The 49,235-nt window shown below is 63.5% G+C and carries 30 protein-coding genes; 11 read left to right on the top strand and 19 right to left on the bottom strand.

Annotated elements, in window-relative coordinates; all coding sequences use genetic code 11:
• Window positions 1–29: 29 nt before the first annotated feature.
• Window positions 30–7,268 (top strand): cadherin-like domain-containing protein, encoded by a 7,239-nt coding sequence (locus tag C6W88_RS20165; RefSeq protein WP_231498727.1) that lies wholly within the window; start codon window positions 30–32, stop codon window positions 7,266–7,268.
• Window positions 7,269–7,903: 635 nt separating this feature from the next.
• A complete protein-coding gene (locus C6W88_RS20150) occupies window positions 7,904–15,043 on the top strand; it encodes a retention module-containing protein (protein ID WP_146164688.1) in 7,140 nt (2,379 codons plus the stop codon).
• Window positions 15,044–15,280: 237 nt separating this feature from the next.
• Here C6W88_RS20150 and C6W88_RS20145 read toward each other — a convergent pair whose 3' ends face one another.
• The 4 genes from C6W88_RS20145 to queC all read right to left on the bottom strand — a co-directional run bounded on the left by C6W88_RS20145 (window position 15,281) and on the right by queC (window position 17,920).
• Complete coding sequence (locus C6W88_RS20145; protein WP_108133782.1) at window positions 15,281–15,586, bottom strand: YkgJ family cysteine cluster protein; 306 nt, start codon at window positions 15,584–15,586, stop codon at window positions 15,281–15,283.
• Window positions 15,587–15,697: 111 nt separating this feature from the next.
• Window positions 15,698–16,543 (bottom strand): 6-carboxytetrahydropterin synthase, encoded by an 846-nt coding sequence (locus C6W88_RS20140; RefSeq protein ID WP_108133781.1) that lies wholly within the window; start codon window positions 16,541–16,543, stop codon window positions 15,698–15,700.
• Window positions 16,543–17,196, bottom strand: a complete 654-nt coding sequence (gene queE, locus C6W88_RS20135; protein ID WP_108133780.1) for a 7-carboxy-7-deazaguanine synthase — start codon at window positions 17,194–17,196, stop codon at window positions 16,543–16,545. Before queE ends, C6W88_RS20140 begins: the two co-directional genes overlap by 1 nt.
• The gene (gene queC / locus C6W88_RS20130) at window positions 17,189–17,920 is read right to left on the bottom strand and encodes a 7-cyano-7-deazaguanine synthase QueC (RefSeq protein WP_108133779.1); all 732 of its coding nucleotides are present in this window, start codon (window positions 17,918–17,920) and stop codon (window positions 17,189–17,191) included. Before queC ends, queE begins: the two co-directional genes overlap by 8 nt.
• A gap of 235 nt (window positions 17,921–18,155) precedes the next feature.
• Here queC and trhP point away from each other — a divergent pair, with 235 nt between their 5' ends.
• A complete protein-coding gene (gene trhP, locus C6W88_RS20125) occupies window positions 18,156–19,472 on the top strand; it encodes a prephenate-dependent tRNA uridine(34) hydroxylase TrhP (protein WP_108133778.1) in 1,317 nt (438 codons plus the stop codon).
• Between the two features lie 98 nt (window positions 19,473–19,570).
• Complete coding sequence (locus tag C6W88_RS20120; protein ID WP_045990888.1) at window positions 19,571–19,981, top strand: SRPBCC family protein; 411 nt, start codon at window positions 19,571–19,573, stop codon at window positions 19,979–19,981.
• Window positions 19,982–20,045: 64 nt separating this feature from the next.
• Here C6W88_RS20120 and C6W88_RS20115 read toward each other — a convergent pair whose 3' ends face one another.
• The 9 genes from C6W88_RS20115 to C6W88_RS20075 form a co-directional block, all read right to left on the bottom strand.
• The gene (locus C6W88_RS20115; protein ID WP_108133777.1) at window positions 20,046–21,551 is read right to left on the bottom strand and encodes a GGDEF domain-containing protein; all 1,506 of its coding nucleotides are present in this window, start codon (window positions 21,549–21,551) and stop codon (window positions 20,046–20,048) included.
• A 295-nt stretch (window positions 21,552–21,846) separates the two neighbouring features.
• Window positions 21,847–22,083 carry a DUF2789 domain-containing protein gene (locus tag C6W88_RS20110; protein ID WP_045994332.1) on the bottom strand — a complete coding sequence of 79 codons (237 nt, stop codon included), beginning with the start codon at window positions 22,081–22,083 and terminating at the stop codon, window positions 21,847–21,849.
• Window positions 22,084–22,181: 98 nt separating this feature from the next.
• On the bottom strand, window positions 22,182–23,228 hold the full coding sequence (locus C6W88_RS20105; RefSeq protein WP_108133776.1) for an asparaginase: 1,047 nt from the start codon (window positions 23,226–23,228) through the stop codon (window positions 22,182–22,184).
• A gap of 43 nt (window positions 23,229–23,271) precedes the next feature.
• Window positions 23,272–24,501 carry an MFS transporter gene (locus C6W88_RS20100; protein ID WP_231498726.1) on the bottom strand — a complete coding sequence of 410 codons (1,230 nt, stop codon included), beginning with the start codon at window positions 24,499–24,501 and terminating at the stop codon, window positions 23,272–23,274.
• A gap of 82 nt (window positions 24,502–24,583) precedes the next feature.
• Window positions 24,584–25,084 (bottom strand): hypothetical protein, encoded by a 501-nt coding sequence (locus tag C6W88_RS20095; RefSeq protein WP_045994329.1) that lies wholly within the window; start codon window positions 25,082–25,084, stop codon window positions 24,584–24,586.
• 95 nt (window positions 25,085–25,179) lie between these two features.
• Window positions 25,180–26,526, bottom strand: coding sequence for a DEAD/DEAH box helicase (locus tag C6W88_RS20090; protein WP_108133775.1), 1,347 nt, complete (start codon window positions 26,524–26,526; stop codon window positions 25,180–25,182).
• 218 nt (window positions 26,527–26,744) lie between these two features.
• Window positions 26,745–27,326 carry a PqiC family protein gene (locus tag C6W88_RS20085; protein WP_045994327.1) on the bottom strand — a complete coding sequence of 194 codons (582 nt, stop codon included), beginning with the start codon at window positions 27,324–27,326 and terminating at the stop codon, window positions 26,745–26,747.
• 82 nt (window positions 27,327–27,408) lie between these two features.
• Window positions 27,409–29,097, bottom strand: coding sequence for an intermembrane transport protein PqiB (gene pqiB / locus C6W88_RS20080; protein ID WP_108133774.1), 1,689 nt, complete (start codon window positions 29,095–29,097; stop codon window positions 27,409–27,411).
• Window positions 29,094–30,533, bottom strand: a complete 1,440-nt coding sequence (locus C6W88_RS20075) for a PqiA/YebS family transporter subunit (RefSeq protein WP_375038472.1) — start codon at window positions 30,531–30,533, stop codon at window positions 29,094–29,096. Before C6W88_RS20075 ends, pqiB begins: the two co-directional genes overlap by 4 nt.
• 170 nt (window positions 30,534–30,703) lie before the next feature.
• On the opposite strand from C6W88_RS20075, the gene C6W88_RS20070 reads away from it, so the two are divergent.
• The 6 genes from C6W88_RS20070 to C6W88_RS20045 all read left to right on the top strand — a co-directional run bounded on the left by C6W88_RS20070 (window position 30,704) and on the right by C6W88_RS20045 (window position 39,036).
• The gene (locus tag C6W88_RS20070) at window positions 30,704–31,693 is read left to right on the top strand and encodes a calcium/sodium antiporter (protein ID WP_108133773.1); all 990 of its coding nucleotides are present in this window, start codon (window positions 30,704–30,706) and stop codon (window positions 31,691–31,693) included.
• 306 nt (window positions 31,694–31,999) lie between these two features.
• On the top strand, window positions 32,000–33,409 hold the full coding sequence (locus C6W88_RS20065; RefSeq protein WP_108133772.1) for a cytochrome ubiquinol oxidase subunit I: 1,410 nt from the start codon (window positions 32,000–32,002) through the stop codon (window positions 33,407–33,409).
• Window positions 33,410–33,413: 4 nt separating this feature from the next.
• Window positions 33,414–34,412: a cytochrome d ubiquinol oxidase subunit II gene (cydB, locus tag C6W88_RS20060; protein WP_108133771.1), complete on the top strand. Its 999-nt coding sequence runs from the start codon at window positions 33,414–33,416 to the stop codon at window positions 34,410–34,412.
• Window positions 34,405–36,207: a thiol reductant ABC exporter subunit CydD gene (cydD, locus tag C6W88_RS20055; protein ID WP_108133770.1), complete on the top strand. Its 1,803-nt coding sequence runs from the start codon at window positions 34,405–34,407 to the stop codon at window positions 36,205–36,207. Before cydB ends, cydD begins: the two co-directional genes overlap by 8 nt.
• On the top strand, window positions 36,191–37,993 hold the full coding sequence (gene cydC, locus C6W88_RS20050; RefSeq protein ID WP_108133769.1) for a thiol reductant ABC exporter subunit CydC: 1,803 nt from the start codon (window positions 36,191–36,193) through the stop codon (window positions 37,991–37,993). The genes cydD and cydC overlap by 17 nt, the downstream gene beginning before the upstream one ends.
• A 47-nt stretch (window positions 37,994–38,040) precedes the next feature.
• Entirely contained in the window at window positions 38,041–39,036 is a 996-nt protein-coding gene (locus C6W88_RS20045) for an adenosine deaminase (RefSeq protein WP_108133768.1), read from the top strand.
• 184 nt (window positions 39,037–39,220) lie between these two features.
• Here C6W88_RS20045 and C6W88_RS20040 read toward each other — a convergent pair whose 3' ends face one another.
• The 6 genes from C6W88_RS20040 to xdhA form a co-directional block, all read right to left on the bottom strand.
• A complete protein-coding gene (locus C6W88_RS20040) occupies window positions 39,221–40,183 on the bottom strand; it encodes a cytochrome-c peroxidase (RefSeq protein WP_108133767.1) in 963 nt (320 codons plus the stop codon).
• 651 nt (window positions 40,184–40,834) lie between these two features.
• Window positions 40,835–41,881 (bottom strand): oxygen-dependent tRNA uridine(34) hydroxylase TrhO, encoded by a 1,047-nt coding sequence (gene trhO / locus C6W88_RS20035; RefSeq protein ID WP_108133766.1) that lies wholly within the window; start codon window positions 41,879–41,881, stop codon window positions 40,835–40,837.
• Between the two features lie 152 nt (window positions 41,882–42,033).
• On the bottom strand, window positions 42,034–43,329 hold the full coding sequence (gene guaD, locus C6W88_RS20030; protein WP_108133765.1) for a guanine deaminase: 1,296 nt from the start codon (window positions 43,327–43,329) through the stop codon (window positions 42,034–42,036).
• A gap of 269 nt (window positions 43,330–43,598) precedes the next feature.
• A complete protein-coding gene (gene xdhC, locus C6W88_RS20025) occupies window positions 43,599–44,438 on the bottom strand; it encodes a xanthine dehydrogenase accessory protein XdhC (protein WP_108133764.1) in 840 nt (279 codons plus the stop codon).
• The gene (xdhB, locus tag C6W88_RS20020; RefSeq protein WP_108133763.1) at window positions 44,435–46,843 is read right to left on the bottom strand and encodes a xanthine dehydrogenase molybdopterin binding subunit; all 2,409 of its coding nucleotides are present in this window, start codon (window positions 46,841–46,843) and stop codon (window positions 44,435–44,437) included. Before xdhB ends, xdhC begins: the two co-directional genes overlap by 4 nt.
• Window positions 46,827–48,305, bottom strand: coding sequence for a xanthine dehydrogenase small subunit (gene xdhA / locus C6W88_RS20015; protein WP_108133762.1), 1,479 nt, complete (start codon window positions 48,303–48,305; stop codon window positions 46,827–46,829). Before xdhA ends, xdhB begins: the two co-directional genes overlap by 17 nt.
• A 365-nt stretch (window positions 48,306–48,670) precedes the next feature.
• On the opposite strand from xdhA, the gene C6W88_RS20010 reads away from it, so the two are divergent.
• Window positions 48,671–49,235 (top strand): TetR/AcrR family transcriptional regulator (locus C6W88_RS20010; protein WP_108133761.1); only part of this gene is annotated, 565 nt, incomplete at its 3' end.

Raw genomic sequence — 49,235 nt, 5'->3', positions numbered from 1 at the left:
TCAAGAGCAGCACCGGCAACGATGACCTGGTGCGCTACGAGGTGAAGGACAAGGACGGCGACTGGGTCCCGATCAACGCCGATGGCACCACGGTCACCGGTGACTACGGCACCCTGACGGTGAACACCGACGGCAGCTGGTCGTACACCCTGACAAGCAGCGCGAGTCAGGACGACAAGGACAAAACGGGTCTGGACGATAGCCTGGCGGAGACCTTCGGCGTGCGGGTGGTGGACAGCGATGGCGATACCTCCGACCCGGCCGATCTCACTATCGCCATCGGTGACGATGGCCCGAGTGCGGTGGCCGACACTACCAGCACCGCCGGGGACACGGCGGTCAGCTACAACGTGCTCAACAACAGTGATGACACCAGCGACACCCAGGGTGCCGATGGTGCCACCCTGACCACCGCCGCTCTGCGCAATCCGAGCCAGGGCAGCGTGAGCTTTACCAGCGATGGCAGCGTCACCTTTACCCCTGCGGATGGCTTCGAAGGCAAGGCGGTCATCGACTACACCCTCACCGATGGCGACGGTGATACCGCCTCCTCGACCCTGACCGTGACGGTGGCGGCCGACTCCACACCGACCATCGACCCGAGCGGCCCGGACGGTGATCCGACGACCGCCGATGGCGCCTATAGCGTGCAGGAAGCAGGGCTTGATGGCGGTGCAGATCAGTCCCCGGGTAGTAACGCCGCCAGCAACAGCGAGACCACCAGCGGCCAGTTCAAGAGTAGCACCGGCAACGATGACCTGGTGCGCTACGAGGTGAAGGACAAGGACGGCGACTGGGTCGAGATCAATGGCGATGGCACCACGGTCGCCGGTGATTACGGCACCCTGACGGTGAACACCGACGGCAACTGGTCGTACACCCTGACAAGCAGCGCGAGTCAGGACGACAAGGACAAAACGGGTCTGGATGACAGCGTGCCCGAGACCTTCGGTGTGCGGGTGGTGGACAGCGATGGCGATACCTCCGCCCCGGCCAATCTCACTATCGACATCGGCGACGATGGCCCGAGTGCGGTGGCCGACACTACCAGCACCGATAAAGGCACATCGAAAACCTACAACGTGCTGAAGAATGATGACGGCACCAGCGACACCCAGGGCGCCGACGGCGCGACCCTGACCGCGGCCAGGGTGCAGGGCGGTGATAGTGTGGGTTCGGTGAGCTTCGCCAGCGACGGCAACATCACCTTCACCCCGGCGGCGGGCTTCGAAGGCAAGGCGGTCATCGACTACACCCTTACCGACGGCGACGGTGACACCGCGTCCTCGACCCTGACCGTGACGGTGGAGCCCGACGCCACACCAACCACACCGTCGACCGACACCGATCCGACCACCCAGAGCCCCGTGGCGATCGTCGATGAGGATGGTTTGTCCGGTGGCAACAAGGGCGGTACTGGCGATGTGGACGGACAGTTCACTGTCGCCACCGGAGATCTGGGTTACCGCTTTGGCGACGATGGTGCGGCCAGCAGCAAGGCTTTCCAATGGAATCTGAAGGACCTGCCCGAGCTCACTACAGCAGACGGGCGCAAGGTCACGTTCTCACTTGTCGACGGTGGACATACCGTGGCTGGCAGCGTAGCCGGCGCCAGCGGCGCCGAGTCAGTCATCACCATTAAGCTGACAGATGAGGTCAACGGCAATTACCAGGTGACGTTGCATCAGGCGCTCGAGCACGCCGAGCGCGAAGACGAGAATGATGTGTCATTTGACGTCGGCTATACCATCACCGATGGCGATGGTAGCAAGGCGATTGGCAAGTTGACGGTAGTGATCGATGACGATACGCCGGTGGCCTTCGATACCGTCGATGGCGTGTTGTCTTCAGGCACCGTTGGCGATATCAACTTCGCAGATGCAGCAGGAGCCGACGGTATCGGCGCCGTGCAGTTTTCCTCGGCGTTGGATGGCAGCGCTGTGCTGAGCCTGAACGGCGCGACCCTGGTGACCTCAAATGGCGAACGTCTCACCTACCGGCTGAACGATGGAGGAAAGACGCTTGAGGCGACGACTGCCGGTGGCGACGTGGCCTTCGAAATAGCTCTGGCGGCGGATGGCTCCAGTTACGAGGTGAATGTCCTTGATGATGCCATCATGACGCTGGCGGACTCAGGCCAGGCTATCAGTGATGGCAGACCAGAAGTCTTTTATGAAGGGCACAATACCTCTACTCAAGGCCATCGGTTTGTGGCGTTTGACGGTAGCGATGGCGGCCCCGATGTGGTGGTGTCCGCTTGGTCTTTCAATTTTCCGGGCGAGTCCTGGTTAAGAACGGATGGCGGCACCCAATTGGCCCCCGGCGGTGACGACAGGACCACGTACAACGAAGTGGCACGTTTCGACTTCGTCGATAATCTGAGCTTTGCCGACGAGGAGCCCAATTGGGAGCAACACCGGGGCGTTACTCGTTTTGAACAGGTAGTCGACCTCGCCAACCTGGATGGGCGGACAACACCCGCATCGTTCAAGGTAACCGCCATTGCATTGGCCCCTGACGGTAACAACACCAGCGGTCATCCGCACGAGGTCAGCGGCGATGCGCTTGCCCTGGATGCTGATGAGCTTCGTTTTCTTGATGGCGCAGGAAACGATATTACCGCGTCCGTGACGATCGTGGAGAATTCTGATGGAACCCTTGCGGTGTCTGGGGTTCCCGATGGCGCTCGGCTCGTTCTCGAGACCGAGAGTGCGTTCGAGGCGGTCGAAATCCGCGCCACGAATACCAATACGCGAGTCGGTTTTACCCTGGGGGATTTCGAGTACACCTGGCTGAACGGGACCTTCGATGCAGACGACGCCTTGTCCCTGGCGCTGCAGGGAACCGACGGGGATGGTGATACCGCCGAGGGGAGTCTGGAGCTTACGCTGCCGGGCAGGGCTCAGTTGGCCGGACTCGACCCTTTCGCTTCCGAACTGATCGTCAGCGAGGCCAACCTGGCCGATGGTAGTCAGCGCAATAGCAGCGAACTGACACGCGCCGGCAGCTTCGATATCGATACGCCGGATGGACTCGAGACGCTGAGCATCGGAGGTCGAAGCCTGACGCTTGCCGACCTGCAAGCCTTGTCCGGCGATCCCGTCGCCCTGGATACCCCGTACGGCACTCTGACCTTGACGGGATACAGCGGTGATGCGAGCGGAGGTACGCTCAGCTACGAGTATCTGCTGGAGCGTAAGGTCGACAACGACAGTCAGAGCGGGGCCACGGATACGGAATTCGCGGATACCTTCGCTGTTGAGGTGGTTGATGTCCGGGGCAATACGGCGTCTGGCGAACTGGATGTCGCCATCATCGATGATACTCCCTCTGATTTTGTGGCAGACACCGGGCTCCTGGTGACGGGCTCCAGCGGCCATATCAACTTCGAAGAGGCCGGCGCAGACGGTCTTCGCGATATCGGCTTCGACGCCTCGCTCGATGGACAGCGAGTGTTTGATCAAGATGGTAACGCGCTTTTCCTGGTGACTCGGCCGCTACTCTGGAAGTTGAGTGCCGACGGCTTGACCCTTCAAGCGGTCGCTGGCGACACAGTGGCCTTTGAGGTGGGCCTGGCAGGAGACGGCTCACAGTACGATGTGACCAGCTTCGAGCGTATCAACGCTGGCCAGGTACAATCTGGTTTCGTTCAACGGGATGCCAAGACCTTCGGGGGAGGAAATAGCGCTCGTACCTTTACCAACTCCGCTGATGACGAAGCCCCGGTCGTGTTGTTTACCGGCTATAACACCAATGCCAACAGTGCGATTGGTGCGAATTTCAACAGTGCCAGTAGTGCGGATCGGCTCTTTGTTGGCGGGTTCAACGGCAATGATGCGGGAACGCAGAAGACCGGTGCCAACGAGGTGATGCGCTTCGATTTTGTCGATTCAGCCACCTATGGCGGCCAAGGCCTATCCTGGGGGGAGCATCAAGAGGTCGTTCGCTTCAGCTACGGTATCAACCCCGGCGCGGCCGGCGGTCCTTCCAGTCAGGCAACCTCTACCCATATCTTGCAGGCTATCGTCTATGACGGTGATGGGGGCGGTTCAGGGATACCCTTCGAGCAGCAAGGCAGGGTGCTTGCGCTTTCGCCAGACGATGTGAGATTGCCGTCGGGTGGCAACGTGACGGTGCTGGCTGACGGTAGTCTGAGGATCAGTGGCGTCCCCAGTGGCGGATACGTGCATCTAAACACCGATGAGCCGTTCGAGGCCATCAACTTGTATGGCGTCAGTAATGCCAGTGCCTTCTATCTGACGCGCACGTCGAACTCGGCCTTGACCGAGGCCGGCAGCATCGACATCGCCCTGAGTGCGACCGACAACGACGGGGATGCCGCCAGCGGTACCTTGACGCTGGAAAACAGGGAGGCAGCGATCCCGTCAACGCCGGAAAGCGATGGCGATCCGAGCACCCTGAACCCGACGGCCACCCTCGACGAGGATGGCCTGGCCGGTGGCAACGCTGGCGGCAGCGGCGATGTGGCGGGTGAGGACACGGTCACGAGCGGAACACTGGGCTACAGCTTTGGCAACGATGGCGCTGCGGCGAGCGGGGCCTTTACCTGGAACGTCGCGAGCCTGCCGGGCGATCTGAAGACGGCAGATGGTCGAGCGGTAAGTTTCCAGTTGAGCAGCGATGGCCACACCCTGACCGGCACGGCGAGCGATGGCAGTGGCGGCAGCGAAGACGTGGTCACCATCGCCTTGACCGATCAGAGCAGTGGAGCCTATCAGGTGACGCTGCACCAGGCGCTCGCTCATGCAGCCGGCAACGACGAAAACGATCTGCTGTTCGATGCCACCTATACCATCGTCGACGCCGATGGCAGCCAGGCCGATGGTGCCCTGTCAGTGGTCATCGATGACGATGCCCCGGTGGCGACGAGCGACACCAACGCCATCATCGAGAACATGGCGCCGGTCTCCGGCAACGTGATCGGTGGTCCGGGGGCGTCCAGTGGTGATCAGGCCGACGCCCCCGGTGCTGATGGGGCCAGCGTCACCGCCGTCAGCCAGGGTTCTACCACGGTGTCCTCGTTGAATGCCGACGGCAAGCTGGTGATCAAGGGGCAGTACGGCACCCTGACCCTCGACACCCAGGGCGGCTATAGCTACGCGCTTGATAGTGACAATGCCGAGGTCGCGGCGCTCGACAAGGGCCAGACCGTCGATGAGAGCTTTACCTATACGCTGACCGATGGGGACGGCGATGCCAGTGACGCCAGCCTGACCATTACCGTGACCGCCACCGACAACGACGCCCTGGTGGTTGGAACCAACAGCGACGATACCGTCCAGGGTGGTGGTGGCAATGACGTCCTGATCGGCGACACCGGCGGCAAGTACACCGTGGTGGAGCCGGCGCAGAACTATAACTTGTCCTTTATCCTGGATACGTCGGGCAGCATGGCGTTTAAGCTTGGCGATACCGGCAAGACGCGGCTTGAGGTCGCGGTAGAGGCGCTCAAGGCCAAGCTTGATGAGCTCGCGACGTTTGAGGGCATCATTAATGTACAACTTGTCGGTTTTGCCCAGGCCGCGAAGTCGGAACCGTTCTTGAACTTGTCACAGGACAATGTCCAGGATGCCAAGGACTTTCTGGATTCTTTAGAGGCGAAAGATGGCACCAACTACCAAGAAGCCTTTAACGTCGCCAGCGACTGGATGACGGAAACCAGCTCCAATGGCTACAACAATGTGGCTTACTTCCTGAGTGACGGTAGCCCGACACTTCATAACACCACTGCGGGCACTGGTGTGACCGCTTCGCCCAACGATTCCACTGCGCTGGACGTCTCGCAGGCTGTCAAGGCGTACGAGACACTTGCCCAGATTAGTCAAGTGGAAGCCATTGGTATCGGCAACGATGTCAATCGCGAGATACTCAAGGTGGTTGATAACACCGCTGACGGTGGCTTGACAATGGTGCCGTTACCCTATGCGTCAGGTGAGACGCAATCGGTCGATTATCCAGCAACCTTCGATGCCGGTGACACGGGCAGCCTGGGACAACTGGAGAACTGGCACCAGACAGGTGGCAGCGGGTCGGTCAGCGTCGTGAGAAATGGCAGCAGGACGTATCTACGTATCGCTGACAGCGGCACCAATGATGGAGCTACCACGGTGGTCAGCGACAGCATCACAATGTCTGAGCCGGTTAACGCCAACGACTTCTACAGTCTTGCCTTTACTTACCAGACAAGTGACAGAGAAAGTTCCAACGGAATTGTTCGGGACCACTTTGTCTGGCGAGTGGAAAAGCTGAACGATGATGGCACCTGGGAAGTCGTGTCAAACAATTTCGAGAATGCGGTAGGTACCACCACCACTACCCAGATCATGGCCAATAGTCTGAAAGGGGGGACGTACCGGCTCGCTTTCGATGTGGATAACGGTACCGGTTCGTCCGACTTCGTATTAGCGGTGGGAGGCGTTTCACGCAGTCTCTATCGCTACACCGACGACGAACTGGTGCCAGCCGGTGAAGATCTTATCGTCAATTCCGCCGAGGAGTTCGAGACCGCACTCGATGGTGGCTCGTCTTCCGATGTGCCGCAGGAGGTGGGCAACGACCATCTGATCGGGGGTGCGGGGGACGATATCCTGTTCGGCGATCAGATCGAACCCGCAGGCGTCGGTGGTGAGGCCGGTAGTGGCTACGACGGTCTGGTCGACTATCTGACTGGCCAGAACGGTGCGGAGCCGACCCAGGAAGAGACGCTCGACTTCATCAAGGCCAACTACGACAAGTTGATCGATAAGACCCGTGCCGATGGCGGCCAGGACCTTCTGGAAGGCGGGCAGGGCGACGATCAATTGTTTGCCAGCGCCAACGATGACATCTTGATCGGCGGCGCCGGTGACGACTTCCTGCTGGGTGGACTGGGGTCCGACACCTTCAAATGGAATCTGGGAGACGCCGGCAGTGCCACCGACCCGGCCCTCGACGTGGTCAGTGATTTCCACGTCGAGGACCAGACTCTGAGCATGGATCCGAATGCCGACAAGCTGTCCCTGGGGGATCTGCTCAACGACTTTGACTCCTCGAGCACTGACCCTGACCAGTCGGCGTTGGATAGTTTTGTCTTCGCCCAAGAGGAAGACGGTGGCACCGTGCTCTACATCAAGAGCGATGGCGGGCTCGATGATCAGCACAGCAACGCCGATCAGAAGATCACCCTGAGCGGTGTCAGCATGGGCGGTCAGTCGTCGGAGGCCTTCCTGACGATGCTGCGTAATTACGGGCAGCTCGACGTGGAGTAGGCCTGGGTCGTCATGACCAGAGTTGCCATAAGAGAGAGCCGGGCCACCTTTGGGTGGCCCGGCATTTTCTTGTTCTTGGATTGCAAACAGGATGTTAAAAGGCAACGTTTATTTCTGCTCGATTCCTTAGGGCTTGTCTGAAAAGTGCCTGCGCTCGGTAATACGGCGTTAAAAATCGGATCAAAATGCTCATTTACACCCCGTAAACTGCGCTTTCTCACCAATTTTTGCCTTGTCTAACCTTCGCTCGTCGACTTTTCGGACAGCGCCTAGTTCTTTGCCCCTTTTCCTTTCGCCTTTAATTGCCTATTCAAGATTCGCCTTTCCTGTATTTTCTCAAGCCGTCGGTCACTTGCAACTGAGTATCTAGCGACACGCTGTTCTAGATCGGGCACAACAGAAAGAAATGTCCTACAAAATCTGCAATAACAAGCATATCCGTTTACGGCGGAGAGTAAAAAAATACCGTAACTGCAAAGAAAAAAGGAAAAATCAGGGCGAAACATTTCAAGATCTGATGTCCTATTGTCCATTGGTACACTGTGTAACCTCCTGTTACACGGATAGCATGATTCGTATTAGTTTGTGGTTATATTCTTACTTTTATATACGAATATTGCGAGGTCCATGTGCCTGTGACAAACGTCGTCGTCACTTCTCTGCAAGGTAAGGCCTGGGCTAAACGCCCGGATGGTGAAGTTATCGCTCTGGAAGAAGGAGATAGCCTGAACGCCGGCGATATCATTGTCACTGCCGAGGGTTCGCGTGTGGCTCTTCAGTTCGATGATGGTAGACCCGCGGCCCTCCTCGTAGGAGCCCAACAGGTTTCGTTGCCCGAAGAGCAGGGACAGGGCGATGCAAGCTCCGTCGACTTTTTGGGCCGGGAGGATGTTTCGAAACTGTTGGAATTGATCGCTGAGGGTTCCACCGACATTCTCGAAGCGCTCGAGGAGCCCAGTGCGGGTGGTGGGGAGGGGGCAAGCCATGATGGGTTTGACTTTGTACGTTTGATGAGAATTACCGAAACCTCTGGCTCACAGTCCTACTCCTTCGGTGATCCTTTCATTGTCGAATCGGCTGGGCGCGGGGAGGTGGGTGGTATAGCTGGTGACATGGATGATAGCGAAGCCGGCTCGAGCGCTCCGTCAATAGAGTTTGAAGACAGTGATGGAGGGGCAACTGCCGGGTTCCACAGTGCCGTCGAGGGCAGTCAGGCGTTTGTGGCCGGCCGTTTTACTGTGTCTGCGCCGGCTGGAGTCGCATCGATCAGTGTTGGTAGGCGAGACATCGCAGGTACTTCCGACGAGAGTCCATTGGTGCTTGAAGGGGAGCACGGTACGTTAACCATTACCGGTTTTAATCCGGAAAGCGGAATCGTTACCTACCAGTACACCGAGAATGGACTGGCTGCCAACCACGCGGCTGGTGACGGTAGCGTGTTTGATCGTTTTGACATCGTGGTGACCGATTCTACCGGTGAAACTGTCAGCGAGAGTCTGGACATCAATATCATCGATACCGCCCCCGACGCCAACGATGACAGCGCGGCACTGGGTGAAGAGGCGGTGACGGCCATCAGCGGTAATGTGCTCGACAATGACAGCGCCGGCGCCGACAGCATGACCTTTGATGGTTTCACCGGCAACGCCTCCGCCAGCTATGGCAGCTTCATCCACAATGACGACGGTAGCTGGAGCTACCGCGTGGATCCTGACAACGCCGACGTTCAGGCGTTGAAGGACAACCAGACGCTGAAAGAAACCTTCAGCTACACCCTCACCGATGCCGACGGTGATACCAGCAGCGCGACGCTGACGATCACCATCAACGGCAGCGACGACGACGTGCCGACGATCGAGATTCCCGACGGCAACGAGCCGGGCGGCAACGAGCCTGATGGCAACGAGCCGGACGGCAGTGATCCGAACGGTCCAGAGGTGGTGGCCGGCGATCACAGCGTGGTGGAAGGTAGCGGAGCCACGGTCACTGGCAGCATGACGGTGGCGGCAGATGCCGGCATCAAGCAGGTGAGCCTGACCGACCAGAGCGGCAAGACTGTCGATATCACTGGGGCGAGCACTGGTCCGGGGGCACCCAAGAGCGTCGTGGTGGAAGGCAAGCACGGCAGCGTCACGGTGACCGACTACGATGCGGCTAGCGGCAAGATCACCTACTCCTACACCGAGAATGGCGAGAGGGCTGATCACAGCGATGACGCCACGGTGCTGGACAGCTTTGCGCTGACGGTGACCGACAACGAGGGCGATAGCACGAGCGCCAACCTGGAGATCAACATCCTCGATACCTCACCAGCGGCGGTCGCCGACACCACCGAGACGGCGGAAAACACGGCGAAAACCTACAACGTGTTGACCAATAATGACGGCACAAGCGACAACCAGGGCGAGGATGGCGCAATTCTGACCAAGGCCTCGGTCCGGGGTGGGGACGGCGTCGGTACGGTGGCCATCGCGTCCAACGGTGAGATCACCTTTACCCCGGCAGGGGCCTTCGAAGGCGACGCCGTGATCGACTACACCATCACCGATGGTGACGGAGACAAGTCGTCTTCGACATTGACGGTGAAGGTGGCGCAAGACTCCACGCCCAGCGTTCCCGGAGATGGCGACAACCCGACTACCCAGAGCCCGACGGCGACGGTCGACGAAGACGGGCTTTCCGGTGGCAACGCCGGGGGTAGTGGTGATGTGGCAGGAGAGGCCACCGTCGTGAAAGGCGAGCTGGGCTACCGCTTTGGCGACGATGGCGCCGCCGATAGCAACGCCTTCCAGTGGAACCTGGCTGGTCTGCCCGACGACCTCAAGACAGCGGACGGTCGTGAGGTGAGCTTTGAGCGCAGTACTGATGGCCACACGCTCACCGGAACGGTGACCGATAGCAACTCCGAAAAAGAACCGGTGATCACCATCACCATGGCCGATGAGGCCGAGGGCAAGTACAAGGTGACGCTGCACCAGGCGCTTGAGCATGCGGCAGGCGATGACGAGAACGACCTGACGTTTGACATCGGCTACACCGTGAAGGATGCCGATGGCAGCGAGGTCCAGGGCAAGCTGTCGGTGCAGATTGACGATGATTCGCCTGTTGTCTGGGAGTCGGAGCAAGCGCTATTAAAATCTGGCCAGACGGGTGAGGTTCTCTTCGACGCGGGTGCCGATGGTGTTGGGCAGGTAGTGTTTGCTGACCCCGGTGCATCAACAGCGGTGATCGATACCAATGGCAACCCACTATATCTCAACGGGGAGGTGCTTTATTGGGAGAAGTCAGCAGATGGCAAGACGCTAAATGCGGTGACGCGCCCCGAAGAAGGTAGTGATGGAGATACTGCCATCACACTGACGCTGTCAGATGATGGCAGCAGCTATAGCGTGGACTTATTCAATACGGATATTGACCTTGGCAGCCGTTACAGCATTGCCAGTGGGGAGCCCGTTGGAAGTGACATCATCTATAGTGGCCAAAACTGGGGTACACTGTATTACCAGTTTGATCGTCCTGACGGCGATACCTACAAGGATGTGCTGGTATCTGGCAGGAGAAATGGTGATGGCGATGACGGTACAGATTTCGATGGTATTAATGACAATGACGGTGATTCTTTGTCGTTTCGCAGCAGTATTATTGATGAAGGCGAAACGGTGCGTTATGACTTTGTTAGTCAGCTCTCATTCAGCAATAATCAGCCAAGCTGGCAAAAGCATGAAGGTGTAACCTGGTTCGAACAAGGTATCCATGTTCGTGACGGTAATCCGTCAAAGTTCAATGTTTCAATATTCGACTACGATGATGCGGCGCGTACCAGTGGCAAACCCTCCAATGAAAGAGGGGAGAACAATACCGTCATTGACCTTGATGTATCGGCTATTACTGTCTATGACGCCAGTGGTATCGACGTTAGCGATCAGGTCATCCTGACGGCGAATGCCAATGGCAGCGTGACCGTTGATGGGATGCAGGATGGATACCGCTTTATTGTGGAAAGTGAGGTTCCGTTCGAAGCGCTTGAAATCGATGGTACATCGCCTCCGCCCGACTATGTCGGAGGTTTTGCTCTTGGCAACTTCAGCTATGAGCCGGTTGATCGGGCCACGCAGGGGGATCTCAAAGTGGGTCTTACGGGGGCCGATGCTGATGGGGATGGTGTTACGGGTAGCCTGGCGCTCAAAGCGGATGGTACTCCGACCACGCCGGATAGCGATCGTGATCCCGCTACCGCCACTCCTGTCGCCACCGTCGATGAGGACGGCCTGACCGGTGGAAACGCCGGGGGTAGTGGTGATGTGACGGGTGAGAATGCCAACACCACAGGCAGCATGGGCTACAGTTTTGGCAGCAATGGCCCGGCCAGCAGCAACGCCTTTCAGTGGAACCTGGGTGATCTGCCCGACGACCTCAAGACGGTGGACGGTCGTGAGGTGAGCTTTGAACGAAGCACCGATGGGCACACGCTCACCGGGACGGTGACCGATAGCAACTCCGAAAAAGAACCTGTGATCACCATCACCCTGGACGATGAGGCCACGGGCGATTACACCGTAACGTTGCACCAGGCGCTGGAGCATGCGGCGGGCGATGACGAGAACGACCTGACGTTTGACATCGGCTACACCGTGACCGATGCCGATGGCAGCGAGGTCCAGGGCAAGCTGTCGGTGCTGATTGACGATGATACGCCTGTTGTCTGGGAGGCGGAGCAAGCGCAGTTAAAATCTGGCCAGACGGGTGAGGTTCGCTTCGAGGCGGGTGCCGATGACATTGGTCAAGTGACATTCAGCGACGTAATGAACGGTACCGAGGTCACGAGTGTCAATGGCGGGACGCTGCTCACGTCGAACGGCGAGGTTCTGACTTACCAATTGAGTGACGACGGCAAGACGTTGGAGGCGAAGGCCGCGAGTGGCGGCGTGGCCTTCAAGGTGAGCCTGTCGGCGGATGGCTCTACCTACGAGGTAGAGGTCATCGATGAGGGGCTCAGGGCATTTGATGATGCCAGCAAGGAAATCAGTGAAGGCAGCAAGCACGTAGTGCGTGAGTATGGCACCGATGGGTCCGGGTCGGGCCATCGTTTTATCGCCTTTGATGGTGCCGATGGAGCAGCCGATGTCGTGGCGTCCGCCTGGACCTATAGAGGACCCTGGGCGTCCTGGTTGCGAACTGATGGGGATACGCAACTAGCCGCGGGTCACGACGACCTGACGGGACTCGACGAAGCTGTGCGCCTGGATTTCGTTGATAACCTGCGTTTTTCTGACACCGCACCAAGCTGGGATAACCACCGAGGCATTACGCACTTCAGCCAGTTTATCAATGCGGAAAACGGGACGTTGACGGATGTCGGGATCAAAGCGATTGCCTCGGCTCCAGATGGTACCGATACCAGTGGCCATCCGGTTGCCGTCAGCGGCCACGTGCTGGAACTTGCGAAAAGTGATGTTCGCCTCGTGAATGGTGCCGGCAAGGATATCACCTCGTTGGTGACGATTGAGGAAAACGCCGATGGCACCCTCAATGTGAAAAACATTCCCGCCGATGCCCAGCTGGTGCTTACAACCGGCGAGGCCTTTGAAGCGATCGAGTTTCGTGGCTTGGACGGCACAAGGCCATTTTCGGTCGGCGACTTCGCCTATTCCGAGGCGGAGAAAGATCCTGCGCTGTCCTTGTCACTGGCCGGAACGGATGGTGACGGCGATACTGCCGATGGCTCCCTGACCTTGTCACTGCCGGATGATGACCAGCTACTCGTCGGAGGCGGTGGCGATGACAGCATCACCGGTGGGAGTGGTAATGATGTGGTTCTAGGTGATGCTGGCGGGAAGCATTCCGTGCTTGAACCTGCCAAGGACTACAATCTTTCCTTTATTGTTGATGTTTCGCCGAGTATGGGCGCCGTGTTGGAAAACGGCAATTCACGCTTCAAGGTGGCGATCGAGGCGATACGTGCCAAGCTTACCGAACTTGCCGATTTTGAGGGGACAATCCATGTCCAGATCGTGGCGTTCGGCGGGAAGTATTCGCCTTCGATCGCATTCAATGATTTCTCACCTGAAGATATGGGTGACGTCAATGAATTTCTGGATAGTAGAGCGATTATTTCTGGAACCAATTTCGAGCAAGCCTTTGTTACCGCTACTGAGTGGATGACGGATGTTAGTCGGAGCGGTTTCAATAACGTTGCCTACTTTATGACGGATGGTCAGCCTAATTCTCACAATGACAACGGTCAAATTGGTGTCAGTGATGCGGGGAATATTACCACCTATAAGGATGTGACCAATGCGCTTGAAGGATACAAACCTCTGGCCGCCATCAGTCGGGTGGAGGCGATTGGGATAGGTGATGATGTAGGTCGCGATTTTCTGAAGATTTTCGACAACACGGCAGATGGTGAGTTGGAAATGGTGCCGATTCCTCTGGAATCCGGGGCTTCGGTAGGCAGTACCGAAATGCTTGCCACTTTTGACACGGGTGACACGGGAAGACTCGCTTCCATCGATAATTGGGCGGTGGAGACAACCAATGGCCACATAGCCATTGATAGAACCCCGGTCGGCACCTATCTGCGCGTTCGAGACAGTGGTACTGGCGATGGCAGTACTGTCGCCACCAGCGATGCTATAGTCCTGGATGAGCCTGCTGGTGCCAATCAGTTTTATACCTTGTCATTTGACTACGTGACCGACACCCCCAACGACTTCGAAAAGGAAGGGAATCCAAGCGACAGATTCTCTTGGTCGCTGGAAATGCAAAATGAGGAAGGCGACTGGGATGTTGTTGCCACCTCGCTGCCAATATCGCCGTCGGGCAGTATCAATAGTAGCTCGACTCAGTTTATGGCAAATGGGTTGAAAGGAGGAACATACAGGCTGCAGTTCGAAGTAGAAAACGCTGCTGGGAACTTCTTCTCACTGCTTATTCATGACATCTCACTCGATCTTTACAGCTACACGGACGACCAGCTTGTACCGGCTGGTGAGGTGGCCATCGTCAATTCTGCCGAGGAGTTTGCAACGGCGCTGGAGGGGGGGGCGTCATTCGATCAGCCAGCGGACCTTGGCGGTGACACCCTGGACGGTGGCGCGGGTGATGACGTGCTGTTCGGTGATCAGATCGACCCTGCAGGTGTCGGTGGTGAGGCGGGTAGTGGCTACGCCGGGCTCGTCGATTACTTGACCACTCAGAACAGCGGGACAGAGCCGACCCAGAAAGAGATATTGGCCTTTATCAAGGACAACTATGAAGCCCTGTCGGGTGACAGCCGTAACGACGGTGGTCAGGATCGCATCGATGGTGGAAAAGGCAACGATCAGCTCTTCGCGGGCAGCGGGGACGACGTGCTGATTGGCGGTGCTGGCGATGATCTTCTGCTGGGTGGGCTGGGTTCCGACACCTTCCAGTGGAATCTGGGGGATGCCGGGAGTGCCACTGACCCTGCCCTCGACGTGGTCAGCGATTTCCACGTCAAGGATGCGGCTCTGAGCATGGATCCAGAGGCCGATAAGCTGGCATTGGGGGATCTGCTCAACGACTTTGACTCCACGAGTACTGACCCCGACCAGTCGGCGCTGGACAGCTTTATCTTTGCCCAGGAGGAGAACGGAGACACCGTGCTTTACATCAAAAGCGATGGCGGGCTCGACGTCCAGCACAGCAACGCCGACCAGAAGATTACCCTGGACGGTGTCAGCATGGAGGGTCAGTCGTCGGAGGCCTTCCTGACGATGCTGCGCAATAACGGGCAGCTCGACGTGGAATAGTTTAGTGCCGTCACCACCTGGGTTGGGGTTTATACAGCCCGGAGTGTCATAAAGAGTGCCGGGCCACCTTTGGGTGGCCCGGCCTTTTCTTGTTGGTGGATCACTGATGAGGGGGCAGTGGAGAGGGCGTCAGTAGGGAGCGCGGTAATGAGGGTTGCCTGAACATAGACAACCGGTGTAGATGATGTTGAGCGACGGCTACTCGGAGTAAGTCAGCCCGATTCAGGTCAGCCCAACTCAGGTCAGGCGTTCGAGTTCGTCAATATTGGCCAGCGCCTGGTCTCGATGGCTGCCGCAGATATCGGCGTCGTAGTCGAAGCGCTCGCACACCGCCGGACGCTCGGGTCGGCCGAACAGGCGGCACAGGTTGTCGTTGTCGAGCTGCACGCAGCGGATGCCGGCGGGCTTGCCCGCCGGCATGCCGGGAATCGGTGAGCTGATCGATGGCGCAATGCAGCAGGCGCCGCAGCCGGGGCGGCAGCCCTGTTCGCCGGTCGCTGTGTGGGCCTCGTGCGGCGAGGAGGAGGCGATCAGTTCGCTCATGACGTTGGTTGGCTCATTGCATTCTTCAAATGCGCTTGGTTGTCTCGGTGGTCGGTCATTCTTGCTGATCTCGAGATGCTATCGACAAGTTATCGAGAAGTTATCGAGACGTTATCGAGATCGTTCGCCGGGGCTTCTTGCCGTCGCGCCTTTGTCGACGCCTTCATAGGCGCGCACCGCGGTGTCCTCTCCGGTGTCCCGGGCGACGGTCGCCGCCAGCCACTGGGCGATGCGTTCCACCGTGGTGGCGCCGGGCAGGACGTGACAGCGCTCGCGGGGCAGGCGCAGGTGAAACAGGCCCTGGGGCGAGCGGTAGCCGCACTGCAGCATGTCGCCCAGGGGCTGTTCCAGGTCGTGTTCGTCCACCAGGTAGGTATCGTCGAGCCAGCGGGCGTAGCGGCGCTCGAGCTCCGGCTGTCGCACGCCGCGCTGAACGACTTCCAGCCGCGAGCGGTGGCCGTGGGCGATACGCTGGCAGTTGCCGGCGTGGCGGCGAAGGCCGTGGCTGTAAGTGTAGGCGGCGCCATCGATGGACTCATCGGCGAGGCTGAGTTCGATGCTGGATACCCGCTCGGGCGGTTGGCGCATCAACTGGCGTGACAGGTGCTCGGCCATGGCCTCGGGGGTGATTCTGCGCCAGGGTAGCAGGGTAAAGGCTTGGCGGGGCCCGCGCACCTCCATCGCGTAGGGCGTCGTGGTGCGTACGCAGATGCCTACGCGACACTCGCTGACGCTGACGCCGGGAGCTTCGGTAGGCACCAGCAGGGTGTGATCGGCGCCGCCGTCGAGACGTGCCTTGATCCAGGGTTTGACCTCGCCGAAGTCGAACAGCATGCCGTCTTCACCGAGCTCTCCATCGAGTTCGACGTCGACCAGCCAGCTCGCGCCGATCAGTCCACGATCGGGACACCACAGCGATACGTCGAGATGTGTCAGTCGTCGTACAAAGAGTGCCATCAGTCGATCCCCGCGATCTTGTGGGTCTGCAGCGACAGCCGCCAGCGTGGATGCGCCATGCAGTGCTCTACCGTGGCTGAGAGCGGCTCCTTGCGAGCGTCGCTGGCCATCAGCCCGGAGGTGTCCATCGGCTGCAGCAGAAAATGGTCGAAGTCCAGGCCCTCGAAACGCTCAGGCGGGGCGTCGGTCTGGGGATGGACGAGCTTCAGCTCGTCACCGCGGGTCTGCACCAGCGGCGCATTGCCCTTGGGGCTGACACATAGCCAGTCGATACCGTCCGGCGCGGCCAGACTACCGTTGGTCTCCACGCCAATCTCGAAGCCGGCAGCGTGCACCGCGTCGATCAAGGCGGCATCCAGCTGCAGCAGGGGCTCGCCACCGGTGAACACGACGTAGGGCGTGACACCCTCGTGGGGGTGTGGCCACAAGCGGGTGATGTGCTCGGCCAGGGCGTCGGCGGTGGCAAAGCGTCCGCCGTTCTGACCATCGGTGCCGACGAAGTCGGTGTCGCAGAAGCGACACTGGGCGCTGGCGCGGTCCTGCTCGCGACCCGACCAAAGATTGCAACCGGCAAAGCGACAGAAGACGCTGGCGCGGCCGGCCTGTACGCCTTCTCCCTGAAGGGTATAGAAGGCTTCCTTGACGCTATACATCCTGGTGCGCTCCGCCCTGGTCTGCCTGTGCAATCGCCGGCTCCTGCCGGGTATTGGCGGCGTAGGCCAACGGATCTTCGACACCCTGGTCGGCGAAGGCGGCGAGCCGCTCCAGACAGCTGCCGCAGCGGCCACAGGCCAGGCGCCGGCCCTCGTAACAGGTCCAGGTGTCGCGGTAGTTCAGTCCCATGGACAGTCCGTCGGCCAGGATCTCGCTCTTGCTGGACCGTAGATAGGGTGCGTGGATCTCTACCGGCGAGAAATTGGCGATGGCGGCCACCGCATTCATCTGCTCGACAAACTCGGGACGACAATCCGGATAGAGCACGTGGTCACCGCCGTGGGCGCCGTAGTCGACGCGACTGGCGCCGATATTCACCGCCTTGGCGATGGCCAGCGACAGCAGCACCATGTTGCGATTGGGGACCACCGTGGCGGCGAGGTTGTCTTCGGCGTAGTCACCGCCAGGGATCTTGCGATTGGCGTCGGTCAGCGCAGAGTTGTCGATCAAGCCATGGATGGCGGTGATGTCGACGACCTGATGAGGGATCTTCAACTCCTGACAGACATGGCGGGCCACCTCGAGTTCGCGGGCGTGGCGCTGGCCATAGTCGAATGACAGGGCGTGAACTTCGAGGCCTTCGTGCAAGGCGCGATGAAGTACGGTGAAAGAGTCCATGCCACCGGAGTAGATCACCACGGTGGAGCGGGAAGTCGTGCTCATGAAGGGGGTCTCGATTCGGAGAATTTGGGGTGGCGACAAGGATCGCCAGCGGCCGGGGTCCGGTCCGGCGCGACAAGGGTAACGAAAGCCGGACGGCAACACCAGTGCGGCGTTGATGCCGGCGACTTGCTCCTTGTCAACGTGCATTGCTCGCGGTTGTGGCAGGCTGCGCGGTTTACTGCTGTCTGCCCGGCTTAACCCTGGCCAAAGCCCGGCCCACGAGAGAGACGCCTGGATGAATGCCCCTGAACTACTGTCACCGGCCGGCACCTACCGGCATATGCACTTCGCCTTCGCCTATGGCGCCGATGCGGTCTATGCCGGTCAGCCGCGCTACTCACTGCGTGTACGCAACAATGACTTCGGCCTCGACAACCTGACCCGAGGCATCGCTGAGGCCCAGGCGCGTGGCAAGCGCTTCTACGTGGCCTCCAATATCGCTCCGCACAATGCCAAGCTCAGGACCTACCTTAAGGACATGGCACCGATCGTCGAGGCGGGGCCGGATGCGCTGATCATGTCCGACCCTGGCTTGATCATGATGGTGCGAGAGCGTTGGCCTGACCAGGTGATCCATCTGTCGGTGCAGGCCAATGTGGTCAATCACGCGGCGGCTCGCTTCTGGCAGTCCCAGGGTATCTCTCGGGTGATCCTGTCGCGTGAGCTGTCGCTTGAGGAAATCGCCGAGATCCGTGCCGAGTGCCCGACCCTGGAGATCGAGACCTTCGTTCACGGTGCCCTGTGCATCGCCTATTCCGGACGCTGTCTGCTGTCGGGCTACTTCAACCGGCGCGACCCCAATCAGGGCACCTGCACCAACGCCTGTCGCTGGAACTACCGGACCCACCCGGCCGGCACTGACGCCTGTGGCGATCTGATCCCTGCGCAGGACGTGGCACAGGGCCGGGAGGAGAGCTCGGCGCTGATCGAGGACCCACAGCGGCCTGGCGAACTGATGCCGGTGTTCGAGGACGAGCACGGAAGCTACATCATGAATTCAAAGGATCTGCGCGCCGTTCAGCACGTGGCGAGGCTCGCCGAGATGGGGGTCAGTTCGCTGAAGATCGAAGGGCGGACCAAGTCGCCCTACTATGTGGCACGTACCGCCCAGGTCTATCGTCGTGCCATCGATGACGCCGTGGCCGGGAGGCCCTTCGACATGGAGCTGATGGATGAGCTCGAAAACCTGGCCAACCGGGGGTATACCGAAGGCTTCTACCGACGCCACGTCCACGACGAGTACCAGAATTACGAGCGTGGGCACTCGGTGGGAGTCCACCAGCAGTTCGTCGGCCAGGTAGTGACGCAGTCGCGACCAGATTGGCTGGACATCGAGGTCAAGAACCGCTTCGAGGTCGGTGATCGCCTCGAGCTGATGCTGCCCTCCGGCAACCGTCGTTTCACCCTTGAGGCGATGGAGGCGGGCAACGGCAGCGCGCTGAAGGTGGCGCCCGGGGATGGTCACCGGGTAAGGCTCAAGCTGCCGGGGAAGGCGCTGTCGCCTGATGAATTCGAGTTCGCTCTGTTGCTGCGGGACCTGCCGTCAGCCTGATGATAGGCACGGCTTTACAAGGGCCTGGGGAACCGGGATGCTAGGCTCCGTAGCAGCCTTACCTTGGAGCATCCCTCAGGCAAGGAGTCGGTCTGGCCATGCCCACCATCGAACACAGCGCCACGCTTCCCGCGCCTCCCGAGCGCGTCTTCGCCCTGCTCGAAAAGGTCGAGGATTTCGCCGACTATTCGGATCTGATCACCGAGATCGAGCCGCTCGGGGACGATCGCTATCGCTGGCATGTCCACGCGGTCGGCATGGACTGGACCTTCGAGGTGCAGGTAACCGAGAAGTCGCCGCCCAGCCGACTGGCCTGGGAGTCGATCGACGGTGTGCGCAATCAGGGCCGCTATGAACTCGAAGCGGTCGATGAAGGTACCGCGGTCAGCCTGATCGTCGACTACCAGATCCGCAATCGGCTGGTCGCCAAGGCGGTCAATCGCGCGGCTCGCCCGCTGGTTGCCAAGGTCAGCGCCCAGATCCTGGAGCGGGTCGAGGCGCGTCTCTAGCGAGTGCCTTGATGTCCACTGACGTCCACGCCAGGCATAGATCTTGTTCTGATCAAGTGCTGCTTCAGGATGTTTCCCCGGCGCGCTCCTGCAGTTGTTCAGCTTTACTGATGCGGGCACGGCCGGCCTGCTTGGCCTGGTACATTTGCAGGTCCGCCTTTTCCACCAGCGACGCTGCGTCGATGCTGTCCATGCCGGGCTGCCATTGGGCGATGCCGATGGAGGCGCTGACGTAAAGGGGGCGCTGGTCGACCTGGGCCATGGGTTGCTCGGCAAGCCACTGCTGTAGCCGCTGCGCGACCCGCAAAGCTCCTGGCTCCGGCGTGTTCCGCAGGGCGATGACGAACTCCTCTCCGCCGTAGCGGGCCGCCAGGTCCGACTCACGGATGGCGTCACGCAGGGTAGCGGCGACATTGACCAGCACGATGTCGCCGAGTCGGTGGCCGTAGCGGTCGTTGAGCGGCTTGAAGTGATCCAGATCGAGAAACAGCACCGACAGCGGCTTGTCTCGGGCATGGGCGTCCTCGAGCATCTCCTCGAGGCGCCGTTCCAGCGCGGAGCGATTGGCAAGACCGGTGAGGGCATCGGTGCTGGCGCGCACATCCAGCGCCTCGTTGTCGCGTTGGAGCGAAATCAGCTGGTCCTCTCGATGGTGCAACCGCTCGGCCAGGCTCATGGTCAGCCCGTGCAGGCGCTGCTTGCCGGCGACCAGCAGGCGTTCGATATCCTCATCTGCCGACAGCGTGGTGGCGAGAAAATCCGGCAAGGTCTCCAGGCGACTCGCGAGTTCATCGACAAGACGTGCCTGGGCATTGCCGTCCATGTTCATGCGTTGCTGAAAACGATGAAGCACGGCGGGGATGGCGTCGCTGTCGTCGTCCAGACAGCATCCGGCCAGTTCGTCGGCGAGCTCCAGGCAAAGGCCGTCGAGCCATTCGTGGTGACGCTGGCCTTCCGGCTCGAGAGGGCGCTGAAGGAACAGGTTGGTGGGCAGCTGCCAGCGCCGTGCCAGCCAGCTCGACGCCTGGTCGCGGTCGCAGCCAAGATGCCGGTGTTCCAGAGCCAGGCGCTGTTCGCGGGTGGCGGCCTGGGCGGTCAGCTCGAAGTAGTTCGGGTCCAATGCGTACAGCAGCAGTACCCCGACCTCGCGTAGCAGGGCGCGCGTCGACAATTCGCCCGGATGGCGGGGATTTACCACCTTGGCGATGGCCGGAATCAAGTGCGCGGCTGCGAGGGTGCGTCGCCAATAGTCGGCCAGGGGGCCGCGGGTCGCGTCGCGCACCAGGGTGAAACCCAAAAGCGCGGTGAGGGTGCCATCGATACCGAGGCGTGTCACCGCGTGCTCGCAGCAGATGACGGGATCGCAACCGCGGCGATAGTAGGGGCTGTTGGCCAGCCGCAGCAGCTGCAGGCACAGGGCCGGGTCACGGGACAGCAGGGTCGCGAAGTCGGTCAGCGGTGCGTCGTGATTGCTCGCCAGTACCAGCAGCTCGGATACCACGGCAGGCAGAGAGGGAAGACGCGTGGCGGGCTCGAGCCGCGCTTCGATATCAGGGGGAAGACAGGTCACGTCGAAAAGGCCATCGATTGTCGTTGTGCGATTGGTGTCAGGGCCGATCCATCGGCCTGATAGTGGCGCGAGCCGCCGACATCAGCGGCTCGCGCAGCTTGTAAAGGACTTGTCCGAAGAGTCGACGAGCGCAGCTACTTTTCAGACGAGCCCCAGGCTTTATACGAAAAGTCGACGAGCGATGGTTAGACAAGGCAAAAATCGGTGAGAAAGCGCAGTTTACGAGGTGTAAATGAGCGTCTTGACCCGATTTTTAACGCCGTATTACCAAGCGCAGGCACTTTTCGCACAAGCCCTAGGGTTTGCGCAGTGAAGCGTCCAGATGATCGACTACCTCGGCCCAGTCGGCATCGGCCTCGATGGCTTCGCGCAGAAATTCCGACTGTCCTTCATTCCAGCAGGCCGCATCGGGCAGTTCGACCCCCTCCGGAATCGGCGAGTTGCGATCGATGAATCGTTTGATGGCTTCCGGCTCGGAAGCCAGGCCCAGCTGTTCAAACAACTCGCTGAAGGGATGATCCGGGTGTTCCATGAGCAACTCCTTGTCATGACGGGGACTCCCTAACCTTACTCCATCATGGCCCCTTGAGTGTCAATAGAGCATAAAATTGCTCTGTGACCTGCGGGATGTCAACCTCGTTCTCCGACCAGCGGGGTTCGAAACAGCCGACGTTTCTGTTCCAGCGAGAGGGGCAGCGACAGCAGATGCACCAGTTTGGTATAGGCCGACTCAGGGGTCATGTCGTCGCCGGATACCACCTCGGCGTCGGCCAGCATCTTGCCGGCAGCGTAGTGTCCGATGTCGATGGTGCCGTGTGGGCATTGGCTGATCGCGACCAGTAGCTTGCCCTGGCCGCTGGCCTCTGCCAGCACGGCGCCAAGCTCGGTGTCGTCAGGTACATTGCCGCCGCCCCACACCTCGATCAGGGCGCCCTTGACGCGGTCATCACCCAGCCAGGCCGCCAGCTGCCAGGGTTGAATGCCCGGCCACAGGACCACCCGCACCACCTGCTCCCCCAGGCCATGATAGTCGCCGAGCTCGTAGCGGGGTGCGCCGCGCTGCGTAGCCTCGAGGCTGTGCTCGCGATGCAGCCGGAAGTCGTTTCCGTGGCGCTTCCCCAGCAGGTCAAGGTTGGGGCTTTCGAAGGCATCCGGCTCGCGAGTGTGCCACTTGCGAGCCCGGCTGCCCCGCAGCAGCTTGTCGCCAAAGCTCACCGCCACTTCCTGCAATTCAGGCATGGCGGCGTAGCGCAGCGCGCTCTCGAGATTGTACAGGGCGTCACTGTGCTGCTGGGCCAGCGGCGCCATGGAGCCGGTCACCACCACCGGGCGATCGATGCCCTGAAGCTGGTAGGCCAGGCTCGAGGCGGTCCAGGCCAGGGTGTCGGTGCCGTGCAGCACGACCACGCCGCGATGGCGATTGGCCTGCTCGGCGACAAGCGCGGCCAGCCGGGCCCAGTCCTCGGGACGGGCGCCGCTGGAGTCGATGGGTTGCTCGACCTCGATCCAGGTAAAGGGTGGCAGAGCGGTCCGGCGATCGTCGGGTAGTGTGGCCAGGGCGTCGCGCACCCGGGCTTCCATGTCGGGGCCGGGGGCGAGGCCTGAGGGGGTGTCGATCATGCCGATGGTGCCGCCGGCGTAGATCACCAGCACCGGGTCCAGGGGTGAGTGGGTCATGGGTGGGCTTCCTGCACAAGGAGTGAAGACACGAGTGACAGTATCAGCGTGAGCCTCGGCGAGGCGCGCAGCGGGTGATGACGTTATCGTCGGCGTCGAAGCAGAGCTGACGCTGACGACCGGCGAACCAGGCGAAGCTGGCGGCGGCGGCGGCGATCCCCATCAACAGCCAGGCGATGGCGGTGATCGGTGCCTGCAGGTCAAGCATGATGCCGACGCTCAAGGGGCCCAGGGCGGCCAGGGCATAGCCGCCACCCTGGGCCAGTCCGGACAGGCGGCCTGCCAGACGCGAATCTGCGCTGCGCAGCACGATCAGGGTCAGCGCCAGGGAGAAGTTGCCGCCCTGGCCGAGCCCCAGCAGCAGTGCGCCGAGGTAGCGCAGGGAGGTGTCGGCCATCAACAGGATCCACAGGCCGCTGGCGGTGCTGGCGAGGACCAGCAGCAGCGCCGGGCGCTGATCACGACCGAAGCGGGCCAGCCAGGGTGCCAGCAGCGCAGAAATCAGCTGGACCATCACCGACATGCCCATCAACAGGCCGGCCTCTGCCTCGCCGATGCCGCGCTGCATCAACAGCGTCGGCAGCCAGCCGAAGACGATGTAGGCCAGCGACGATTGGGTGCCCATCAATAGCGCCACCTGCCAGGCCAGGGGCTGGCGCAGCAGGCCACGGGTCATGCCGGTGCCGGGGTCACCCGCCATCCGCGGGGTAGCGGCGGTGCGCGGCATGTAAAGCTCCCAGGCGATCAGCGCCGCCATGGCCAGCAGCGACCAGGCCGCCAGACTGCGTGTCCAGCCACCCAGCAGGTCGCTCAGGGGAATCGCCAGACCGGCACCCAGGGCGCCACCCAGACACAGGGCCATGGTGTAGACCCCGGTCATCAGGTCGGCGCCCCGGGGCAGCTCGCGCTTGACCAGCGCCGGTAGCAGGGCGCCCGATACACCGATACCGGCACCCACCAGCAGGGTGCCGGCGTAGAGCGCGAGGGGGCTTCCCTGCCAGCGCAGCAGCAGACCGCTGGTGATGACCACCAGACCCAGCGACAAGGCGCGTTCCGGGCCGTACTGGCGCGACAGGCGGGGCGCCAGCGGAGCGAACAGGCCCAGGCACAATACCGGCAGGGTGGTCAGGGCGCCGATGGCGCTGGGGGACAGGCCGGTATCCTGCTGCACACGGGCGAGCAGCGGGGCAAGCGAAGAGAGTGCCGGTCTCAGGTTGAGGCCGACCAGTACCATCAGCACCAGAAAGCGCCAGGGCAGGGACGAGACCTTCATCGGGGGCTCCAGCGGGTGGACCACCGCAGCGGGGAAGGCGCGCCGCCGGAGGCGCAGGCCCCGCGGACGGCGGCCGATACGGTTATTTCAGGAAGCGACGCAGATCGCCACGCACCTGATCATTGAAGGTCAGGAACTGGCTGTGGCGATCGCCGTCGACGCCATCGATGCGCACGGCCGTGGCCATCCCCTTGTCGACCAGCAGCTGGTCGTAGATCTCCAGGGTGATCTTTTCGACCGGGGTGTCGCCGGGGGCGCACTGGCCATTCTCCAGGCGGAAGGTCTCGAGCAGGCTGGCGCGTACGCGAGTGGCACCGCCTTCGGCCAGCACGCGACGCACGAACATCCAGCCTTCGCAGGTCAGCGCCACGCCGTCATGGTCGCGCAGGTAGAGGGTGCGATAGCAGGCCCCCTGCTCGGCGCCTTTCTCTGCCATGCTGCGGTAGGCCTCGGTCATGCGAGCGGCACTGACCCGCGCCTCGTCGATCTTGGTCTGGGCGCCGCGATGCTCGTTGTCGAGTTGCGCCTGCTTCTGGAAGGCCCGGAAGCGGCGATATTCCTTGATCAGTTCTGGAGATGCCATATCGCTGTCCTGCTGAGATGGAAGGGGGCGGCAAGCCGCCCCCCGGATTGCTCTTGTCCAGCCGCTCGGGGCTATGCCTGAGGCGATGCTCGAGCTTATGCCTGTCCCTGGCGGTTGCCCTGGCCGGAGCGCCTGCGCCTGCGACGTGCAGGCTGCTCGCCATTGCCGTTGCGGGCATTGTCGCCGCCACCGCCACCGTCACCACGTCGTCCGTTGCCGCGCTGGGAGCTATTGTTGCCACCCTGGCTGCGGCGCTGACCGCCACCGCGCTTGTTGCGGCCGTTCTCGATGGGCTCCGGCTTGGCGTTGGGGTCGGGCTCGAAGCCCGGTTCGATGCGCTTCTCGAGGTCACGCTTGATCATGCGCTCGATGTTCTTCAAAAGGCCATGCTCATCGACGCACACCAGCGAGATGGCCTGGCCTTCGTTGCCGGCACGGCCGGTACGACCGATGCGGTGGACGTAGTCCTCGGCGACGTTGGGCAGCTCGAAGTTGACCACGTGGGGCAGTTCGTCGATGTCGAGACCACGGGCGGCGATGTCGGTGGCCACCAGAACCTGCAGCTCGCCGGCCTTGAACGCCGCCAGGGCGCGGGTACGGGCTGACTGGCTCTTGTTGCCGTGGATCGCCATGGCAGAGATGTCGCGCTTGTCGAGGTGCTCGGCCAGGCGGTTGGCGCCGTGCTTGGTGCGAGTGAACACCAGCACCTGGAACCAGCGTTGGCTAGTGATCAGGTGTGACAGCAGCTCGCGCTTGCGTTCCCGGTCCACTCGGTAGACGGCCTGGTCGACGGTCTCGGCGGTGGTATTGCGGCGTGCGACCTCGATCATCTCCGGGCGGTCGAGCAGCTTGTCGGCCAGCGCCTGGATCTCGCTGGAGAAGGTCGCCGAGAACAGCAGGTTCTGACGCTTCTCGGGCAACAGCTTCAGCACACGGCGGATGTCGTGGATAAAGCCCATGTCGAGCATGCGGTCGGCTTCGTCGAGCACCAGGATCTCGACGCTCGACAGATCCACGTGCCCCTGCTGGTGCAGGTCGAGCAGGCGGCCAGGCGTTGCCACCAGCACATCGAGACCGGGCCGCAGGGCGTCGATCTGGGGTTGCTGGCCGACGCCACCGAAGATCACGTGGTGACGCAGTGACAGGTGCTGACCGTAGTCGCGCACGCTCTCGCCGACCTGGGCGGCGAGTTCACGGGTGGGCGTGAGCACCAGGGCACGGACCTGGCGCTTGGAGGGGCGAGGGCCATCGGCCAGGCGCTGCAGCATCGGCAGGGTAAAGCCCGCTGTCTTGCCGGTGCCGGTCTGGGCACTGGCCAGCAGGTCACCACCCTTGAGTACCGCGGGGATGGCCTGACGCTGAATCGGAGTCGGGGTGTCATAGCCTTGCGCCGTGACGGCGCGAAGCAATTCGGCACGCAGGCCGAGATCGGAAAAACTCATGCAAACTCCAGCACGCACGCACTCGCTGGACGCCACCGTTCTGATGGCGTCGGTCCCGGACAAGGCGTGGGGAAAAATTCGGTGACCGCTCTAGCGGGGGACCCCCGTCACCGTTGCGGGCATGATGCCAGATTTGCCGGCCCGGCGCATCGGCGGGGGTGAAAAGAAGTCGGGCCGGCAGAACCTTGAAGAGGGGCGGGAGGGCGTTGTCGAGACGCTCAGGGAGCGACGCGGACCCGGGCGGCGATATCATCGGCCACCTGATCCCAGGTGCGCCCCAGCGCCCGTACCAGTGCCGAATAGCCGTCGCTGTCCAGCGACTCGGTGGCCTCGAAGCTGTCGCTGTCCACCACCTTGCGCTGGCCGTCACGCAACAGCCACTGACCAGAAGCCACGGCGTAGCCGTCGTAGTGGCCCTGGAAGCGGTCGACGCTCAATTCCAGCGTCAGGGCGTTGCCACTGTCGCCGGACAGCAGCACCCGGCGTCCAGGCAGCCTGGCCTCCAGGCGGTCGCGCAGGCCGCGTTCGAGTTGCTGTGCCAGCGGTGCCGCCCATTGGTGGGACTTGGCCTCGTTCAGCGAGATGTCGTCGAGTTGAAGGACAATGCCTTCGGCCTCGAGGTAGTTGGCGAGCCTGGGTGTGGACACCAGCAACGGCGTTTCGTCGGCGCTGGGGACCCGGGCATCGCTGCTGCCTGCATCCGAGGGCAGCACGTAGTGGTTCATGGGGGCGGTGCCGCTGGCGCAGCCGCCCAGCCACAGCGCCAGCAGGGGAACACACAGGCGATGTATCGGCCTCATGGAGAACTCCTTTCCGGTGAGGTCAGTGTTGTCGATGCTTCCGTCTATCCCGCCCGAGTCCGCTGACTCGGGCGGGAGGCGATCAGCGCGGTGCCCGCGGGATCGGGTCCTCGGTCTGGATGCTGTCGAACAGCAGCGCGCGGGGATCGTCGCTGATCTTGCGAGCGGCCGGCTGCAGGTCACGCACCAGACGTTCGACCTCGTTGAGGGTGCGGGTCAGGTCCTGGTAGACGCTGGATTCCGGCGACAGCCCGTCGAGGGTGCGGCGCAGCTCGACCAGGGTCTGGTTGAGGTTGCCGGGCAAGCCCTGGGTCTCGGGGTTGTCGAGCAGGCTGTTCATGCTCTGCACCAGTGAGCGGGCCTGGGTCAGCATCGCCTCTGAGACCTGAAGGTTGCGGTCGAGTCCCGACAGGATAGGCTCGATTTCGAGGCGGTTGAGCTTGTCGAGCAGGGCGGTGACCTGGGCCTGGATCTGGGCAAGGCCAGCCGAGGCGGTGGGGAACACCGGGCGGTCGGCGAAGGTCTCGGCCAGATACTGGCCCTGCAGCTCTTCGTCGATCTTGAGGTCGACGAACAGCGCCCCGGTCAACAGGCTGCCGCTCTTGAGGGTCGCGCGCAGGCCACGCTCGAACAGCCGGTCGAAGCGCTCACGCCACTCCTGCAGATCCAGCTCGTTGGCGCCGATGCCCAGACGCTGGGGTTCGATGCGGATCAGCACCGGGATGGCCAGCTTGTCGCGGTTTTCCGGCTGGGGCGAGGTGAAGTTCCAGGGGACGGCTGCCACGGTACCGATGCGCACGCCACGGAATTCCACCGGGGCTCCGCGGGACAGGCCGCGTACCGTATCTTCGTTGAGCAGCACGTACTCGAGATAGCGATTGAAGGTACCCTGGCGGGCGGCCTCCTCATCGGCATAGAGTTCGTAGGAGGCGTCCTCTTCCGCCTCCTTGCCGGCGGGAACATCGTCGGGCACGCCAAAGGTGACGCCGCCGCCGAGCAGCGCTTCCAGCGACTCGACCTGCACCTGAAAACCGTCGGAACCGAAGCGCACGTCGATGCCGCTGGTAGCCCAGAAACGGGTGTTCTCGGTGACCAGGGTGTCGTAGGGGCTCTCGATGAAGATGCGGTGGTGCATGCTCTGGGTGGAGACATCGAAGTCGGCCTCCTCGACGCGTCCGACGCTGACCCCCTGGAAGGTGACGGCGTCGCCGACGCTGAGCGAGTTGCCGACCTGGCTGACCAGGTTGAGACGCAGCCCCTGGGCACCCGGCGGCGCCACCGGAGGCTGGTCGCTGACGTCGAATTCGCGGGCATCCACCTCGCTCTGACCCGGCTCGAGCTGGATATAGGCACCGGAGAGAACGGTGCCGAGTCCGCTGATACCCTCGCGCCCGATGCGCGGCTTGACCACCCAGAAATGGGTGTCCTCGACCAGCATCTTCTCGGCCTGGGGTTCCATCTGAGCGGTGATCTCGACGCCGGAGAGATCGTCGCTGAGTGCTACCGAGGTGACCTTGCCGACCTCCACGTTACGGGTCTTGATCAACGTCTTGCCGGCCTCGATGCCGTCGGCGGACGGCAGATGCAGCGCGATCTGGGGGCCGCGGCTGGCATAGTTGTCGTAGACCAGCCAGGCGCCGATCAGCAGTGCCACAAAGGGCACGATCCACACCGGCGACAGCCGTTTCTGCTGGGTCGGCGCGGCGCGGTGCATGTCCTTGCTGGACGGCGCTGGCGGGTTGTCGGGGTGGCGCTTATCGGCGTCACTCATGGTGTGCTTCCTTGTTCATCCGGCGCAGTGCGATGGGGTGAAGGGGCGGCGTCGGACGCCAGGCCCGAGTGGTCGCCGTGCAACCCGTCATCATCCGGGGAGTCCATCGGGTTGCAGGGATCCTCGCTGCCGTCCCACAGCAGGCGAGGCTCAAAACTCATGGCCGCCAGCATGGTGATGATCACCACGCCACCGAAGGCCAGCGCAGCGGGGCCAGGATCGATCGACATCAGCGCACCGGCGCGGATCAGGGCCACCAGGATGGCTACCACGAAGACGTCGACCATCGACCAGCGTCCGATCAGCTCGGTCAATCGGTAGAGCCGCGCTCGCACCACCGAGCGCATGCCCGGTGCCCGCGGCGCCACCAGGCACAGCCAGACCAGTGCCAGCAGCTTGCCGATGGGCACGATGACGCTGGCCACGAAGATCACCAGCGCCACCGGCCAGGAACCGTGGCTGACCAGGTAGATGACACCGCCGATGATGGTCTGCGGGTCCGAGCTGCCGAGGCTGGTGGTGTACATGATGGGATAGACATTGGCGGGGATATAGAGCACTGCGGCGGTGAACAGCAGCGCCCAGGTGGTCTGCAGGCTGCGCGGCCGGCGGGCGTGCAGCTTCTCGCTGCAGCGCACGCAACGGCCATGGCCCTCGCTGTCCAGGCAGTTGATCAGCCCGCAGGTGGGGCAGCCGGTGAGCCCCTGGGAAGCCGCGGTCTCGCCGGTGCGCGTGCCCTCCGGTGCCAGAGGCTCGCCGCTGAGCGAGAACCACAGCCAGTCCTTGTCCAGTGACAGGGTCGTCGCCAGCAGCAGGATGGCGTAGGCGATAAAGGCCCAGAACGACGGTCCGAGGGAAATTTCGGCAAGTCCTGCCACCTTGATCAGCGCCACCATGGTGCCGACGATAAAGACGTCGGCCATCAGCCATGGCGCGATGTGGGAAAGTCCACGGGCCAGGGTGCGGCTATAGGGCAGACGGCGGGGCAGCATCAGGCTGATCTGCAGCCACACCACCGTCAGCAGATAGATCGCCGGCAACACGATGATCGACATCAGCACCACCATGGCGACGATGGGCTGGTGGTGCTCGAGCATCTGGGTGGCGGTCTGGGCCACTTCTATTTCGTTGCCGACGCCACGCGTACTGAAGCCGATAAACGGAAAGGACAGGGCCAGCGCCAATGCCACCAGCGATGCCAGCGACAGCGCCAGGCTGCGCTGGGCGGGGAAGGCATGACGCTTGACCAGGTCGTGACCACAGCGGACACAGTCCGCTTCTTCACCGGGACGCAGCGGCGGCAGCGCCATGATCCAGTCGCACTCGTGACAGGCACGCAGGCGCCGGCGCGACCTGATGCGCACCTCGGGGGGAGGATGCTGGGTGACGGAGGCGTTGCGGATCCGTTCCAGGGGGCCACGTACGGGGGTCGTCACAGTGGTAGGGGGACTCCGGTCTTGAAAGAGGGTTCTGTTCGTCTGCATTTCGTCGCGAATCAGACGCTGATGGCTTAACAAGCTGATCCTGCGAATTAAATAGTGTGGCACGTTGACGTGGGTGACACCATAGACAAAGATGCGACCGATATCATGGGTGAGGAGTTGACATGTTGCTTCCCGTTTTGGCGGTTCTGGGTGGCCTGGTGGTGCTGGTGTGGAGCGCCGAACGCTTTGTCGAGGGCGCCGCGGCCACCGCTGCGCGGCTGGGACTGTCGCCCTTGCTGGTGGGCATGCTGGTGATCGGCTTCGGCACCTCGGCACCGGAATTGACGGTGTCGGCGCTGTCTGCGGCACAGGGCAACCCGGGGCTGGCACTCGGTAACGCCTATGGCTCGAATATCGCCAACATCGGCCTGATCCTGGGGCTGGTGGCGCTGATCTCCCCGCTGGCGGTGCATTCATCGGTGATTCGGCGCGAATTGCCGGTGCTCGGTGCCGCCACCCTGGTGTCGGCGTTGATGATGTGGGGCGGGCTTATCTCCCGGCTGGAGGGCGCGCTGCTGCTGCTGGCGCTGCTGGTGTTCATGGTCGCAAGCGTGATCCAGAGCCGGCGCGAGGAAGCCGCCGCCAGGGCGGACGCCCTGGCCACCGATACCGTGCAGGAACTCGATGCTCATCCCATGTCGCTGGGCAAGGGCATCTTCCTTACCGTGCTGGGCCTGGCCCTGCTGGTCGTCAGTTCCCGGCTGCTGGTGTGGGGCGCGGTGGATATCGCCCAGGGTCTCGGGGTGTCCGACGTCATCATCGGGCTGACCGTGGTCGCCATCGGCACATCGCTGCCGGAACTGGCCTCGTCCATCAGTGCCCTGCGTCGCAAGGAGCATGATCTGGTGCTGGGCAACGTGGTCGGCTCCAACCTGTTCAACACCCTGGGGGTGGTGGGGCTGGCCGCCGTCATCGCGCCGATCGAGGCCGGGCGTGAGGTGCTGATGCGAGACTGGTCGTTGATGACCGCCATGACCCTGATGATGGCGGTGTTCGCGTTGGGCTGGAAGGGCCGGGCGGGGCGCATCAATCGGTTCGAGGGTGGCGTCCTGGTTGCCGTCTACCTGGCCTACACCGCCTATCTGGTATCGCTGGTGCTGGGGCAGTCCTGACCTGACACCTGGCTACGTTCCCTTGTCACGGCAAAGGCAAGGGAGGTGGGCTGACAAGCGGGTAGGTGATCGGCCATGGGTGCGTGCGACAATTGGCCATGGGACAGAGGCCTGCGGGACCTCTATGCTGAGGGCAAGCGGGATCGAAGATGCATGATTGTGCATAGATAGATTGCCAGGCTAGCCGAGCAAGGCTGCGCTCTATCGACTCGATTCCGCTCGGGTTCGATGCTGTCCTGCCAGGGTCGGGTTGTGTTCCCGAGGCAGGGCGGTGCCGTCGGTCATCCCTGCCTCGAGGAGTCGCTCATGGAACTGGATCCCGTGCTTCTGTCACGTATACAGTTCGCCTTCGTCGTATCCTTCCACGCCATCTTCCCCGTCTTTACCATAGGGCTGGCGTCCTATGTCGCTGTCCTGCATGGACTCTTCTACAAGACCGGCAATCCCGCCTGGGATCGACTGGCCGCCTTCTGGGTCAAGGTCTTCGCCGTGGTCTTCGGCATGGGCGTGGTCTCCGGGATCGTCATGGCCTTCCAGTTCGGAACCAACTGGAGCAACTTCAGTCAGGCGACGTCCAATTTCCTCGGCCCCATGCTGAGCTATGAAGTGGTCACCGCCTTCTTCCTGGAAGCCGGCTTCCTCGGGGTGTTGCTGTTTGGACGTGGCAAGGTGGCCGAGGGGGTTCACCTGTTCGCCGCCATCATGGTCGCGGTGGGCACCTTCATCTCGGCCTTCTGGATCCTGTCCACCAATAGCTGGATGCAGACCCCCGCCGGGGTGGAAATGATCGACGGCCACTTCAGCGTCACCAGTTGGGGCGAGGCCATGTTCAATGCCTCCTTCCCTTATCGCTTTGCCCACATGGCGCTGGCTTCCTTCCTGACCGGCGGCTTCGTGGTGGCCGGCGTCAGCGCCTGGTATCTGCTGATCGGCCGCGACGTCGAGGCCAACCGCAAGGCCCTGTCCATGTGCATGTGGCTGTTGCTGGTGCTGGCGCCGGTACAGGCGGTGGTTGGCGACGCCCATGGTCTCAATACGCTTGAGCATCAGCCGACCAAGGTGGCGGCGATGGAGGCCAACTGGGAGACCCAGTCCGGGGTGCCCCTGCTGCTGTTCGCCTGGCCGGACAAGGAGGCCCAGGAAAATCACTTCGAGATCGGCATTCCGCGCCTGGCCAGCCTGATCCTGACCCATGACCTGGACGGCGAGGTACCCGGGCTCAAGGAGGTCCCGGTAGAGGAGCAACCACCGGTGTGGTTCGTGTTCTGGTCATTCCGCGCCATGGTCGGCATGGGCATGCTGATGATCGCGGTGGCCTTCACCGGCCTGTGGTTGCGCCGTGGCGGTCGTCTGTACAAGAGTCGCCCCTTCCTGCAGACGCTGAGGCTGATGAGTGTGGCGCCCTTTATCGCGGTGCTGGGCGGCTGGTTCGTCACCGAAGCGGGCCGCGCGCCCTGGCTGGTGTACGGCATGATGACCCAGGCCGAGGGGGTGACGCCGTCGCTCAGTGGCTGGATGGTGCTCGCCACCCTGATCGGCTACGTGCTGGTCTACGCGGTGGTGTTCCTGACCGGGGGCTACTACCTCACACGGGTGGTGCGCCAGGGCATGCTGGCCGAGGAGCCCCACGACGACGAGGTCGAGACGGCCAAGCGACCGCTGTCCGCCGCCCACGCCACCCTCGAGGCCGACGCCGGCCGCCAGTTCGGGAGCTGATGACATGGAATTGATCAACCTTTCTGCCATCTGGGCGCTGATCATCGGGTTCGGCGTGATGATGTACATCCTGATGGATGGCTTCGATCTCGGGGTGGGTATCCTCTACCCCTTCGCCCCGGACGAGCACGCCCGGGATGTGATGATGAACTCGGTAGCGCCGATATGGGACGGTAACGAGACCTGGCTGGTGCTCGGCGGGGCGGGACTTCTGGCGGCCTTTCCGCTGGTCTACACCATCCTGCTGCCGGCGCTCTATCTTGGGGTCTTCCTGATGTTGGCCGGCCTGATCTTCCGTGGCATTGCCTTCGAGTTCCGCTTCAAGTCGGTACGTAATCGCCACTGGTGGAACCGTGCCTTCTGCTGGGGCTCGATGGTCGCCACCTTCTGTCAGGGGGTCGTGGTCGGCGCCTACATCGAGGGCTTCGAGGTCGCCAACAATGTCTACGTGGGCGGTCCTTTCGACTGGCTGACGCCTTTCACCGTGATCACTGGCCTTGCGCTGATGGCGGGCTATGCGCTGCTGGGGGCGACCTGGACGATTCTGAAGTCCGAGGGGCAGGTGCAGGAATGGGCCTACCGCATCACGCCCAGGCTGCTCGGACTGGTGCTGGCGGGCTTTGCCGTGATCAGTATCTGGACGCCGTTCGTCGACGACTTCGTGCGTGAGCGCTGGTTCGGCCACCTGACACTGTTCTGGGTGTTCCCGGCACTGGCGTTGCTGTGCGCCGCCATGGTGTGGCGTTCGGTGGCCCGTCGCCGTGAGGGCCAGCCGTTCGTGGCTACCCTGGGACTGTTCTTCTTCACCTACCTGGGGCTGGTGGCCAGCAAGTGGCCCTACCTGATCCCGCCGGACATCACCCTGTGGGATGCCGCCTCGGCTCCGGAGAGCCAGCTGTTTCTGCTGCTCGGGGTGCTGTTCGTGATCCCGGTGGTACTGGGCTACACCGCCTGGTCCTACTGGGTGTTCCGCGGCAAGGTAAGAGGGGGCGGCTATCACTAAGTCGTCTGGTGCTGAGTCGTCTCGTCCTGAGTCGTCTCGTTCTGAGTCGTCTCGTTCTGAGTCGTCTCGCGGCGAGGCCACCAGGGCGCGGCGGTGGCTCGACCAGCACACCGGGGCTCAGCGTCGTCCGCTGACCCTGGCCGCGGCCTTCGCGGTGCTGGCAGGACTCGCGGGTGTGGTCCAATGGGTACTGCTGGCCAAGGTGCTGGTACTGGCGATCGAGGGTGAGCGTTCCCTGAGCCAGCTATGGCCCTGGCTTGTCTCTCTACTTGGGCTTCTGGGCCTACGTGCCGGGGCTGGCTTTGCTCAGGAGTGTCTGGCCCAGCGAGCCAGCCAGCGCCTTCGCCGCGCGGTACGCCACGAGTTGCTCGAGCATCTGTTTGCGCTGGGACCGGTGCGTGCCGGTCGCCATCACAGTGCCGGGCTGGCCCATCGCCTTGTCGAGCAGGTCGAGGCACTGGACGCCTACACCTCACGCTTCTGGGTGCAACTTCGGGTGGTGATGGTGGTGCCGCTGGTGATCTTCGCCATCATCGCCTGGCACAACTGGCTGGCGGCGCTGCTGCTGGCGATCACGGCGCCGCTGATTCCCTTGTTCATGGCGCTGGTGGGCATGGGCGCCGAATCGCTCAATCGCGACCAGTTCGCGGCGGTGACGCGTCTGTCCGGGCACTTCGTCGATCGGGTGCGGGGCATCGCCACCATTCGACTGTTCGGTGCCGACGACAGGGTCACCGACGAGGTTGCCCAGGTCGCCGACGACTATCGCCGGCGCACCCTGAAGCCCTTGCGACTGGCCTTTCTGTCATCGGCGGTGCTCGAATTCTTCTCCTCGGTGGCGATTGCGGCGCTGGCCATCTACATCGGCTTTGGCCTGCTCGGGGACCTGCCGCTGGAGGTGGCCGATTCGCTGACGCTGGCTAGTGGCCTGACCATCCTGCTGCTGGCCCCGGAGTTCTTTCAGCCGCTGCGCACACTGTCCCAGCACTACCACGACCGTGCCTCGGCGCTGGCCGCCGCCCAGGCCCTGACGGAACTGCTCGATGAACCCATCGATCCGTCGCGAGTGTCGCCCGTCTCGGCGCCTGGCGCGACGGAAAGTCCCGCTTCTTCAGTGTTGTCCGGTGGCCAGCTTGTGCGGCTCGAAGGCGCCTGCCTGGATCACCCTGGGCGTGGCCGCGTGCTGGGTCCGCTGGACTTTCGGGTGGACGCCGGTGAAGTGGTGGTGATCAGCGGCCCATCGGGTGCCGGCAAGTCGAGCCTGCTGGCGATGCTGGCGGGGTTTGTCGGGCCTGGCGAGGGCTCGCGCCAATCGGCACCGGGCATCGCCTTTGCCTGGATGGACCAGCGCCCGCTGCTGATCCAGGGCAGCCTCGCCGACAATCTTCGCCTGACGGCGCCGAACGCTGGCGATGACGACCTGCGCACTGCGCTCGAGCAGGCGGGCCTTGAGCCGCTGGTCGCGGCTCTGCCCGAGGGACTCGATACCCGGATCGGCGAAAATGGCCTGGGCCTGTCCGGCGGGCAGGCCCAGCGCCTGGCGCTGGCGCGGGTGTTCCTGAGTGATGCCGCGCTGGTGCTGCTGGACGAGCCGACGGCGAGTCTGGATCGAGAGACCGAAGCGGTACTGATTCGCGGCTTTCGGCGTCTGGCCGGCCAGGGCCGGGCGCTGGTCATCGCCAGCCATCACCCGGCCATCCTGGCCATGGGGGACCGGCGTGTGGAGCTGCTCGATGGGCGAGTCACCGCGAGTGGAAGAGAACAGCAAGAGGTGGCCCATGGCGTCGTCGACTGAGCGCACGGATACGGGATTCGCTGCGGGGATTGCCAGTCTGCGTCCGTGGATCGAGGTGCATGCGTCGTTTCGTCGGCGCCTGGTGCTTGGCGTGGTGCTGATGGTGCTGACCGCGCTGTCGGCGCTGGGGCTGCTGGCGGTGTCGGGTTGGTTCATCACCGCCAGCGCGCTGACCGGCGCGGCCTTGGCCGCGGGTATGGCGGCTACCCTGGACGTCTACACCCCCGGGGCGGGCATTCGTCTGTTTGCGGTGTCCCGTACCGTGTCACGCTACATCGAACGCCTCTACAACCACGACACCATCCTGCGACTGCTGGCACGCCTGAGGGCGCGCTGCTTCTCGGGCCTGGTGGCGATGGACGGCGCCAGCCTCGGGGCAAGGCGATCCGGGGACTGGCTCAACCGTCTGACCGCCGATATCGATACCCTGGACGCGCTTTACCTGCGGCTGCTGGCGCCGGCGGCGATGGCGCTGGTGCTGGGGGCGGCGCTGGTAGCGTTGGTAGCGGTGTGGCTGCCCCAGGCCGCGCTGGTGCTGGGTGTCTTGCTGCTGTTCGGCTGGAGCTGGCTGACCCTCGGACAGGCCCGCCTGGGTCTTGCGGCCTGTCGTCGCCGCGTCGTCGGGCTGGAGCGACTGCGCTCGGCCATGATCGAAACCCTTGGCGGTCTGAGTGAACTCGAATCCTACGGCGCATTGGCGCGCCGCCGTGGCGAGCTTGAAGCCCTCGAGGACGAGCTGCTGGCGGCTCAGTGGCGACTGTCACTGATCACCGGGTTTGGCAATGTTCTGACGACGCTGGTGATGGGGGGCGCCTGGTGGCTTGTATTGATCGGTGGCCTCGCCGCCTTCGGTGGCGGCCAGTTGGGCGCCGCCGTGCTGGTGATGCTGCCGTTGGCCTCGCTGGCCCTGGCCGAGGGGTTGGCAAGTCTGCCCGCCGCCTTCACCCAGGCCGGCGCGAGCCTCGCCGCCGCCGAGCGGCTCAACGCCATCGACCAGGGGTGCGCAGCGCCAGCACAAGCCTCAGACGCCACCCGAGCTGTTGCAGTGCACGCTGCGCCTCGAAGCGGGACTGCCGAGTGTGGAGGGCTGGAGATCCAGGCGACCTCGCTAAGTTATCGTTATCCGCGGGCGCTCGATCAGGCGCTGTCGCCCCTGAACTTCCGGCTGGCGCCGGGGGAAAGGGCTGCGATCTGTGGCCCCTCCGGCAGTGGCAAGTCGACGCTGTTGGCGCTGCTTGCCGGGGAGCTGCGTGGCCACCAGGGTCGCTTGACCCTGGACGGCCAGGCGGTGGAAGCCCTGGACCGGCAGTGGTTGAGCAGCCAAGTGGGCTGTCTGACCCAGCGGGTGGAGCTGTTCGACGCAAGCCTTGCCGAGAATCTGCGACTGGGCGCCCCCGAGGCGAGCCCGGAGCGGCTGTGGCAGGCGCTTGTTGCGGTAGACCTGGCCGACTGGGCGCAGGGTCTGCCCGGCGGGCTCGAGACACGCGTGGGGGAAGGGGGGCGACAGCTTTCCGGCGGCCAGGCGCGACGTCTGGGCCTGGCGCGTCTGTGGCTGACCGATCCCGCCCTGGTGGTGCTCGATGAGCCTTATGCCTCGCTGGATGCGGCCACCGCGCGGCGAGTGGCCGAGGGCATCGTCCCCTGGCTGGCCGGACGCACGGTGCTGATGCTGGTGCACCATCATGATCCCGACTCGCCGTCGCCCGGCATGGAGCACATCCCCAGGGTCATCGAGATGGCGGCCGGTACGCCATGGCAAGCCCGGGGCGAATGCGTCACCATGTAAACGACGACACCTGATTTCTACGGTTCGATGCCACAGGGCCAGACACCATGACCGACGACTTTCTGACCCGCCTGCCTAAGGCGGAACTGCATCTGCACATCGAGGGTACGCTGGAGCCGGAGCTGATGTTTGCGCTGGCCGAGCGTAACGGGGTCAGCCTGCCTTACGCCGATATCGAGGCGGCCCGACAGGCTTACGACTTCAGCGACCTGCAGTCCTTTCTCGATCTTTACTATCAGGGCATGAGCGTGCTGGTCCGCGCCCGGGACTTCGAGGACCTGGCGATGGACTACTTCCGGCGCGCCGCCGCCGAGGGAGTGGTGCATATCGAGATGCACGTGGACCCCCAGGCCCACCTGTCCCGTGGCGTGGCGCTGTCCGAGGTGATGGAAGGCCTGACGGCCGCTTGTGCCAAGGCCCGCTCCGAGCTGGATATTTCCACCGCCATGATCCTCGCCTTTCTGCGTGATCAGCCCGCCGCCGATGCCATGCAGCTGCTCGAGGACAGCACGCCCTGGCATGACCACTTCAGTGCCGTGGGGCTGGACAGCGCTGAGCGAGGCAATCCGCCGAGCAAGTTCCAGGAGGTCTTTGCCCGGGCGCGGGAGCTGGGCCTCGAGCGCGTGGCCCACGCAGGTGAGGAGGGGCCACCGAGCTATATCCGCGAGGCGCTGGATGAGCTTCAGGTGTGTCGCATCGACCATGGCGTAAGGGCGATCGAGGACGTCGAGCTGATGGAGCGGCTGGCCGACGAAGGCACCGTGCTGACGGTGTGTCCGTTGTCCAATGTGCGCCTGAAAGTGGTGGAACGGCTCGAAGATCATGGCCTGCCGACGCTGATCGACGCTGGACTGGTGGTAACCATCAACTCCGATGACCCGGCCTACTTCGGCGGTGGCATGCGCGACAACTTCGCCGCCTGTCAGCGGGCCTTCGGCTGGTCCAACGAGACCCTCAAGTGGCTGGCCGGCAACGCCATCGAGGCGGCCTTCATGGATGAGGAGAGGAGGCAGGCGCTGAGACAGCGGCTGGTGGAATCCTAGGCCTTGCCGTAAAAGTGCCTGCATTCGTCGACGTTTCAGACAATGCCGGACGCCGGGACTGGCACATCAAGCGCCGCCTTGCCCCTTGTCGGGGGAGGCGGCGCTGGCGTTTGCAGGGGGCTATTGGTGATAGTACCGGGTCAGGCCTGGCCCGGGGCTGGATCAGGACTGGATCAGGGCTGGATCAGGGCAGCGCAGGCACTGTGACCACCGGTTGCTCTCCTGTCAGGGCATGCAGGAAGCTGACCAGCCGTTCGACGGTGGCATCATCAAGCTCTCGCTTGAGCATCTGCTCGGCCATGATGGGCACGACGTCTTCAAGCGTCTCGGCCGAGCCGTCGTGAAAGTAGGGGTAGGTCAGGGCGACATTGCGCAGTGATGCCGTCCTGAAGGCCTGTCGATCGCTTTCCTCGTTGGTGACCGCAAAGCGCCCGGGGTCATCCGATCCCGGCACCTGAATCGGGTGGAACAGGCTGTCGCTGAAGTTGGCGCCGCGGTGACAGCTGATGCACCCGATGTCCACGAAGTCCTTCATGCCGGCCTTCTGCTGATCGGTCAGGGCAGCCTCGTCACCGAGCAGGTAGCGATCGAGCGGAGCGTTCGGCGTATTCAGCGTGCGCTCGAAGCTGGCGATGGCGTCGGCCAGGTTGCCGGAGGACAGCGGAGCCTCGTCGGCGGGAAATGCCGTCTGGAAGTGATCGGAATATCCGTCGACGGCGGAAAGGCGGGCAAGGGCGCCGTCCAGGTCGTGGGCCATCTCGATGCTGTTCTGGATAGGCCCCAGCGCCTGGCCTTCCAGGTCGGGTTCGCGACCATCCCAGAACTGTGAACCAAGAAAACCCGAGTTGAGCACGGTGGGGGAGTTGCGTTCTCCCACCTGGCCATCGTGGCCGACCGCCGTCGGCAGCCGGTCCGTCCAGGCCAGGGCCGGGTTGTGACAGGAAGCGCAGCTGATGTTGCTGCTCTTTGAAAGCCGGGGTTCGAAGAACAGCATCTTGCCAAGCGCTACCTTCTCAGCGGTGAGGCTGTTGTCGGCGGGGATGGGGGGAAGCGAGGGTAGCGGGGTGAAATACTGTCGATAGTCTTGTTGGTCTGCGGATTCGGTGTCTGATGTGGGTGCCGCCGACGCCTGGGAGGCGACGGCCATGCTGCAGGCCAGAAAAGTGCCGGTTAAAAAAGTGCCGGTTAAAAAATTGCTGGCCAAGAAAGTGCCGGCCAGAACAGGGGAAAGGTAGTTGGGCCAAGGTCGCATCATGTATTCCCTTCGTTGCGTCACGTCACGGTTTGCCGTTCAGGCGGGCGATCTGAGCCTGTCGTTTTTCGGCGAGCGGCAGGGGGAATCAGTAGCGGCACAGGTGGATGGCGAACCCTGATGCTCAAGGCGTGCTTCATGTCACCAGATGGCACTGCGGCTTGCCCGCGCTGGTGTTAGTAATAGGTGATCCTGTGTGGGCGGCGGCCGCTTTTCAGGCAACGGGCGGGGTGGAAGGTTGCTGAGGCATGATGTCGAAGCGAAAACGTCGGAATCTAAGGTGTTTTCGGCGTGATCGCCGACTGAGGCGAGGAAGAGGTTGAACAGGCCGACGCCGTTTCTTTCAGTACACTTGGGGGCGCTTCGGCGCGTCCTTTGCTACCGGCGAAGTCCTCGGTGACACGCAAAAGAGGCGCCCGTCTCTGGTATAAAGCCCAGGGCGCCTCTTTTTTGGTCTGGCGGGTGTTGTGGCGGGTGTTGTGGCTGGAGGGCCGGCGTGCACGAGCCGGCATGCATCAACGGGTGTGCAACACCAGAAGCCGTGTATCAGCCCTGTTGGCGATTGACCTCGCGCGCCGCTTCCCTGGCGCGTCGCTTGGCCTCGCGACGCTCTTCCATGCGTGCCACCGCGTCGGCACCCAGGTGGGCCTCGCCGCGCTCCCGGGCGAGGCGCATCTGGCGCTCACGCTCGGCGAAGCGGGCCTTCTGCTCGTCGCTCAGGCGGTCGTAGCAGCGCGGGCAACAGACGCCTTTTTCATAGTACTCGCTCTGCTTGTCCTGCTCGGTGATCGGCATGCGGCAGGCGTGACACTGGTCATAGCGTCCCGGCTTGAGGTCATGGTCGACGGTGACCCTGTCGTCGAACACGAAGCACTCGCCACGCCACAGGGTCTTGTCCTTCGGTACGTCCTCCAGGTACTTCAGGATGCCGCCCTTGAGGTGGTAGACGTCCTCGAATCCCTGCTCCTTGAGGTAGGCGGTGGACTTCTCGCAACGGATGCCGCCGGTACAGAACATCGCTACCTTCTTGTGGCGACTCGGGTCCAGGGTCTTCTTCACGTACTCGGGGAAGTCGCGAAAGGCGCTGGTGGCCGGATTGACCGCACCCTCGAAGGTGCCGACCTCGACCTCGTAGTCGTTGCGGGTGTCGATCAGCAGCACCTCGGGGTCCTGGATCAGCGCGTTCCAGTCCTTGGGGTCCACGTAGGTACCGACGGTATGGCGCGGGTCGATGCCCTCGACGCCCATGGTCACGATCTCGCGCTTGAGCTTGACCTTGGTGCGCATGAAGGGCGCACGACGGGTCAGTGACTCCTTGGTGTCGAGCTCGGCCAGGCGTGGGTCGGCGCGCAGCCAAGCGAGCACCGCGTCGATGCCCTGGCGGGTGCCGGCGACGGTACCATTGATGCCTTCACGGGCCAGCAGCAGGGTGCCGCGCACCTGATGCTCGAGCAGGGTGTCGAGCAGCGGCTCGCGCAGCGCCTCGTAGTCGTCGAGGGTGACGAACTTGTAAAGCGCGCACACCACCAGGGTGTCTGGACCAGAAGTGGCGGTTTCGGTGGCTGTGTCAGGGGGTGAAGTATCGTGACTCATGGTTGTCCTCGTGCGAGCCGGAGCGTAAATCCGGAGCAGCGTTGGCAGCGTGTGGTATTCAAGGCGCGCATTCTAGCGCACTCGCCGAGGAATTTCCCGGCCAGCCATCACCCCGTGCAAGCGCCGGTCGCCGGCGCCTGTCGTGGGGTTCTTCAGGTCTGGCGGCGGTGCTGCAGGCGTCCCCCCGCCCAGGTCTCGTAGATGGCGCGGTCGTCCCCCAGCATCATCAGGGTGAACAGTTCCTCCGCCAGTGACTGGGTGCGCCCCATGCGTCGGGCCAGCAGCGGCGAGGCGAACAGGTCGATGACCACGAAGTCGGCGTCTCGACCGGGGGTCAGGCTGCCGATCCGATCGTCCAGTGACAGCGATACGGCGTTGCCCCGGGTCAGGTCATGAAAGCCTGCCCAGGCGGTCAGTGGCGTGCCCCTGAGCTGGCCGACCTGATAGGCCGCCTTGAGGGTGGCCAGTCCCGACAGGTCGGTACCGGCGCCGATGTCGCTGGCAAGCGTCAGATTCAGCCCCTGGACCCGGGCGCCGGCCCGGTCGAACAGGCCGCTGCCGAGAAACAGGTTGGAACTGGGACAGAAGGCGATGTTGGCGCCGCGCTCGGCCAGTCGGGTACGCATCTCGTCGTCCAGGTGGATGCCGTGGGCAAAGGTGCTGCGCGGCCCCACCAGCCCGGATTCCTCGTAGACCGCCAGGTAGTCGCGGCTGCCCGGAAACAGCTCGGCCACCCAGTCGAGCTCGCCCAGGTTCTCCGACAGATGGGTCTGCAGCCACAGGCTCGGATCATTGCGCAGAAGGCCACCGGCGGCGTCGAGCTGTGCGCGGGTGGAGGTAGGCGCGAAGCGCGGGGTGACGCTGTAGCCGAGGCGCGCGGTGCCGTGCCAGTCACTGATCAGGCGCTCGCTGTCGCGGATACCGCCGTAGGTGTCGTCGGTGAGCGCTTCGGGGGCATGGCGGTCCATCAGTACCTTGCCGGCCAGCATGCACAGGTCGCGGCGTTGGGCCGCGCTGAAGAAGGCGTCGGTCGAGGCAGGGTGGCTCGAGCAGAACACCTGGGCGGTGGTGGTGCCTACCCGCATCAGTTCGTCGAGGAAAACGTCGGCCATCTGCTCGGCGTGTTCGCGCTGGGCAAAGCGACATTCCTCGGGGAAGGTGTACTCGTTGAGCCAGTCGAGCAGCTGGCGTCCGTAGGAGGCCATGATCTCGAGCTGTACATAGTGCACATGACTGTCGATGAAGCCTGGCATCACCAGCTTGTCGCGGTGGTCGATGACGCTGGCGTCGGCGGGCAGGTGGGGGGCGAGCTCTGTATAGTCGCCCACCGCCTGAACGACACCCTCGGCCCACCACAGCACGCCGTCGGCGAAGTAGCTGACGCTGCCCTCGAGCGGGGTGTCGCCGTCGCCGGGATCGGCGTTGAAGCTGAGGATGCGCGCGCGCATGACCCAGCTCGATGAGCAGGGGCCGCCAGCGGGGCTGGTGGAGGCACCGGCGGAAGTTCCGGAGAAAGCCTCGGGCTTGGGCGCGGTGCTGGCAGAGGCGTTACGGGTCTCGGTCATGGGGCACTCTTTATCGGGTCGTCGCTTATAGGGGCATCGCGTCATCGCACTATGGCGGTGACGTTGTGTTCAGGGGGCGGCAGGCGCGGCGGCCAGGGAGGCAGACGCCTGGCGCTACCCGGCCAGACGGGTAAGGCCGGGCCAGGACAGGTTCAGGAAAACAGGCGTCGTACCTCTGCGCTTTCCAGGCCGCGCAGCGCGTCGCGACGTGCCCCCTCCGGCCTGGGGCTTGCCAGTGGCAGCAGCTCGGCCAGGGCGGCCAGGGCGACGGCGTAGGGCGTCTTGTCGCCGCCGGAGTCGCCGATCGGGCAGCGCACGGCGTCGATGCGATCGTGCGGGATGCCGGCACGTTCCAGTCGCCCGCGGAAGCTGGCCCACTTGCTGCGCGAGCCGATCAGCCCGATCGAGGCCATGTCGCCGCGCCTGAGCAGTGCCTCCACCAGGGCGTAGTCCTCGGCGTGGTCGTGGGTCAGCACCAGCACGTGGCTGCCGGCAGGCAGCGACTCGGCGCTGGCGTTGCAGTCGTCAAGCCTGTGGCGGTGCTGGCCTGAGGCCGGGTCGAGCCCGCTGAAGGCGTCCTCGCGGCTATCGTACCAGTCGAGTCGCCAGCCAAGCGGCGCCGCCAATGAGGCCACCGCGCGGCCCACGTGGCCGGCGCCGAACAGCGCCAGGCGCGTGGCCGTACCGAGATCAGTTTCGAGCAGCACATTGACGAAGCCGCCGCAGCACTGGCCACTGCGGCCACCCAGCGAAAAGGCCTCCAGGCTGAGGCCGGCCTCGCCGCGCTCGAGGCGTTCTCGGGCGCAGGCGATCAGCTGCCATTCGAAGGTGCCGCCGCCCAGGGTGTCGATGATGGCGTCGGCGGTGATCACCATCCTGGCGCCAGGCTCACGCGGGGTCGACCCCTGGCTGGTCACCTGGGTGGCCAGCACATGGGGCAGGCCGGCGCGCCGGAGGCGGGCCAGGGCGTCGTACCAGCGCTCGCCGCTCATGGGGTGCCTCCTGCGCGACTCTCGTGTAGCTTTCGTGCCAGGCGTGCCGCCGCCATGACCCGCTCAGGTGTCGCCGGGGTGTCCAGCCGTACCGCCTGGCGGTAGTCGGTGAGGCTCGCCAGGGCGTCGCGCAGCGCGCACCACACCGACATCCCCAGCATGAAGGGCGGCTCACCCACCGCCTTGGAGCGGTAGATGCTGGCCATGGAGTTGGGGTGGCCCTGCATCAGCTCGACGTTGAAGGTGGCCGGCAGATCGCCGTAGGCGGGGATCTTGTAGGTGGCCGGGCCGAACGAGGTCAACTGGCCCCGCTCGTTCCACTTCAGTTCCTCGCTGGTCAGCCACCCCATGCCCTGGATAAAGCCGCCTTCCACCTGGCCCACGTCGATGGCCGGATTGAGCGAGTCGCCCACGTCGTGGAGGATGTCGACCCGATCCACCTGGTACTCGCCGGTGAGGGTGTCCAGTGCCACCTCGGCGACGGCGGCGCCATAGGCGAAGTAGTAGAAGGGGCGTCCGCTGCCGCTGGCCCGATCGTAGTGGATCAACGGCGTTGCGTAGAAGCCTTTCTCGGACAGCGACACCCGACCCAGGTAAGCGTCCTGGATGAGCTCGCCCCAGGCGATACGTCGTTCGCTGCCACCGATGCCGGCGATCAGCTCGCCCTGTTCCAGACGCATGTCCTGACGGTCGAGCTGGTAGCGTTCGGCGGCGAAGTCGAACAGCCGCGACTTCAGCTTGCTGGCCGCGTCGCGGGCCGCCTGGCCGTTCAGATCGGCCCCGCTGGAGGCCGCCGTGGGTGAGGTGTTGGGCACCTTGTCGGTACGGCTGGCGCTGATGCGTACCGCTTCGAGATCGAGCCCCAGCTCGCGGGCGACCACCTGGCACACCTTGGTGTGCAGGCCCTGGCCCATCTCGATGCCGCCGTGATTGATCATCACGCTGCCGTCGGTGTAGACGTGCAGCAGGGCACCGGCCTGGTTGAGGTGCTGGGCGGTGAAGGAGATGCCGAATTTCACCGGGGTCAGCGCCAGGCCCCTGCGGATGACCGGGCTGTCGGCGTTGAACTCGGTGATCGCCTGGCGCCGAGACCAGTAGTCGCTCGATGTCTCGAGCCGCTCGATCAGGTCATGCAGCAGCGTGATCTGGTCCACCGTCTGGCCATAGTGGGTCTGGTCGCGGCCTTGGCGATACAGGTTGCGCTTGCGCACCGTCAGGGGATCCTCGCCCACGCGGCGGGCGATGTCCTCCATGGCGGCTTCGATCACCATCATGCCCTGGGGACCACCGAAGCCACGAAAGGCGGTGTTTGACGCGGTGCTGGTACGGGCGCGATGACCGGTGACCCGAGCCTGGCCCAGTGAATAGGCGTTGTCGGCGTGGAACATGGCGCGGTCGACGATGGCTTCGGACAGATCCGGCGAGTATCCGCAGTCGCCGATGACGGTGATGTCACCGCCCTGGATCACGCCCTGTTCATCGACACCGAGACGATAGCGGTTGTGGAAGGGGTGGCGCTTGCCGGTGACCTTCATGTCCTCGGCCCGGGGCAGGCGAACACGGCAGCTCTTGCCGGTGCGTCGGGCGATCAGCGCCGCCAGGCAGGCCCAGGGCGAGGCCTGGGTCTCCTTGCCGCCGAAGCCTCCGCCCATGCGGCGCACCTCCACGGTGACCGCGTGGAAGGGGATGCCCAGCACCTCGGCGATCAGCTTCTGGGTCTCGCTGGGGTGCTGATTGGAGGTGTGGACCATCACGCCTTCGTCTTCGGTGGGGTGGACCACGCAGGCCTGCCCCTCCAGATAGAAGTGCTCCTGGCCACCGACGAACTGCTCGTCCTCGATGACGTGCGTCGCCCCGGCCAGGGCGGCCTCCCAGTCACCGCTTTGCTGGCGGTGGGTCGGGCGCACCACGTCGCCGGCCTCGGCGGCGGCCACTGGGTCGAGGCTCGCCTCGACCTCATCGATCTCCAGGCGCGCCTTCTTGACCGCCTGACGCGCCGCACGATGGCTGGTGGCGGCGACGCAGAAGATCACCTGACCGGCGTAGAGTACCTCGCCGTCGGCCATGATCGGATCGCCGGGAAAGACCGGGCCGATATCGGTGTGGCCCGGGACGTCGGCGACGCTGATCACGTCGACCACGCCCGGGGCGCTGCGCACGGCGGACAGGTCCAGCCCGGTGATGCGTCCGCTGGCGACCGGCGAGAGTCCCACCGCCAGGTGCAGCGCGTCCGCCGGCAGCGCCAGGTCGTCGATGTAGGCGGCGCGCCCGGTGACGTGCTTGACCGCGCTTTCGTGGCGAGCGGCGCTGCCCGAGAAGCCCTTGGCCGCCGGCGCGTGGCGGGGAGTATCGGCAGTATCGCTGGACGCGGAGGCAGGTGTGGTCAGATCAGTGAGCGTACGCATGGAGCATCACCTCCTGGGTCGGGTGCTGAGAGTCCTGGGATGCCGCGTCGGCGACGACCAGGCGCAGGCGTTCGATCAGTGCAGCGGCGGCGTGCCGACGATAGTCGCTGCTGCCACGCACATCGCTCATGGGCTGAAAGTCTTCGGTCAGCGCATCGATGGCGGCGGCGAACCGCTCGGGTGAAGGGGCATGGCCTTCCAGTGCCGCCTCGGCGCCGGTTGCCCGGGCCGGGATCGCGGCCATGCCGCCGAAGGCCAGGCGGACCTCGGCCAGGGCGCCGTCATTCAGGGTCCAGCTAAAGGCACCGAGTACCGCCGAGATGTCGTCCTCACGCCGTTTGGACAGCTTCCATACCTTGAGCTGGCGGTCAGCTGCCAGCGTCGGCAGGAAGATCGCTTCCAGGCACTCGTCCGGCGCCAGGGCGGTCTTCTTGTAGTCGATGAAGAAGTCCGCTGCGGCGAGTTCGCGACTGCCGCCGGGCCCGGTCAGGCGCAGGCGGGCGTCGAGTGCCAGCAGTACCGGTGGGGTGTCGCCGATGGGCGAGGCGTTGGCCACGTTGCCACCCAGGGTGCCGCGATTGCGCACCTGACCAGAGCCCAGTCGATGCAGGAGGTGATGGAAGGCGGGATAGCGCTCGGCAAACAGCGGTTCCAGTTGCGTGTAGGTGACGGCGGCGCCGACCCACATCCCTGGTCGACCGCTGGCGTCGTGGCCCGCTTCCAGCACCTTGAGTTGTTCTACCCGGGTGACGTCGATGACCTCGGTGAAGTCCGCCAGATTCTGGGTGACTTCGAGCCAGAGATCGGTGCCGCCGGCCACCAGGCGGGCGTCGGGGTGGCGGGCGCGCAGTTCGACAAGTTCATCGAGGCGGCGCGGCTGGTAGAAGCCGCTGTGGGTAGCCGGCTCACCCACATTGGTGGCAAGCGTTCGGGCAAGGGCGTCATCATCGAGCCATTCGGGCCGGAAGCCCGGGGTGTCGCCCATTGCCAGGGCGGCGTCGCGGATCGGGCGATAGCCGGTGCAGCGACACAGGTTGCCGCCCAGCGCCGCTTCCAGTCGCTCAGGCGTCAGTGGCGCGGGCCGCGCGCGGTCATCTTCATGAAGGGTGAACAGCGACATGACGATACCCGGGGTGCAGAAGCCGCATTGGCTGCCGTGGTGTTCCACCATGGCGGCCTGGCAAGGATGCAGCTCGTCCCCCCGGGACAACCCCTCGACGGTGACCAGGTGGCGTCCATTGAGCTGGTGGGCCGGCATGATGCAGGCGTTGGCGCTGTGATAGCGCAGGTTGCCGTCGGCATCGGGCTCGCCGATCGCCACGGTGCAGGCACCGCAGTCGCCGGAGGCGCAGCCTTCCTTGGTGCCGGTCTGGTTGAGGCGCTCGCGCAGCAGGTCGAGCACGCTGAGGTGGGCCTCGGCGTCGACGCGCCGTGGCCGCCCGTTGAGGAAGAACTCGATCATGGTCAGGTCCGCTTATGTTGTCGTTGTCGTCGTTGATGTCCTGGTCGATGTCCTGGTTGCTGTCTGAGCCGAGTGGTTGTCAGCGAGTCGGTACCAAGGGGCATCGCCATGGCAAGGGGGTAACTTCATTCTTGACCAATCGGTCAGCTTCTTCAAGTCACGCCGTCGAGTTTTTTTTCGGTGCCCGCCGCGTGTTCCTGTCGGCGACCACGGCAGAGGCCTAAAAAGCTGCCCATCACAGGCGCTGGCGTGCCAGGCTAGCCGCTTAGCCCAATTGCCAGCGCGGTGGGGTTCAGGCACTCTTTTCCTCCTTGCCGACCCACCTGCAACCGGCGGTGGCGGGCGATTCGACGATCGGGATAACCATGGGCTCACAGCTTGATGACACGGCGCTGAAGGCGCCGCTGGAGGCGGAGGCTGGTGCCATTCGCCAGCGTAACGAACGCGACATACTCGACGCCGCCGAGCGAGTGTTTTCGCGTCACGGCTATCGAGGCGCCAGCCTGAAGCTGATTGCCGAGGAAGCCGGGCTGCCCAAGTCCAATGTGCTCTACTACATGGGCAGCAAGAAAGCGCTGTACGTTCGCCTGCTGGAAGGGGTGATGGAGCGCTGGAACATGATGCTCGACGATATCTCGGTGGATGATGATCCCGCCGAGGTGCTCAGTGCCTTTATCCGCTCGAAGATGGAGATGTCTCGCCGCCACCCCGAGGCCTCGCGCCTGTTTGCCGGCGAGATCCTTCAGGGCGCCCCCTTTCTGCAGGACTATCTGCGTGGCGAGTTGCGTGACTGGGTCGAAAGCCGTGCCGAGGTGTTTCGTCAGTGGGCCGAGCGCGGCCTGATGGACCCGGTGGACCCGGTATCACTGATCTTCCTGATCTGGTCGGCGACCCAGCACTATGCAGACTTTCAAAGCCAGGTCGCCGGCA

The organism is Halomonas litopenaei (genome assembly GCF_003045775.1).
Classification (GTDB): Bacteria; Pseudomonadota; Gammaproteobacteria; order Pseudomonadales; family Halomonadaceae; genus Halomonas; species Halomonas litopenaei.
This window is presented reverse-complemented; position numbering and strand designations above follow the sequence as displayed.

Coding starts and splice junctions, on each gene's coding strand:
- C6W88_RS20145 (WP_108133782.1), bottom strand. CDS start 15,586: ATGAGCGAACTGATCGCCTCCTCCTCGCCGCACGAGGCCCACACAGCG.
- C6W88_RS20140 (WP_108133781.1), bottom strand. CDS start 16,543: ATGGCACTCTTTGTACGACGACTGACACATCTCGACGTATCGCTGTGG.
- queE (WP_108133780.1), bottom strand. CDS start 17,196: ATGTATAGCGTCAAGGAAGCCTTCTATACCCTTCAGGGAGAAGGCGTA.
- queC (WP_108133779.1), bottom strand. CDS start 17,920: ATGAGCACGACTTCCCGCTCCACCGTGGTGATCTACTCCGGTGGCATG.
- trhP (WP_108133778.1), top strand. CDS start 18,156: ATGAATGCCCCTGAACTACTGTCACCGGCCGGCACCTACCGGCATATG.
- C6W88_RS20120 (WP_045990888.1), top strand. CDS start 19,571: ATGCCCACCATCGAACACAGCGCCACGCTTCCCGCGCCTCCCGAGCGC.
- C6W88_RS20110 (WP_045994332.1), bottom strand. CDS start 22,083: ATGGAACACCCGGATCATCCCTTCAGCGAGTTGTTTGAACAGCTGGGC.
- C6W88_RS20105 (WP_108133776.1), bottom strand. CDS start 23,228: ATGACCCACTCACCCCTGGACCCGGTGCTGGTGATCTACGCCGGCGGC.
- C6W88_RS20100 (WP_231498726.1), bottom strand. CDS start 24,501: ATGAAGGTCTCGTCCCTGCCCTGGCGCTTTCTGGTGCTGATGGTACTG.
- C6W88_RS20095 (WP_045994329.1), bottom strand. CDS start 25,084: ATGGCATCTCCAGAACTGATCAAGGAATATCGCCGCTTCCGGGCCTTC.
- C6W88_RS20090 (WP_108133775.1), bottom strand. CDS start 26,526: ATGAGTTTTTCCGATCTCGGCCTGCGTGCCGAATTGCTTCGCGCCGTC.
- C6W88_RS20085 (WP_045994327.1), bottom strand. CDS start 27,326: ATGAGGCCGATACATCGCCTGTGTGTTCCCCTGCTGGCGCTGTGGCTG.
- pqiB (WP_108133774.1), bottom strand. CDS start 29,097: ATGAGTGACGCCGATAAGCGCCACCCCGACAACCCGCCAGCGCCGTCC.
- C6W88_RS20070 (WP_108133773.1), top strand. CDS start 30,704: ATGTTGCTTCCCGTTTTGGCGGTTCTGGGTGGCCTGGTGGTGCTGGTG.
- C6W88_RS20065 (WP_108133772.1), top strand. CDS start 32,000: ATGGAACTGGATCCCGTGCTTCTGTCACGTATACAGTTCGCCTTCGTC.
- cydB (WP_108133771.1), top strand. CDS start 33,414: ATGGAATTGATCAACCTTTCTGCCATCTGGGCGCTGATCATCGGGTTC.
- cydC (WP_108133769.1), top strand. CDS start 36,191: ATGGCGTCGTCGACTGAGCGCACGGATACGGGATTCGCTGCGGGGATT.
- C6W88_RS20045 (WP_108133768.1), top strand. CDS start 38,041: ATGACCGACGACTTTCTGACCCGCCTGCCTAAGGCGGAACTGCATCTG.
- C6W88_RS20040 (WP_108133767.1), bottom strand. CDS start 40,183: ATGGCCGTCGCCTCCCAGGCGTCGGCGGCACCCACATCAGACACCGAA.
- trhO (WP_108133766.1), bottom strand. CDS start 41,881: ATGAGTCACGATACTTCACCCCCTGACACAGCCACCGAAACCGCCACT.
- guaD (WP_108133765.1), bottom strand. CDS start 43,329: ATGCGCGCGCGCATCCTCAGCTTCAACGCCGATCCCGGCGACGGCGAC.
- xdhC (WP_108133764.1), bottom strand. CDS start 44,438: ATGAGCGGCGAGCGCTGGTACGACGCCCTGGCCCGCCTCCGGCGCGCC.
- xdhB (WP_108133763.1), bottom strand. CDS start 46,843: ATGCGTACGCTCACTGATCTGACCACACCTGCCTCCGCGTCCAGCGAT.
- xdhA (WP_108133762.1), bottom strand. CDS start 48,305: ATGATCGAGTTCTTCCTCAACGGGCGGCCACGGCGCGTCGACGCCGAG.